This window comes from Massilibacteroides sp. (assembly GCF_028705895.1).
GTDB lineage: Bacteria > Bacteroidota > Bacteroidia > Bacteroidales > Tannerellaceae > Massilibacteroides.
Genome location: NZ_JAQWCQ010000030.1, coordinates 1 through 43,347 on the forward strand (window position 1 = coordinate 1; position 43,347 = coordinate 43,347).

The 43,347-nt window shown below is 38.6% G+C and carries 39 protein-coding genes; 31 read left to right on the top strand and 8 right to left on the bottom strand.

Annotated features, from left to right (window positions below; genetic code table 11):
• A partial coding sequence (locus tag PHT93_RS09010) for a DNA translocase FtsK 4TM domain-containing protein (protein WP_300241993.1) occupies window positions 1-1,381 on the bottom strand: 1,381 nt, incomplete at its 3' end.
• 165 nt (window positions 1,382-1,546) lie between these two features.
• On the opposite strand from PHT93_RS09010, the gene PHT93_RS09015 reads away from it, so the two are divergent.
• The 6 genes from PHT93_RS09015 to PHT93_RS09040 all read left to right on the top strand — a co-directional run bounded on the left by PHT93_RS09015 (window position 1,547) and on the right by PHT93_RS09040 (window position 9,156).
• On the top strand, window positions 1,547-2,395 hold the full coding sequence (locus tag PHT93_RS09015; RefSeq protein WP_300241995.1) for a DUF3298 and DUF4163 domain-containing protein: 849 nt from the start codon (window positions 1,547-1,549) through the stop codon (window positions 2,393-2,395).
• A 7-nt stretch (window positions 2,396-2,402) separates the two neighbouring features.
• Window positions 2,403-3,023 carry a 16S rRNA (guanine(527)-N(7))-methyltransferase RsmG gene (gene rsmG, locus PHT93_RS09020; RefSeq protein WP_300241998.1) on the top strand — a complete coding sequence of 207 codons (621 nt, stop codon included), beginning with the start codon at window positions 2,403-2,405 and terminating at the stop codon, window positions 3,021-3,023.
• Entirely contained in the window at window positions 3,020-3,658 is a 639-nt protein-coding gene (locus PHT93_RS09025) for an MBL fold metallo-hydrolase (RefSeq protein ID WP_300242000.1), read from the top strand. Before rsmG ends, PHT93_RS09025 begins: the two co-directional genes overlap by 4 nt.
• Window positions 3,659-3,670: 12 nt before the next feature.
• Window positions 3,671-6,520, top strand: coding sequence for an aminomethyl-transferring glycine dehydrogenase (gene gcvP / locus PHT93_RS09030; protein ID WP_300242003.1), 2,850 nt, complete (start codon window positions 3,671-3,673; stop codon window positions 6,518-6,520).
• A gap of 7 nt (window positions 6,521-6,527) precedes the next feature.
• A complete protein-coding gene (locus PHT93_RS09035) occupies window positions 6,528-7,643 on the top strand; it encodes a hypothetical protein (protein ID WP_300242005.1) in 1,116 nt (371 codons plus the stop codon).
• A gap of 130 nt (window positions 7,644-7,773) precedes the next feature.
• Window positions 7,774-9,156: an MFS transporter gene (locus PHT93_RS09040; RefSeq protein ID WP_300242007.1), complete on the top strand. Its 1,383-nt coding sequence runs from the start codon at window positions 7,774-7,776 to the stop codon at window positions 9,154-9,156.
• 119 nt (window positions 9,157-9,275) lie between these two features.
• On the opposite strand, the gene PHT93_RS09045 is transcribed toward PHT93_RS09040, so the two are convergent.
• The 5 genes from PHT93_RS09045 to PHT93_RS09065 form a co-directional block, all read right to left on the bottom strand.
• A complete protein-coding gene (locus PHT93_RS09045; protein WP_300242009.1) occupies window positions 9,276-9,665 on the bottom strand; it encodes a hypothetical protein in 390 nt (129 codons plus the stop codon).
• Window positions 9,652-10,035, bottom strand: coding sequence for a GntR family transcriptional regulator (locus tag PHT93_RS09050; protein WP_300242011.1), 384 nt, complete (start codon window positions 10,033-10,035; stop codon window positions 9,652-9,654). Before PHT93_RS09050 ends, PHT93_RS09045 begins: the two co-directional genes overlap by 14 nt.
• Window positions 10,032-10,781, bottom strand: a complete 750-nt coding sequence (locus tag PHT93_RS09055) for a hypothetical protein (RefSeq protein WP_300242015.1) — start codon at window positions 10,779-10,781, stop codon at window positions 10,032-10,034. The genes PHT93_RS09050 and PHT93_RS09055 overlap by 4 nt, the downstream gene beginning before the upstream one ends.
• Window positions 10,782-10,785: 4 nt before the next feature.
• On the bottom strand, window positions 10,786-11,487 hold the full coding sequence (locus PHT93_RS09060; protein ID WP_300242017.1) for an ABC transporter ATP-binding protein: 702 nt from the start codon (window positions 11,485-11,487) through the stop codon (window positions 10,786-10,788).
• Between the two features lie 754 nt (window positions 11,488-12,241).
• Window positions 12,242-12,442: a helix-turn-helix domain-containing protein gene (locus PHT93_RS09065; protein ID WP_300242019.1), complete on the bottom strand. Its 201-nt coding sequence runs from the start codon at window positions 12,440-12,442 to the stop codon at window positions 12,242-12,244.
• Between the two features lie 162 nt (window positions 12,443-12,604).
• On the opposite strand from PHT93_RS09065, the gene PHT93_RS09070 reads away from it, so the two are divergent.
• Genes PHT93_RS09070 through PHT93_RS09085 form a run of 4 tightly spaced genes read left to right on the top strand, consistent with a single transcriptional unit; the run spans window position 12,605 to window position 18,718 of the window.
• Window positions 12,605-14,293, top strand: coding sequence for a M23 family metallopeptidase (locus PHT93_RS09070; protein WP_300242021.1), 1,689 nt, complete (start codon window positions 12,605-12,607; stop codon window positions 14,291-14,293).
• A gap of 29 nt (window positions 14,294-14,322) precedes the next feature.
• On the top strand, window positions 14,323-16,359 hold the full coding sequence (locus PHT93_RS09075; protein ID WP_300242023.1) for a DNA topoisomerase 3: 2,037 nt from the start codon (window positions 14,323-14,325) through the stop codon (window positions 16,357-16,359).
• Between the two features lie 7 nt (window positions 16,360-16,366).
• Complete coding sequence (locus PHT93_RS09080) at window positions 16,367-16,870, top strand: NUDIX domain-containing protein (protein WP_300242026.1); 504 nt, start codon at window positions 16,367-16,369, stop codon at window positions 16,868-16,870.
• A gap of 54 nt (window positions 16,871-16,924) precedes the next feature.
• Window positions 16,925-18,718 carry a glycoside hydrolase family 15 protein gene (locus tag PHT93_RS09085; RefSeq protein WP_300242028.1) on the top strand — a complete coding sequence of 598 codons (1,794 nt, stop codon included), beginning with the start codon at window positions 16,925-16,927 and terminating at the stop codon, window positions 18,716-18,718.
• Here the strand turns inward: PHT93_RS09085 and PHT93_RS09090 are convergent.
• Window positions 18,694-20,880, bottom strand: a complete 2,187-nt coding sequence (locus PHT93_RS09090) for a bifunctional alpha,alpha-trehalose-phosphate synthase (UDP-forming)/trehalose-phosphatase (protein WP_300242030.1) — start codon at window positions 20,878-20,880, stop codon at window positions 18,694-18,696. The genes PHT93_RS09085 and PHT93_RS09090 overlap by 25 nt on opposite strands.
• A 169-nt stretch (window positions 20,881-21,049) precedes the next feature.
• Here PHT93_RS09090 and PHT93_RS09095 point away from each other — a divergent pair, with 169 nt between their 5' ends.
• The 12 genes from PHT93_RS09095 (at window position 21,050) to PHT93_RS09150 (ending at window position 35,513) form a co-directional block, all read left to right on the top strand.
• Complete coding sequence (locus PHT93_RS09095) at window positions 21,050-22,978, top strand: NAD(+) synthase (RefSeq protein ID WP_300242032.1); 1,929 nt, start codon at window positions 21,050-21,052, stop codon at window positions 22,976-22,978.
• A 383-nt stretch (window positions 22,979-23,361) separates the two neighbouring features.
• Window positions 23,362-24,174, top strand: coding sequence for a diaminopimelate epimerase (gene dapF, locus PHT93_RS09100; protein WP_300242034.1), 813 nt, complete (start codon window positions 23,362-23,364; stop codon window positions 24,172-24,174).
• Window positions 24,175-24,215: 41 nt separating this feature from the next.
• The gene (locus PHT93_RS09105) at window positions 24,216-25,445 is read left to right on the top strand and encodes an LL-diaminopimelate aminotransferase (RefSeq protein ID WP_300242037.1); all 1,230 of its coding nucleotides are present in this window, start codon (window positions 24,216-24,218) and stop codon (window positions 25,443-25,445) included.
• Between the two features lie 73 nt (window positions 25,446-25,518).
• Window positions 25,519-26,250, top strand: coding sequence for a hypothetical protein (locus PHT93_RS09110; RefSeq protein ID WP_300242038.1), 732 nt, complete (start codon window positions 25,519-25,521; stop codon window positions 26,248-26,250).
• A gap of 176 nt (window positions 26,251-26,426) precedes the next feature.
• Window positions 26,427-26,783 carry a P-II family nitrogen regulator gene (locus PHT93_RS09115; protein ID WP_300242041.1) on the top strand — a complete coding sequence of 119 codons (357 nt, stop codon included), beginning with the start codon at window positions 26,427-26,429 and terminating at the stop codon, window positions 26,781-26,783.
• Between the two features lie 19 nt (window positions 26,784-26,802).
• Entirely contained in the window at window positions 26,803-28,071 is a 1,269-nt protein-coding gene (locus PHT93_RS09120) for an ammonium transporter (RefSeq protein WP_363318641.1), read from the top strand.
• A gap of 93 nt (window positions 28,072-28,164) precedes the next feature.
• Window positions 28,165-29,199, top strand: coding sequence for an aspartate--ammonia ligase (gene asnA / locus PHT93_RS09125; protein WP_300242043.1), 1,035 nt, complete (start codon window positions 28,165-28,167; stop codon window positions 29,197-29,199).
• A gap of 19 nt (window positions 29,200-29,218) precedes the next feature.
• Window positions 29,219-31,405, top strand: a complete 2,187-nt coding sequence (locus tag PHT93_RS09130; RefSeq protein ID WP_300242046.1) for a glutamine synthetase III — start codon at window positions 29,219-29,221, stop codon at window positions 31,403-31,405.
• A 1,080-nt stretch (window positions 31,406-32,485) separates the two neighbouring features.
• Window positions 32,486-32,947, top strand: a complete 462-nt coding sequence (locus PHT93_RS09135) for a helix-turn-helix transcriptional regulator (protein WP_300242048.1) — start codon at window positions 32,486-32,488, stop codon at window positions 32,945-32,947.
• 63 nt (window positions 32,948-33,010) lie between these two features.
• Entirely contained in the window at window positions 33,011-33,787 is a 777-nt protein-coding gene (locus PHT93_RS09140) for a dihydroorotate dehydrogenase electron transfer subunit (protein ID WP_300242050.1), read from the top strand.
• Window positions 33,775-34,686 carry a dihydroorotate dehydrogenase gene (locus PHT93_RS09145; RefSeq protein ID WP_300242053.1) on the top strand — a complete coding sequence of 304 codons (912 nt, stop codon included), beginning with the start codon at window positions 33,775-33,777 and terminating at the stop codon, window positions 34,684-34,686. The genes PHT93_RS09140 and PHT93_RS09145 overlap by 13 nt, the downstream gene beginning before the upstream one ends.
• A gap of 20 nt (window positions 34,687-34,706) precedes the next feature.
• Entirely contained in the window at window positions 34,707-35,513 is an 807-nt protein-coding gene (locus PHT93_RS09150; RefSeq protein WP_300242054.1) for an alpha/beta hydrolase, read from the top strand.
• Window positions 35,514-35,669: 156 nt separating this feature from the next.
• On the opposite strand, the gene sstT is transcribed toward PHT93_RS09150, so the two are convergent.
• On the bottom strand, window positions 35,670-36,890 hold the full coding sequence (gene sstT, locus PHT93_RS09155) for a serine/threonine transporter SstT (protein WP_300242056.1): 1,221 nt from the start codon (window positions 36,888-36,890) through the stop codon (window positions 35,670-35,672).
• A 289-nt stretch (window positions 36,891-37,179) separates the two neighbouring features.
• Between sstT and PHT93_RS09160 the strand changes: the two genes are divergently transcribed.
• From PHT93_RS09160 to PHT93_RS09200, 9 genes are all read left to right on the top strand, one after another.
• Window positions 37,180-38,472, top strand: a complete 1,293-nt coding sequence (locus tag PHT93_RS09160; RefSeq protein ID WP_300242058.1) for a site-specific integrase — start codon at window positions 37,180-37,182, stop codon at window positions 38,470-38,472.
• A 1-nt stretch (window position 38,473) separates the two neighbouring features.
• Window positions 38,474-39,400, top strand: coding sequence for a hypothetical protein (locus PHT93_RS09165; RefSeq protein ID WP_300242060.1), 927 nt, complete (start codon window positions 38,474-38,476; stop codon window positions 39,398-39,400).
• Between the two features lie 217 nt (window positions 39,401-39,617).
• Window positions 39,618-39,908, top strand: coding sequence for a helix-turn-helix domain-containing protein (locus tag PHT93_RS09170; RefSeq protein ID WP_300242062.1), 291 nt, complete (start codon window positions 39,618-39,620; stop codon window positions 39,906-39,908).
• Between the two features lie 267 nt (window positions 39,909-40,175).
• Entirely contained in the window at window positions 40,176-40,937 is a 762-nt protein-coding gene (locus tag PHT93_RS09175; RefSeq protein ID WP_300242066.1) for a hypothetical protein, read from the top strand.
• Between the two features lie 3 nt (window positions 40,938-40,940).
• Complete coding sequence (locus tag PHT93_RS09180; protein WP_300242068.1) at window positions 40,941-41,570, top strand: hypothetical protein; 630 nt, start codon at window positions 40,941-40,943, stop codon at window positions 41,568-41,570.
• Window positions 41,567-42,058, top strand: coding sequence for a hypothetical protein (locus tag PHT93_RS09185; protein ID WP_300242070.1), 492 nt, complete (start codon window positions 41,567-41,569; stop codon window positions 42,056-42,058). Before PHT93_RS09180 ends, PHT93_RS09185 begins: the two co-directional genes overlap by 4 nt.
• Window positions 42,055-42,342, top strand: a complete 288-nt coding sequence (locus PHT93_RS09190) for a hypothetical protein (RefSeq protein WP_300242072.1) — start codon at window positions 42,055-42,057, stop codon at window positions 42,340-42,342. The genes PHT93_RS09185 and PHT93_RS09190 overlap by 4 nt, the downstream gene beginning before the upstream one ends.
• Window positions 42,343-42,414: 72 nt before the next feature.
• Window positions 42,415-42,615 carry a hypothetical protein gene (locus PHT93_RS09195; RefSeq protein WP_300242074.1) on the top strand — a complete coding sequence of 67 codons (201 nt, stop codon included), beginning with the start codon at window positions 42,415-42,417 and terminating at the stop codon, window positions 42,613-42,615.
• Complete coding sequence (locus tag PHT93_RS09200) at window positions 42,612-43,256, top strand: hypothetical protein (RefSeq protein ID WP_300242076.1); 645 nt, start codon at window positions 42,612-42,614, stop codon at window positions 43,254-43,256. Before PHT93_RS09195 ends, PHT93_RS09200 begins: the two co-directional genes overlap by 4 nt.
• Window positions 43,257-43,347 lie beyond the last annotated feature (91 nt).

A 43,347-nucleotide genomic window follows, 5' to 3' on the forward strand; every position in this document is an offset into this window, starting at 1 on the left:
TGCTTTCCTGAAATTTACGTGATCCGATAACCGATTGCATCGATACTATCTGAGGATCTTTATTGGGCACTTCAATACCGATAGTTCCTTTACCCGGCATTGGAGCAATGATACGGATACCTAAAGCCGAAAGGCTCAATGCAATATCATCTTCAAGATTACGTATTTTCGCAATACGTACACCAACATCCGGAATTACTTCATAAAGCGTAATTGTAGGTCCTACCGTCGCCTTGATAGAAGCTATACTGATACCAAAATTTTCAAGAGTTTGTTTTATACGCTTCTGGTTTTCTATTTGCTCTTCCATATCTACCTGACGATCGCTCGTGTCATATTTTTTTAGCAGATCTATGGTTGGATTACGGAATGAAGACAAATCTAATTTCGGATCGTAATCACCCATTTCAGAGCCATCATAGTTTTCGTCATCTCCTACAGGCACATCAACGGTAAAAGACGGATCTACGTCATCAACATCTGTTGCTTTCCCGTTTTCTCCTGCTCTTTCTTCACTTAGTTCAGGTTCCGGAGGCAGGTAAACATCTTCTTCACCCGGAACCGTTACCTCAAAAACACTATCTTCGTCTTCTGGTATATTTACAGTTGTATCCGGTTTCTTGATATATTGAATATTATCTGCTTCCGCTTTCCGAAGTTCGTTTTCTGTATCAAAAACATTATCATCCGAATCTTCCCGGACATCACCATCATCGTCTTTATCCTTTTTGTTTTTCTTGAAAGAGCCTAACCAACCGAATGTGAATAGTTTATGAAGTAAAGGAATAGTCCTTTTAGAGACAAAGATGGATATAATCAGAAACGAACCTATCAACAACAGCAGTGTACCCGGAATACCTATATTACTAATTAACACTTCAGAAATATAGTACCCATGCTGTCCTCCAAGATAAATAAACGAGTCTTCATATCCTTTCACGAAGAAGAATGCAAAAAAGACGGATCCCCAAATCAATACAACGGCAGAAAACAGAAAACGCCTGAACAATGCCACTCGTTTTAGATTCATCAACTTGGCTCCCCATGACGCAAAGAAGAATAAAATCATAAAGGATGAAATGCCAAACCAACGATTCATCAACAGATCAGAGATAAAGGCTCCTCTTACTCCTGTCCAGTTAGCTACTGAACCACGGTTAGCTAATAAATCACCAATCGGGACATTCTCTATCTTACTCTGATCTGCTCCACCTGTAAAGAAAAATGAAATAAGAGCTAAACCTATATATAGAGTAAAGATCATCAGGATTAATCCTGTAACAAAGCGGGTACGTTCGTTAGAGAAAAATGACTTTATCGCACTAAATTTTCCTTCTCCTTTTGCATTACTCTGTTTTGTCGTACTATTCTTTTTTACCATATACTCATTATCGTTATTATAAGTCAGTAACAAAAGCTACTAACTTATGTATATACAAAGGTAGGGAGAATTATTGAATTTTGTCCTTATCTCTTTTCGTTTGATCAATATTATCATGTACATTTGCATATATAATATAGTGTAGGACGCAAATCTTGATATCTTATGAATACATATGTAAATAAATGCCTAACTGTCTTAGTTCTAATCAGCCTGTTCTTTTATGGATGTAAGCCAAAAACAAAAAGTATAGCAGAAAATGAGATTACTTTTGATTCTATCCGTGTAGAAAAAGTATATCACATGTTTGATAATCCGGAAAATCCGAATTGCAATTTTCAGTTATCGTATGTCTATCCTGTAAAAATGTCGGACAAGACAGTATTAACTTCCATTCAGCAGCAATTTTTATTGGATTATTTTGGTGATGACTATGCTGATCTGACAGCGCAGGAAGCTGTAACAAAATATACAGATGATTACATCAACTCGTACAAGGAGTTGGAAGACGATTTCAAATTAGAAGTAGAAAGAAGCAATGGTAAACCTATTCTATCTTGGTTTGCATACTACGAAATGTCTCAGAACGAAATAATTTATAACAAAAACCAGATCCTTTCTTATCTTGTCAACTTTAATAATTTTACGGGAGGAGCACATGGAGCACATTCAACCCGTTATCATGTAATAGATGTCAGAACGGGTAAAATAATTACAGAAGAAGATATCTTTATTGAAGATTTTCAGGAGCAATTGGCTCAGATTCTTGTTGATAAAATAGCAGAAAATAATGAGGTTCAAGATGCTAAAGAACTGGAAAATATAGGCTTTTTTAGTGTAGATGAAATATTTCCGAATGATAATTTTTATATTGATGATACGGGCATAACGTATGGATTTAATGAGTATGAAATAGCCGCTTATGTGCTTGGACTTATTGATGTACACATTCCATATAACGAAATCAGTCATCTGATCCGTAAAGACAGCCCTATTGCGCAACTGGCTTTTTGATAAAACTATGCAAATTATACAAAAATATTTTCCTGAATTAACAACGACGCAGACAGAACAGTTTGCTGCTCTCGACGAGCTCTATAAAGATTGGAACGCTAAGATTAATGTCATCTCACGTAAAGATATTGACAACCTGTATCCGCACCATGTATTGCACTCTCTCGGGATAGCCAAAATGCTTCGGTTTAAGTCCGGTTCATCTGTTATGGATATTGGTACAGGAGGCGGTTTTCCGGGAATTCCATTGGCGATTCTCTTTCCGGAAGTTCAGTTTCACCTGATTGATAGTATAGGAAAAAAAATAAAAGTAGGCCAGGCAGTTGCCGAGAGTATCGGTCTTCAGAATATAACATTCAGACATTGTCGCGGAGAAGAAGAAAAAGGTAAATTCGACTTTGTTGTCAGTCGTGCTGTAATGCCTCTTGTTGATTTGGTCAAAATAGTACGAAAAAACATTTCGGGTGATCAGAAAAACGCATTGCCCAACGGTTTGATCTGCCTGAAGGGAGGTGAACTTCAACACGAAGTGCTTCCATTTAAGAACAGCGCGATTATAATCGATCTGCATACTTATTTCAAAGAAGAGTATTTTATTACTAAAAAAGTAGTGTACGTGCCATTATGATTACAATTAAAACATTTGAATTTAATTATTTCTCGGAAAACTGTTATTTGCTTCATGACGAATCTAAAGAAGCCGTTTTAATCGATTGTGGAGCTTGTAGAAGTGAAGAACAAAAAGAGTTGACAAATTATGTAACAGAGAATGATCTGACGATTAAACGCCTCCTTTGTACGCACTTACATTTAGACCATATTTTTGGAAACGAGTTTATCTACAAAACGTACAGCTTAAAACCCGAAGCACATAAATCGGAAGTAGAAAAACTACCCCCACCCGCAGATCAGGCTCGGCTTTTTGGAATACAAACTCCTGTTAAACCAGTTGAAGTGGCTCGTTATATCGTAGGAAATGAAACGATTAAATTTGGCAATTCCGAATTGATAGCCTTGTTGGTACCTGGCCATTCGCCCGGCAGTCTTGCTTTTTATAATGCAAAAGAACGATTCGTTATTTCCGGCGATGCTTTATTTTGCGGAAGTATCGGCAGAACAGACCTTTGGGGAGGCGATCAGGAAATTTTAATAGCTGCCATTAAAGATAAGTTGCTTAGTCTGCCGGATGAAACAGTTGTTTATCCCGGACATGGACCAACAACAAGTATTATCGATGAAAAGTATAATAATCCGTATTTATAACTAATTTGAATTATGGACACAAATAAGTTTGTTAATCGCCATGTCGGAATCTCTTCTGAAGATATTCAAGAGATGTTGAAAACTGTTGGTGTATCGTCACTCGACGAATTGATCGAACAGACAATCCCTGCTAACATCCGACTTAAAACGCCACTTAATCTCCCCGATGCAATGACTGAAAGGGAACTTGCAGAACATTTAGCTGAACTGGCTTCAAAAAATGAAGTATTTACTTCATACATTGGTATGGGATGGTATGACACAGTGTGTCCTGCCCCTATTCAACGTAATGTATTTGAGAATCCGGTTTGGTACACTTCATATACTCCATATCAGGCGGAGATTTCGCAAGGGAGATTGGAAGCTTTATTGAATTTTCAGACTGTTATTAGTGAGTTAACTGGACTTCCTTTAACAAACTGCTCTCTTTTGGACGAAGCAACAGCTGGTGCAGAAGCGGCAACTATGTTTTTTGGAACTCGTAGTCGCATGCAAGTTAAAGAAGAAGCAAATATCTTATTTGTGGATGAAAATGTGTTTTCTTCCACACTGGCTGTTATTCACACCCGCATGAAGCCACAAGGCATCAAAGTGGTAACAGGTAATTATAAAACCTATCAATTCTCTGAAAAAGTTTTTGCAGCAATCGTTCAATTCCCTGATGGTAATGGCTCTATAGAAGACTATACTACCTTTATTGCAGAGGCTAATGCAAAAGGCGTACGTGTTGCTGTTGCTGCAGATATTATGAGCCTTGTATTACTGACACCTCCGGGAGAATGGGGTGCTGATGTGGTGTTCGGATCTACGCAACGTTTTGGGATCCCAATGTTTTACGGAGGACCTTCTGCTGCTTATTTTGCAACAAAAGACGAATATAAACGAAATATTCCGGGACGTATTATCGGAATTTCCAAAGATGCGTACGGGCATCAGGCTTTTCGCTTAGCGCTTCAAACACGCGAACAACATATCAAACGTGAAAAAGCGACCTCTAATATATGTACAGCGCAGGCTTTGTTAGCAACCATGGCGGGCTTCTATGCGGTATATCATGGAGCTGAAGGATTACGAAATATAGCAAGCCGTATCCATTCCTACGCAGGTTTTCTGACTTCGGAATTAGAAAAGTTGGGATACAAACAACTGAATAAAGATTATTTTGATACGCTTAAAATTGAATTGCCGGCAAATGTATCTATCAATGTTTTGCGTGAAATAGCGGTGGAGTGCAAAGTAAACCTACGTTATTTCGATGGTGGACAGGTGGGTATAAGCTTAGACGAAACTACTTTACCGACAGATCTGGGTGTATTGCTTTATATTTTCTCCGGTGCTGCCGGTAAAGATTATACGTTGAACCAGGAAGTAGAAAACAAAACATACTTTGATCAGAAGTTTGCCCGTAAGAGTGATTTCTTACAGGATGAAGTCTTTAAGAAATACCATACGGAAACTGAATTAATGCGTTATATCACTCGCTTAGGGCGTCGTGATATTTCTTTGGCACATTCTATGATATCTTTAGGCTCTTGTACTATGAAGCTGAATTCAGCATCATCCATGTTTGCCTTGAGCCGTGGAGAGTTTCAAAACATACATCCCTATGCTCCGGAAGATCAGGTAGAAGGTTATACGGAATTGATCGAGAATCTTACAGCTTACCTGAAAGAAATTACCGGATTCGCAGGATATAGTCTGCAACCAAACTCAGGAGCATCGGGTGAATATACCGGACTGCGTGTGATTCGCGCTTATTTGGAAAGTACAGGCCAGGGACATCGTGATATTGTTCTTTTACCAGCATCTGCGCATGGTACAAACCCGGCAAGTGCGATACAATGCGGTTATTCTACTGTTACTGTTAAGTGTGATGACAATGGCAATATTGATCTGGAAGATTTCCGCTCAAAGGCAGAAGAAAACAAAGATCGTCTGGCCGCTACTATGATTACGTATCCTTCCACACACGGTATTTTTGAAGCAGATATTAAGGAAATGTGCGAAATAGTGCACGCATGCGGCGGACAGGTTTATATGGACGGGGCAAATATGAATGCACAGGTCGGCTTAACTAATCCGGGTATAATCGGAGCCGATGTTTGTCACCTGAATCTACACAAAACATTCGCTATCCCACATGGTGGTGGTGGTCCCGGAGTAGGTCCTATTGGGGTTGCTAAACATTTAATACCGTTCCTGCCTTCACATCCAGTACTGTGGGGAGATGAAACAAATACGGTTTCTGCTGCCCCATTCGGTAGTGCCGGTGTACTTCCCATCACTTACGCATATATTCGTTTGTTAGGCGTAGAAGGTCTTACGCAGGCGACAAAAGCAGCTATTCTGAATGCAAATTATCTTGCAGGAAAACTGAAAGATACTTACGGCATTGTATATACCGGAGCAACCGGACGTGTAGGACATGAATTGATTCTGGAATGCCGTACAATAAAAGAAACATCAGGTATAGACGAAGGAGATATAGCTAAACGACTAATGGATTTTGGCTACCACGCTCCTACTCTTTCATTCCCTGTACACGGCACATTAATGATCGAACCAACCGAAAGTGAAAGTAAAGCGGAATTAGATCGTTTTGTGGAAGTGCTTGATTGTATCTGGAAAGAAATCAAAGAAGTTGAAGAAGGCAAAGCAGATAAAATTGACAATGTATTGAAAAACGCACCACATCCGGAGTACGAAGTAACTGCCGATGAATGGAATCATCCTTATCCAAGAAGTAAAGCTGCCTTCCCCTTGGAATGGCTGCACGACTGTAAGTTCTGGTTGAATGTAGCCCGAGTAGATAACGCATACGGAGACAGGAATCTGATTCCTACCCTCTGTGCTTGTCAGTAAAAAGATTATGTATAGTATAAAAATAAGTCTCCTTGCCGTAATCAGCTGTTTGATGGTTGCTTGCGGCGAGGCTACTGACACAAAAGTGAAAGCTTATGGTTGGCAAGGTGAAGGTGGAAAAACGACAGAACAAACCTTGCAAGCCGACTTTAGTGAATGGAAAACGCACGGATTAGACGGTATCTGTTATAATGCAGGACACGATCCGATAAAACACCAACGTGCGGCTAAGGTTGCCAAAGCAAATGGATTGGAATACCATGCCTGGATACCTGCAATGTTACAAGGCGGAATGGATTCTACGCTTTACGGCGTAAATCGCTTAGGGCAATCAGCGTACGACACGCAAGCCTATGTATCTTACTACAAGTTTCTTTGCCCTAACAAAGAAGAAGTGTATCAATTTCTTTCCTCTCTCTACGGTAAGATTGCCGATATTCCGGAAGTTGATTATGTACATTTAGACTATATACGCTTTGTAGATGTTATTCTGGCACGCGGCCTATGGGATAAATATGGTTTAGTGATGAACGAAGAATACCCCGTAGCTGATTATTGCTATTGCGACAAATGTGTTGCCGATTTCAAAGCCGCTTCAGGCATTGATATTAAATCAGTTGAAGACCCTTCTACCTGTAAAGAATGGGCGCAATTCCGTTGTGACCTGATCACCAAATTAGTAAATCGTCTGGCGGATGATATCCACGCTAAAGGGAAAAAGGTAAGTGCTGCTGTATTTCCAGGTCCTGACTCCTATGCAAAAAAGATGGTGAGGCAGGAGTGGAATAAATGGAATATTGATGCTTTCTTTCCTATGAACTATAATGATTTCTATTTAGAAGGAGCTGAATGGGTTGGACGTGTTACTGAAGAAGGTGTAAAATCCGTTAACGGAGAAAAACCAGTTTACAGTGGCTTATTTATCTGCCATGATTGGCAAAACAAAGCTGATATTAAGGATCCCGAAGGACATGGACTACTTCCTTCTGAAATAGAAACAGCTATCAGAGGTTCAATGGAAGCCGGTGCAGCAGGCGTATGCCTGTTCACACCACACAGTATGACAAATGAACACTGGAAAACGTTTGAAAAAGCAATCCGTCGATCATACGTAAGTAACTAATTCTTTAATCCGGACAACAGGATGTATGGATATAAACAAAAATAAACGCAGCTCTATATTTTCTCGCCTGCGTTTATTTTTTTGTCTATACGTGATCGTTGCCCATTAATTATTAACAATAAATATATATATGAGCGAAAAAAAAGAGAAAATTAAGTTTAGCAGAGCCTTTTGGGTAGCCAATGTCGTGGAATTATTTGAGCGCGCGGCTTATTATGGTGTTTTTATTGTCATTACCCTTTACCTAAGCCGGATACTTGGCTTTAATGATATTCAGGCCGCCGGTATAGCCGGCACGTTCTCCGCCTGTTTATATCTTCTTCCTACCTTCGCCGGTGCCTTAGCGGATAAAATCGGATTTCGCAATTCGATGTTGCTGGCGTTTTCCTTGCTTACACTCGGATACGGAGGTTTAGGACTATTCCCTACTTGGTTGGAATCAACAGGATTAGTGGAATACGGCATTACCACAACCTTTACGGGACTTTTGGAAAATAATGTCAGATACGGTATTATTCCGATCATGGCCTTAATTGTGTTGGGCGGTTCGTTCATTAAGAGTGTGATTACCGGAACGGTAGCTAAAGAAACAACAGCAGAAAACCGGGCTAAAGGTTTTTCTATTTTTTATTCGATGGTGAACATCGGTGCTTTTTCCGGTAAGACAATCGTTGAACCATTACGTAATGCGATGGGAAACGAAGGATTGATAACACTGAATTTCTTTTCAGCGACGATGACGTTAACGGCCTTGCTTCTCGTTTGGTTTTTGTATAAAAGTAATCAAACGGCAGGTGAAGGAAAAACTTTCAAACAAATCTGGCAGGCACTGATTAAAGTATGCACGAACGCACGTTTGATTATTTTGATCATTATTATTACCGGTTTCTGGATGGTGCAACATCAATTGTATGCAACTATGCCTAAATACGTGCTACGCTTGGCGGGAGAAGGATCTTCACCCTCTTGGTATGCCAATGTAAACCCGTTGGTGGTAGTTTTGGCGGTCAACTTAGTTACCCAACTTATGCGTAACAGAACTGCGCTCACATCCATGACCGTCGGTATGTTCATTATGCCGATATCCGCTTTATGTATGGCCTACGGCAACATGCTGGATTTTAATACTCCGATATTAGGCATGCATCCCGTTGCCTTTATGATGGTAGTCGGTATTGTATTCCAAGGTCTGGCCGAAACCTTTATCTCCCCTCGCTTCCTTGAGTTTTTCTCTTTACAAGCCCCCAAAGGAGAAGAAGGTTTATATCTCGGATTCAGTCATTTGCACTCCTTCTTGTCCTCTATATTCGGGTTCGGTTTATCCGGATTCCTGCTAACCAAATACTGCCCCGAACCAAGTTTATTTGCTACACATGAAGAATGGGCTGCAGCAAGCACAAATGCCCATTACATCTGGTTCTATTTTGGAGGAATAGCCTTGGTTTCTGCATTATCATTGATTGTCTATGGAAAAGTTGTTAAACGGCTTGATGCGAAGAAAATCAAGGCCTGATGTTATAGAAAGACAGAAGAAAAATAAGTGTTTATTTTCAACAACAAAATAGCCTTAAAAATATAAAGGATATTTTTGGAAAAATATCCTTTATATTTTTTTTCATTCTATTGTGATTTTTACTTGTCTCCCCTTTGATAAATAATATCCTTCCCAAGAAGTACTTCGTCAACCCCTTTCAAATGAAGATGAAGAGGTATATTCTTATCATAATTACTTGCCCTTTTCACAAACAGAGTATCCATTGATTCCTGATAAGAATAACCCGCAATTGCACCTATATTGCCCTCTTTATAAGAAATATAGGTTTCTTCCTTTGTTAAAGCCTCAGTATAAAACACATTATCCGGAGTTAGTTTACTATCCTGAATACATACTACCTTAAACTGATCCGATATATTACGCAATGACCATTGTCTGTAATCCGGTTTATAATTTAGTAATAATAGAGAAAAATATATCGTTGTAAAAGCTCCGATAAAAAGAAGCAATTTATTACTTGTTCTCATGATTTTTCTTGTTTGATTGATAAATAGTATATGCTTTATGAAGATTTTCGAATCCGATTCCAAGAAGATCCATTTCCTTAAATAGTTCAGGCAAATCCTCCTGAAGAAAAGTTGCATGGCGCTGTTTATGTATTTCAGCTTTTGCAGTTGAAGAAATAAAATACCCTACTCCTCTTTTATTGTAAATAATTCCATTCTGCTGCAACCGCTCAAAAGAACGCATAACTGTATTCGGATTGACTTCAACTTCAACGGCCAGTTCCCTTACAGAAGGTATTCTTTCTTCGGGCAGATAGATTTCATCCAATACCCGCTTGCAAATCAAATCGGAAATCTGGAGAAAAATTGGTTTATTGTCATTAAAGTTCATCGCTGTTCCTTTTCTTTAAGTTTCAAGTAACCAATATAGACAATCATAAGAATGATCGCAAGATGTATATATGTTCCATGTTGACATAAAGACAGAATGCCCGGATAAACATTCTCAACAGAATAAGTAGCCGTATGAGTACTAAATAAAACTCCATTTTCTTCCAGATAATAAGGATAGAAGTTTTCATTTATGTTAAGAAACAAGAATAGAAGTATCCCCACAATAAAAAAGGATTTTAAGGGAGCATTCTTTTTTATTGAAAGCATGGATAACCAAAAGACGCTCATCAAGACAAAAAGGAGTGATACGTATTTATCGGAATTAGAATTTGTAAAATGAAAAAAGTCCTGAAAAATAATACTACTGATTTCTCCTAAACGCACCATAGAAAATACACTGGTTGAAATGAAATAAACAAGTGCACCTGCAATTAATATGAGTAAAACGACAATACCCTGTCCTGAAAATTTCTCTATTGGTCTTGCCGGAGTAAGGAATCCTACCCCTTTTACAGAGTTTGACCGATAATGAACATAGTTCATTCCAAAAAAGTAAGACATTAATAATATATAGGCTTTCATTGTTTGTAACTCGGAGAGTGTCACATCAAAATCAGAAACTAATAATAAAGTAACCGATATGACAATAACACTGGCAGAGAATCCCCATAAAAAATACTCTTTCAGTTCATACCAATCTGCTAATAACAAACATCTTATACGCTTTAAACTTATTGTATTCATACAATCAGACTTTTAATTGAGGTGTAACAATTATTTCTTCAAATAAGCTCTCTAAGGAAGTCGAACAATTATCTAAGGAGTCGTTATAGGCTATTTTCCCCTTGTCCATAATAATAACCGAATCAATCAGACTGTCTAAATCACGCACCTGATGGGTTGACAGGATCACAATCTGCTCTTCACGTACAAAAGAGGCCAATAGTTGTCGGAAGATCTTTTTTGATGGAATATCAAGTCCGTTCGTAGGTTCGTCAAAAAGCAAAATCGGCGTATTTGCAGCCAAAGCCATTGTGATTAGTACTTTTTTCTGTTGGCCGTGAGATAATTTCTTAATCCTTTTCGTATGGTCTATCTCAAAGTATTCCATACAGGTTTTAAGTATTTCGTTGTTGAACGAAGGATAAAACGGAGCATACATAGTAAAATACTCATTTACTCTTACATCGGGAAATTCAGGCTTTTCCTGAACCAAAAAGAGTTTTTGCAACAGTTCCACAGGACGATACTTTACATCCTGATTCCATAAACGGCACGCTCCCCGATCGGGAATCAGAAGACCGCAGATTAGTTTGAGCAAAGTTGACTTTCCTTCGCCGTTTTTTCCCAACAGACCGTATATATGTCCGGGCTGTAATATCAGGTTAATATTATCCAAAACCTTCTGTTTTTGGGAATAAGAAAATGTTAATTCATTACATTCAATCATGTTAAACAAGTGTATTAGTTTGTTAGTACACCGCTAATGTATATAATGTTTTTATATAACATCAAAATTTATCAGAAAAAAGACTTAAATTAACATTAATTTATTTTTATCTATAGTTTATTTAGTCCTAATGAATCAGAAAATGGACTCTTCAATTCGAAACGTTAGAGTTTGCCTTGAGTTCTCGGTTTACAAAAAAAAATCAAAATGTTGGTAAATTCCCTACTTTTGCATCGGATTGACACCGACTGCAAATAACAAGTTCTGATCTGCTTTCTCCAAGAAAACAACAAAAGATATGCCCGAAGAACAAAATTCAGGACAGACTGTTTAAATCGCATTATCCGGCATGTTCGTTTTTTTTAAACTGAACTAAACAATAAAAAAAGGCAATGCAAAAAGAATAAAGGTCATATTCAAAAATACGACCTTTATTTTTCGAAAAATATCCTTTGTTTTTTGGAAAATAACCTTTGTATTTTCGGCAAAAAAAGGTCTGTTTTTGGTCATTATAGAATATTTATTGGTTCGGAATTATAGAAACGAAAGAAAAATGACACTGAATTCTTGCTAAGTATGTAAGTAAAACGGTCGAAATGATGTCTTTTTGTCTTATTTGACTGTGTTTTGTCAAATACCAATTGACAGGCGGCAGCGACAATCAAATCATGTTTGAAAAAATCAGAGTATAAATTCAAAACAGTTTCTCAAAGGAGAGAAAATAATCTCTATCACTGTTGTACCGACAAAGGATTCAATGCAAAATTAAACGGAAGCCAACCCTTGGAATATTTTTAATTTCTATTTCGGGTATAGAAGCTAATGCTGAACGTAGTCTTTTGATAATCTGAGAAATACGATTCGTGTTGTCATCTAAACCTTTCCAAAGCTCATTTGCTATTTCTTCTTTTGTTAGAAAATAATCAGGTTTGTTGATAGATATTTGCTCCGCCATTTCCTATTGCGAATTGAAGTTCCATACATCTATTAAGGGAGTCCTATCTGTGAACTATTACGATCAATCATCTTTTCATCTAAATAAAAAAAGGAAGGCATTTAGAGGTTTGCAGCCTTTTTCTTAAGTTTGTACCACAATCAATGTATGAACACGGTGGCGATGAAGTTTTATCCTATTATTATATTCTATCTTTTTTCGTTTTTTTCTCCTGTTTTGACTTTTGCCCAGGAAAAAGGCATGCGTAATCCGTTTGATTTTCCGATTCTGCTAAGTGCTAATTTCGGAGAATTGCGCGCTAATCATTTTCATTCCGGTATTGATTTTAAAACGCAGGGCGTGGAAGGAAAACCCGTACATGCGGTACAAGACGGCTATATTTCCCGGATTGGCGTGAGTCCTTGGGGGTATGGCAATGTACTTTATATGAATCATCCGGACGGGACGACAACGGTTTACGGACATTTGCAGAAGTTTGAGAAAAATATAGCTGAATATGTGAAAGCTGAACAATATCTTGCGGAAAGTTTTACGGTCAACCTTACTCCGGAGGCGGAGAAATTCGTATTTAAAAAGGGTGATATAATTGGTTTAGGAGGGAATTCGGGAAGTTCCGGAGGTCCGCATCTGCATTTTGAAGTACGCGATACGGAAACGGAAGAGGTTTTAGATCCGTTGATCTATTATAAGAATAAGATCAAAGATACGCGCCCGCCGGTTATCCGTGGACTTAAAGTTTATCCAATGGAGGGAAAAGGAATCGTAAATGGAAGCAGTCGCGCGCGTACAATAAAGTTAACGACATCCAAAGGATCAAAACAGACTGTTGTAGCCGATAAACTTGAAGCTTGGGGAGAAATAGCTTTTGGCATTAAAGCCTTTGATGCGATGGACGAAACATCAAATATTTATGGCGTTAAGGAAGTGATTCTGATGAAAGACAGTGATGTGGTGTTCAGAAGTAATATTGACCGTTTTTCGTTTGACGAAACCCGTTATATCAACAGCTTTACGGATTATGCAGAATGGAGAAACAGCGGGTCTTTTTATATGAAGAATTATATTGAACCGGGTAATCGTTTACCATTTATTGAAAGCTTGAACAAGGGAATTATTACAATAGATGAAGAGAAAATATACCTTCTCTCCTATCTCTTGTCTGACAAGTATGGAAATACGACAACACTGGCTTTCAAAGTGCATGGAAAAAAGCAGTCGTTACCCGAAACAGAAGATACAGTTATCTTTAATTGGTCGGGCGATAATCGTTTTGCAGCTAAAGGAGTACGGTTATCCATTCCCCGAGGCAACTTATATACGGATATCCATCTTCGTTATCGCGTAAAAGAAGATTCTACAGCTTTAGCTGCCACTCATCTATTGCATACGCAAGCAGAACCTTTACATCAATCGGCCTCTTTGTCCATTAAATTGCAGCATGATACACTAACTAACAAACAACAATATGGTATCGTACGCCTGCACAAAGGCCGTAGCTATTGGATTGGAGGAACATATCAGGAAGGTTGGATACAAGGGGGCATAAGAGAGTTAGCTGCTTATTCTGTTGCTGCAGATACACTTCCTCCGGTAATAACACCTGTTGATCCGGAAACCTGGGTGAGAAAGAAACGTATTACGATTCGCGTTGCTGATCGTTTAAGTGGATTAGACACCTATCGTGGAGAAATAGATGGGGAGTATGTTCTTTTTCAGTCTGATGGGAAGAAAGGATTACTTACGTATGATTTTGATACCGAACGTCTGAGTCGGGGTAGTCACGAATTAACATTTACTACGGTGGACGCTTGTGGTAATAGTTCTGTTTTCTCACGTAAGTTTGTTTGGTAAAAAGTCTTCTTTTTGTAATTTTGAATAACATGAAAGTATGTATTGCCGAAAAGCCCAGCGTGGCACGTGAAATAGCTGATATTCTTGGCGCAAAGACAAGGCATAAGGGATATCTGGAAGGTAACGGCTATCAGGTGACGTGGACTTTCGGACATTTATGTACGTTGAAAGAGCCCCATGAATACACACCGGGGTGGCGACAGTGGAGCCTCACTTCATTACCGATGATTCCTCCCCGATTCGGTATTAAGCTGATTGATAGTCCGTCTTATATCGAACAATTCAATGTGATAGAAAGCCTGATGAAGGATGCTGAAATGGTGATAAACTGTGGTGATGCGGGGCAGGAAGGAGAATTGATTCAGCGTTGGGTGATGCAAAAGGCAGGATGCAAATGCCCTGTTTACCGTCTGTGGATATCTTCATTGACTGAAGATGCCATACGCGAAGGGTTTGCAAAGCTGAAAGATCAATCGGAGTTTGCACCCTTATATGAAGCCGGATTATCCCGCGCTATCGGAGATTGGTTGCTGGGAATGAATGCTACCCGTCTATATACTTTAAAATACGGACAAAACAGACAGGTTCTTTCCATCGGACGTGTGCAGACTCCTACGTTGGCTTTAATTGTTAACAGACAGCACGAGATAGATCATTTTACACCGGAACCATTCTGGGAGTTAAAGACAATCTACAGAAACACTAAATTCTCTGCTACCAAAGGTAAGTTCCTGAATAAGGAAGAAGGAGAAGCCTTTTTAGAAATAGCGCGTCAGGCCGATTTCACGGTTACTGACGTTACACAAAAGAAAGGGAAAGAATATGCACCCCGTTTGTTTGACCTGACCTCGCTTCAGGTGGAATGCAACAAGAAATTTGCTTTTACGGCCGATGATACTCTAAAGCTGATCCAATCTCTTTATGAAAAGAAGGTAACGACCTATCCTCGTGTAGATACAACCTACCTGAGCGAAGATATTTATCCGAAAGTGCCAACCATTCTTAAAGGACTTGAAGGATATGAAACCTTAACGGCAGCGTTAGATGGAAAAAAGATTCCTAAAAGTAAGAAGGTCTTTGACAATACTAAAATAACAGATCACCATGCCATTATACCGACCGGAGTTCCGGCACGGAATCTGAATGAAAACGAACGGAAGGTTTACGACATGGTAACCCGCCGTTTTATCGCGGCATTTTATCCGGATTGCGATATTTCAACGACTACTATCCTCGGGAAAGTGGATAAAGTAGATTTTAAAGTCAGCGGAAAACAAATCATTAATCCGGGTTGGCGCGTTGTTTTCGGAGCAGAACAAAAAGATCCGGATAATCCGGAAACCGAAGAGGATGCCGGCGTTTTACCAGCATTTGAAGTTGGAGAAAGCGGTCCGCATGAACCTGTATTGGGTGAATCCTGGACGCAACCTCCCAAACCTTATACGGAAGCAACCTTGCTCCGTGCAATGGAGACGGCCGGAAAATTGGTGGATAATGATGAATTGCGTGATGCATTAAAGGAAAACGGCATAGGACGCCCTTCTACCCGTGCTGCTATCATTGAGACGTTATTTAAACGGAATTATATCCGTAAAGAGCGGAAAAATTTATTTCCGACAGCCACCGGAAAAGAGCTTATCGGAGTAATCAATGAAGAATTACTGAAAAGTGCCGAATTGACCGGTCTTTGGGAAAAGAAACTCCGTCAGATTGAAAAGGGGCAGTACGAAGCAAGGCTTTTTTTGGAGGAGCTAAAGCAAATGCTTAATGAGATTGTTCAGCATGTATTATGTGACCAAAGCAACCGCAGCATTACAATTGAAGAAGCCGTAAAGGAAGAAGTTAAGAAGGAAAAGAAACCTCGTAAACCGCGAACTCCTAAGGAAAAGCCTAAAATGGAGACACCCGTTTGCCCTATCTGTAAAAAAGGAACGGTTTTAAGAGGAAAGTCTGCCTACGGATGTTCATCCTATAAGGATGGTTGTACATTTCGTTTAGACTATACGACCTATGGCGAAGGCCTTACAGACCAACAGTTGATAGAACTAATCCAAAAGTTGAAATAAAGCCTATATGCAAAAAACAGAATGGTTTCCATTAGTTAATGAAGCCGGTGAAACAATCGGTAAAGCCAGTCGCCGGGAATGCCATAGCGGCAGTAAACTGCTCCACCCGGTAGTGCATCTGCACATATTTAATGAAGCCGGAGATATCTATCTGCAAAAACGGTCGATGAACAAAGATATTCAACCGGGAAAATGGGATACTTCGGTTGGCGGTCATATCGACTACGGAGAAACGGTAGAAGAAGCATTACGGCGCGAAGTTCGGGAAGAATTAGGCATAACAGATTTTAATCCGGAATATTTAACCTCTTATGTATTTGAATCCTCTGTTGAAAAAGAATTAGTCAATACCTTTCGTACAATTTATACGGGAATCATACAACCGGATGAAAACGAATTGGACGGAGGCCGCTTCTGGACAATAGCTGAAGTAAGAAATTCCTTAGGGAAAAATATTTTCACACCGAACTTTGAAACGGAATTTATCCGTTTATTCCTTGCAAAAACTTGATTTATTCTGTAGATTCGCTTTTGAAGGTTATTGTTATAAACTCAAAAGGCAATTATGGAACATTTTAACTATGGAGCTGTAGGCAACTGTAGAACTGCGGCATTAATATCAGATAAAGGAAGTATCGATTGGTTCTGTTTCCCGGATTTTGACTCTCCTTCTGTTTTCGGGAAAATACTTGACGAAAAGAAAGGGGGCAGTTTTGGCTTCATTGTAGATGATAGCTACATGATCAGCCAGCATTATATTGAACATACCAATATTTTATCTACACTGTTTGAATCGGAAGAAGGAAGCTTCGAAGTAATCGATTTTATGCCTCGATACAAAATGCTGGACTACGATTATTACCTTCCTCCTGAATTGTACCGTATGATACGGTTAAAAAAAGGTAAGCCACGCTTCAAAGTGCTTTATGAACCTTCTTTGGATTATGCTCGCCATACGATGCAACACAATATAACCCCTGATTATATTAAATCCTCTTGTGTATCGGAAAAGTATGATACAATTTTCCTCTATTCCAGTTTGAATTACAAAAAGATTCTTGCCAAACAAGAATTTGAACTTACGCACGATGAATTTTTGTTGGTTTCATACAATCAGAAACTAATCCCTATAAATATGGATCGTGTAGATCTCGAATTTCAGCGGACGCGTGTTTATTGGAGAAACTGGACAAACCGCTCTAAAAAATACACGCGCTACAATTCAATGATAGAAAGAAGCATGCTTGTTCTCAAATTAATGTCTTATCAACGAACGGGGGCTGTATTAGCAGCATTAACCACCAGCCTTCCCGAATTTATTGGAGAGGTACGAAACTGGGATTATCGTTTTTGTTGGCTGAGGGATGCGTCTATGTCCATTGAAACATTAGTTGGTGTAGGACACAAAAGTGCAGCCGAGCGATTTATTTCTTTTCTGAATTCAATACTTATTTCCAAATCGGATAAATTTCAGATTATGTATGGCATCCGGGGAGAACGTATCCTCACGGAAACAGAACTGACTCACCTGAGTGGATATAAAAATTCCCGTCCTGTACGTATTGGAAACGATGCTTACCGGCAGAAACAAAACGATTCGTTTGGTTATCTGATGGATGTTATTTATCAATATTACCAGTTTTTTCAAGGAACATTGGATGAAGTAGAAGATATGTTTCAGGTCGTAAAGAATGTAATACGTACTGTACGGCAGGATTGGCGCAAACCGGATAAGGGTATCTGGGAAATACGTGGAGAGGAAAAACATTTCGTGCTATCAAAAGTCATGTGTTGGGTGGCATTTGATCGCGCTGTGAAAATCGCTAAACTCTTAAATCAGAAAGAGCTGGCTAACCAATGGGCAAAAGAGGCTGATGAAATAAAAGAAGATGTACTTACCAATGGTTGGAAAGAAGATGTAGGATTCTTCTCTCAAACCTATTGTAATACAGAACTTGATTCTTCCTTACTATTGATGGAAGCATACGGATTTATTGATCCGAAAGATCCTAAATACATCCAGACAGTCAATGCCATCTATAAAAAACTGATGTATAAAGGACTTATGTTCAGATACAATAATGTAGATGACTTTGGTATTCCTTCTTCTGCTTTTACCATATGTACTTTCTGGATGGTAAGGGCACTCTATGTGACGGGACGAAAAAAAGATGCAGAAAAATTATTTGAAGAATTACTCTCTTACGCCAACCATTTGGGGCTGTTTAGTGAGGATCTGGACTTTAACAGCAAAGGTCAATTGGGAAACTTTCCTCAAGCCTATTCTCATCTTGCCCTAATTAATACAGCAATCTTATTCGGGAAAGAGAAGAATTACTCCAAATTTATACGTCCTTGATTGGATATCTGGCGAAGAAAGGGTATTGTTTCTGATTGTGAGTCTAAATAAAAACGAGCTATTTCAGAAATAGAACCGACTTTTATGGTTATAGCTTCTTCGGGAAGTGCACGAAAGGTATCTTCATCTGTCGTGTCATCTCCCATCGCCAGAATAAAATCATAATCATCCTGTGCAAGAAGACGTTGCACCTCCGTACCTTTGGAATGAAGAGGAGATTTAACTTCTACAATTTTATTCCCGCGCAAAATCTGGAGATTAAGACGTGCGCAAGGTTCCATTAATTCATTCACCAATTGTCTTTCCCGTAAAGAAGCAAACCAGCTATCTACATTACGATAATGCCAGACAATGGCTGTATTTTTAATTTCCATTTTCGAATGAGGCGTTTTATCTACGAACAATTGAAATATTCGCAATAATTCGTTATCCCATTCAAATTCATCTGCATTACGATACCACTTTCCATTTTCTTTAAAGAAAGCTCCGTGTTCGGCAGCTAAGGTGATTGGTAAATGCCCAAACCAACGTTCCAACGTATCGTGATCTCGTCCGCTACTGATCGCAATATGATTTTGGGGATTTTCGCTGAGTTTTTTCAATGTATCCATCAGTATCTCCGTAGGAACGGCATCTTCCGCTTTCCTCTTAAACCCGACTAATGTTCCGTCATAATCTAAAATGAACAACCGCTTTTTTGCTTCCGTATATGACAGAGCTATATTTTTCGTTTTAGTCTCTCCTATTCTTTTCTTATGTAACTTAATATTGCGTTCCTTTATTTCATGTAATTCATTCACAAAATCGGCCGCCCATTTATTTACATTCTGTTTCATGATCTTCTGCTGCATGTTTTTTAACGATGCCTGTTGTTCTTCTTCGGGTATTTGAAGTGCTTCGTAAATAGCATTCGCTATTTCTTCCGTATCATTCGGATTAACAATAATGGCGTCATTCAGTTCGATTGCAGAGCCGGCCATTTCACTAAGTATAAGTACTCCCGGCGTATCTCTTTTCACCGCCAGATATTCTTTGGCCACTAAATTCATACCATCTCTTAATGGCGTTACCAACGCAATATCAGCAATACTATACATTGCAATCAGGTCTTCAAAACAAAAAGAATGATAGAAATAATAAACAGGAGTCCAGTTTATTTTAGAATATTGACCATTGATTCGTCCTATCATCTCGTCTATATTCGTTTTCAGACTTGAATACTCTTCTACATTGGCTCTTGAAGGAACAATTATCATGGCTAATGAAACCTGACCGATAGACTCGGGGTGATTTTCGAGAAAACGCAAGAAACCTTTGAGGCGATGAATAATACCTTTACTATAATCAAGTCTGTCCACAGACAGAATTAGTTTTGAATCACCAAAAGTCTGTTTTAATTTCTTCGCCTTATGTTGTATTTTAGGATTCAGAATGGCATCGTGATACCGGTCATAGTTGATGCCCATCGGGAAAGCATCGACATAGATCAGGCGATTGTTATGTTTCACCTTATCTAACTGAAACTGTAGATCCAACACGCGTTCCGCAGCACTAACAAAATGACGCATATAGTCGTGCGTATGAAAGGCAACCAGATCAGCTCCAAGTAATCCGTTTAACAACTCTGCTCTTTCCGGTAATACCCTGAATAATTCATACGAAGGAAAAGGTATATGATGAAAATAGCCAATATTTACTTTCTTGTTCTTTTCACGTATCATTTGGGGAAGTAACATCAGGTGATAATCCTGAACCCACACAATATCATCATCGGCCAATAACGGAAGCAACGTTTCAAGGAATAAATGGTTTACCTCCTGATAGGCTTTCCAATACGAATTCTCATATCGGATATAAGAAAAGAAATAATGACATAATGGCCATAAAATCCCGTTGCTGTATCCTTCATAGTACTCCTCAACCTGACATTCAGAAAGGAAAACAGGATGAAAATTATACTGAAGAAGATGCTCTGATACCTCTTCTTCCTCTTTTTCATTATTAAAATACATTCCTGGCCATCCAACCCAATGTTTCTCTATATCCATAGTAAGAGAGGCAAGACCTGTAGTCAAACCTCCTTCACTGGGAGTAAACGCAAAATGAGCCTCTGTTCTGGTTGTTTTTAAAGGAAGTCTGTTCGAAATAATAAATAATCTCATAGCTAAATCTTTAATAATCAAATAACATTAAGTGTTGCATATTTACAAATATACTAAAAATACGTCTTTTTACAATCATTTTTCTGTCTTTTATCCGTTTAAACAACCATCGTTGAGGGCTCAATATTGGTTTTTCTTTTACTTTTGTATCTATAATAAATATATCGCCATGGATTTAGGATTCGTAAAAGTAGCAGCAGCAGTTCCCCGATTGAAAGTAGCCGATTGTTTTTTTAATATAAAACAGATTGAGGGTCTTATACGTAAAGCGGCTTCCGACGGTGTACAATTTATCTGTTTTCCTGAACTTTCTGTTACCGGATATACCTGTATGGATTTGTTTGGCCAACAAACCTTATTGAACAATGCGGAGCAAGCGTTAACGGAACTTCTCCATATGACTGCAGATCTCTCTGTACTTGCCATAGTCGGTATGCCGCTCCGTATCGAAAATCGTTTGGTAAATACAGCGGTTGCTTTTCAGAAAGGCAAAGTATTAGGCGTTGTTCCTAAAACGTATATCCCTAATTACAAAGAATTTCAGGAGCAAAGATGGTTTACTTCAGGAAATGAAATTTCTGGAGATGAGATAGCAATTAACGGAATCCTCTACCCTTTCGGCAAACATTTATTATTTACAAACGATCAGGTAACAGCCGGTATAGAAATCTGCGAAGATCTGTGGGTACCTATTCCTCCGAGTTCTGAATTGAGTATGGCGGGTGCAAATTTAATATTTAACCTCTCAGCCAGCAATGAACTGATAGGCAAACACCAATACAGGCAGTCATTAATCAAACAACAATCTGCGCGTTGCATTGCAGGTTACATCTATTCTTCAGCAGGTTTTGGAGAATCAAGTACTGATCTTGTATTCTCCGGAAATGCCATTATTGCAGAAAACGGCAGCATTCTTAAATCTTCGGAACGATTCAGCATTGAAGAACAAATTGCAATCAGTGAGATTGATATTAACAATTTGCAGAACGATCGCATGGTCGATATCAGCTTTATGAAAGGTTTTACGCAAAATGGAAAACCCTTCCTGAAAATTCCTTTTGATTTAGCATCACGTCCTAAACCATTGGTATTGAATCGATTTATTGATCCTTATCCTTTCGTTCCTTTCGGTGATGCACTGAAAGAACGCTGTGAAGAGATACTGAACATACAAGTACATGGCTTAGCCAAACGCTACGAACATACCAAGCTACATACTGCTGTTATCGGAATTTCAGGAGGCTTAGATTCCACGTTGGCTCTTTTGGTTACCGTCATGACTTTTGATTTACTGGGTATTCCGCGTAATCGAATAATTGGAATCACTATGCCCGGATTTGGTACGACCGACCGAACTTATAACAATGCCGTGGGATTAATACATGCGTTAGACGTAACTCTGCGTGAAATTTCAATCAAGGATGCAAGCCTCCAACATTTTTCAGATATAGGTCATGATCCTGCCATACACGATGTGACTTATGAAAACACACAAGCGCGCGAACGTACACAGATACTGATGAATGTAGCAAATAAAGAAAACGGATTAGTCGTAGGTACAGGAGACCTCTCGGAATTGGCATTGGGATGGGCTACGTATAACGGTGATCACATGTCTATGTATGGTGTAAACAGTAGTATTCCGAAGACATTAGTTAAATACTTGGTTGAATGGGTGGCACGAAACAAAATGGATGAAACCTCGCGTACGATTCTGCTCGACATAATAGATACCCCCATAAGTCCCGAACTCATCCCGGCAGACAGCAATGGCAATATCACTCAAAAGACAGAAGATTTAGTAGGTCCTTACGAACTGCACGACTTCTTTATGTACCATGCCCTCCGCTTTGGCTCTACTCCGACGCGTATCTATTTTCTTGCGCAAAAGGCCTTTAATGAAAAATATGATAAGGAAACCATAAAAAAATGGCTGCAAACATTCTTCCGCCGTTTCTTTGCCCAACAATTCAAACGCAATTGCCTGCCCGACGGGCCTAAAGTAGGTTCAGTAAGTTTCTCTCCACGCGGAGACTGGCGCATGCCAAGCGATGCAAGTGCTGCCGTTTGGTTACGTGAAATTGAAGAATTAAACTAAAGATCCCTTTTTCTTACTAAAACTTACGAGGCTCTGCCACTACTGTATAATAGTGGTAGAGTTCTTTTTTTATCAAAATCTATATTCGTGGTTACATCTTAAAAATCTGTTTTATTCAAAACTGAATAAAATAAATCCAATCCTTATAGAAACGATTTATTAGTATAATGACTTTCTCGAATAGTAAACTTACAATATAAAACCAAATAAAAATATTCTTATTTCATATTATTACATTCCATAGCCTTATTTAATCAGATTATCACATTTGTTGATTTTATTCAAACATTTAGCTTGTATTGTTACTTATTTTAGAGCAAAACGATATACATTTGCATCAGTAAGAGACAAAAAGGTTATAACAAGCTGTAAAGATCAACAAAATGACAAAATTGATTGAATTCACAAAGATGCATGGAGCAGGAAATGACTATATATATGTCAATACGTCACTTTATCCTCTCGAACATCCTGAAGATTTAGCAATCAAATGGAGTGCACCTCACATCGGAATCGGATCTGATGGTTTGGTCTTGATAGATCAATCTGATGTTGCAGATTTCAGTATGCGTATTTTTAACGCAGATGGTTCTGAAGCGATGATGTGTGGTAACGCGTCCAGATGTATAGGTAAATATGTGTATGAAAATGGATTGACTAAAGAAAAGAATATAACCCTCGAAACACTATCCGGAATAAAAGAACTTGAACTGACAGTAGAAGGAAACACTGTAACAGAGGTTACGGTTGATATGGGAACTCCTATTGTTGAGGAAGAGGAAATAACGCTTAAGATTAACGATAAGAAATATACAGGAACAGTTGTTTCGATGGGAAACCCTCACTTTGTGGTTTTCGTAGATGATATTGACAAAATAGACTTAAGGCAAATAGGTCCTTTATTAGAAAAACATCCTTTTTTCCCCAATAGAACGAATGTTGAATTTGTACAGGTTCGCAGTAGTCTCGAAGCAAGAATGCGTGTCTGGGAAAGAGGTTCCGGAATAACCTTAGCCTGTGGTACAGGAGCTTGTGCAACTGCCGTAGCGGGGTTAGTCAGAAGGAAAACCGGAGATAAAATAAAGGTTATCATGGATGGTGGAGGGTTGACCATCCGATGGGATAAGTCTTCCTCAAACAAAGTATTTATGACGGGAGGTGCCGTCAGGGTATTTGAAGGAAGCATTGAAGTATAAAACACAACAACACAAGAACAACAACAAAACAATTAGAGAATATGGCACTGATTAATGAACACTTTCTAAAGTTACCTGACAATTACTTGTTTTCCGATATCGCGAAAAAGGTAAACAGTTTTAAGGTTACTCATCCGAAAGAAAAAATAATCCGTTTAGGGATCGGAGATGTTACACAGCCATTAGCTCCTGCCGTTGTCGATGCAATGCATAAAGCGGTAGAAGATATGACGAGTAAAGATACATTTCACGGATATGGTCCTGAACAAGGCTACTCTTTTTTGATAGACGCGATTATAAAGAATGATTATACACCAAGAGGTATAACACTTGAGCCAAGTGAAGTCTTTGTAAGCGACGGTGCCAAGAGTGACACCGGAAATATAGGAGACATATTGAGACATGATAATAGTATTGGAGTAACTGATCCGGTTTATCCTGTATATATTGATTCCAATGTAATGAGCGGCAGAGCCGGTGTATTGGAAAGTGGGAAATGGAGTAATGTTGTCTATATTCCTTGCACAGCAGAAAATGGTTTTATTCCGGATCTGCCCAGCAGAAGGGTTGACATATTATATCTCTGTTATCCGAACAATCCGACCGGAACAACGCTTAGCAAGGATGAATTGAAGAAATGGGTAAACTATGCATTGGCAAACGACGTGTTGATCATGTATGATGCAGCATACGAAGCCTACATACAGAATCCGGAAACACCCCACTCTATTTATGAAATAAAAGGGGCTAAAAAGGTAGCTATCGAATTTCGAAGTTTTTCGAAAACAGCAGGTTTTACAGGTGTACGTTGCGGTTATACGGTTGTACCAAAGGAATTGAATGGATTTACTCTGGAAGGTAAACGAGTACAATTAAACAAACTTTGGAACAGAAGACAATGTACCAAGTTTAACGGAGCCAGTTACATTACTCAAAGGGGCGCCGAAGCAATTTATACTCCTGAAGGGAAAGAACAGGTTCAAAAGACAATAAACTACTATATGAGCAATGCCCGAATCATGAAGGAAGGCATTCAAAAATGTGGTTTGGAAGCTTACGGCGGTGAAGATGCTCCTTATTTATGGATCAAAGCTCCAAAGGGATTGACATCCTGGAAATTTTTCGAAAAGCTACTATACGAAGTTTATATAGTTGGAACCCCGGGCGTGGGGTTTGGTCCCAGTGGTGAAGGTTATTTACGACTGACAGCCTTTGGGGATCGTGATGATACTTTGGAAGCCATGGCCAGGTTGAAAAAGTGGATGTTATAGCTTGTCTTGATTGATCCATCGGCCGGTGGGAAAATCGGAGGCAAGGAATGTTTAACAATTTAGAGAAAACAGTATGAAAACATTTACTCAATTACGGGCAACTATTCTTGCGGCAGGTTTATTGGCAGCATCTGCATCTCTCTTTTCTCAGGAAGAAAGTGATTTCCAAATTGCTCCGGCAGCGGATATTGTAAGCAGCTATGTGTGGCGTGGGGCTTATCAGACAGGCCCATCTTTTCAACCCAGCATCAGTGCTTCATGGAAAGGATTGTCATTAACGGCATGGGGGTCAACAGATTTTTCAACGGCAGACAATGGGTCTATTGCAAAAGAATTTGACTTCACTTTAGGTTACTCAACCGGCGGGTTAAGTATTGGAGTCACAGATTATTGGTGGGCAGGAGAAGGAAGTAAATACGGTAATTATTCAGCCAACCACTTTTTCGAAGGCACAATAGGTTATCATTTTGGCGAAAGTTTTCCATTAGGTATCACATGGAACACCATGTTGGGAATGGATGGCGATAAAGACGAAAGCGGAGATCAGCTTTATTCTACCTATGTAGAAGCCGGATACGATTTCAGTGTATCAGGAGTAGATCTGACGGCAAGTGTCGGAGTAGCCCCCTGGACAGGTATTTACCACAGAGCAGGAACGGATGGATTTGCACTATCTACGATCGCTTTGAAAGCGTCCAAATCGATTAAAATTACAGATTCATTCAGTCTTCCGGTATTTGCTCAAACAATCATAGCCCCTAATCAGGATAATGTATTCCTGGTTTTCGGGATAACAATAGAGTAATAGGATAAAGAAGGCGAAAAGATTGATTTAGGTTATAAAAAATTAAAGGAATGTATAGAAGGGTCAGTGTGTTTATTGATTTTATAGAATGTTATACCGCAACCATCCCTTACTACGTGCTGATCCTCTATACTCCTTTTAAAATCATGAATTAGAAACAGTTAATAAACATAGTTATGAAAAAGATTGAGGCAATTATCCGTAAGACCAAATTTGAAGACGTTAAAGACGCTCTTTTGGAAGCTGATATAGAATGGTTCTCTTATTATGATGTAAGAGGTATCGGAAAAACTCGTCAGGGACGTATCTATCGTGGCGTAGTATATGATACAAGTAGCATTGAACGTATATTGATTTCGGTCGTTGTTCGCGACAAAAATGTAGAAAAAACAATCAGTGCCATTGTTGGAGCAGCTCAAACCGGAGAAATTGGAGACGGACGAATTTTCGTAATCCCTGTAGAGGATTCGGTTAGGATTCGTACCGGAGAGAGAGGAGATATAGCTTTATATATTGCTGAACAAGAAAAATAACCCCTTTAATTAAGTAAAAATGGATACAACATATACAATTACAGACCTTGTACTTTCATTAGATACTGTGTGGATGCTGCTTGCAGCCATGTTAGTGTTCTTTATGCAACCTGGATTTGCCTTGGTTGAAGCAGGTTTTACAAGAACCAAAAATACGGCTAACATCTTGATGAAGAACCTTCTCGACTTTTCGTTAGGTTCGCTTCTTTTCTGGGCAATAGGCTTTGGACTTATGTTTGGTGCCGGTAGTTTTGCCGGTATGCCGCACTTCTTTAATCTCGGCTTTTATGAATCAGATTTGCCCGTTGAAGGTTTTCTTATCTTCCAGACTGTATTCTGTGCAACTGCTGCGACTATAGTATCGGGAGCGATGGCTGAAAGAACAAAATTTTCAGTGTATATCGCTTATACCGTACTTGTAAGTGTACTTATCTATCCTATTTCAGGACATTGGACATGGGGTGGCGGTTGGTTAATGAATGGAGAAGAAGGCAGCTTTATGATGAGCACTTTCGGAACTACATTCCATGATTTTGCCGGTTCTACAATCGTACACGCTGTAGGTGGTTGGTTAGCTCTTGTGGGAGCTGCTGTTATCGGTCCTCGTATTGGTAAATATAGTAAAGATAAAAAATCACGTGCAATACCGGGACATAGTCTTACTCTTGCCACATTAGGCGTATTTATCCTTTGGTTCGGATGGTTCGGATTCAACCCGGGTTCTCAGTTGGCAGCTTCAGGTGAAGGCAACCGTTTAGCCATCTCTCACGTATTTCTTACCACTAATCTATCAGCTTGTGCCGGAGGAATATCCTCTCTTTTTGTTGCTTGGATGAAATATAAAAAACCATCCTTATCTCTTTCACTTAACGGTGTATTGGCCGGATTAGTAGGTATTACAGCCGGTTGCGACCTGGTTTCTCCTGTTGGGGCTGCAATCATAGGTCTTATAGCTGGAGCGGTAATGGTTTATGCTGTTGAATTTATTGACCGCGTATTAAAAATCGATGATCCCGTTGGTGCATCTTCTGTACATGGTGTATGTGGCGTATTAGGAACGATACTTACTGGTCTTTTTGCAACAGATGGCGGCTTATTTTACGGAGGAGGCGCATCCATGTTGCTTGCACAAACATTCGGAACTGTGGTGGTAAGTGCTTGGGCTCTATTTATGGGGTTTGTGGTTTTCAAAGGTTTAGATGTCATATTCGGACTGAGAGTTCCTGCCCGTGTTGAAGAAGAAGGCTTGGATATTTACGAACATGGAGAAACTGCTTATAATAATTAAGATATAACAGAAAATAGAAATAACAGTTAGGCGATCAATAATCTCGCCTGCTGTTATTCAGAATTTATTACAAACATAAAAACAACAACAATCATGGCTTTTATTATTCCAAAAGACTACAAACAAACACTGATGCCTGAAACAACGGAACAGGCAATTCAATTCCTCAAGTCAAGTTTTCAGGAGAAACTGGCAAGAACACTCAATCTACGTAGAGCAACAGCTCCGTTATTCGTATTGAGAGGTACAGGAATTAACGATGATCTGAACGGCGTTGAAAGAGCCGTTACATTTCCTATAAAATGCATGGGTGACCGCCCGGCTGAAGTTGTTCATTCGCTTGCGAAGTGGAAACGCATGAAATTAGGTGCTTACAGGATTCCTGCAGGGTATGGACTTTATACAGACATGAATGCGATCAGAAGTGATGAAGATCTGGACAATTTGCATTCACTATACGTTGACCAATGGGATTGGGAACGTACTATTAAAAAGGAAAATCAGAATCTGGACTATCTGAAAAAGACAGTCCGACAAATATATAAGTTACTGAAAGAGATAGAAGAATCGGTTTACGAACACTACCCGCATATCACCCCTTCTCTACCCGACGACATTACGTTTATCCACTCCGAAGAGCTGTTACTAACTTATCCGGAGTTGACACCAAGAGAGCGCGAAAACAAAGCGGCTCAAAAGTTCGGTGCTATTTTTATTATTGGTATAGGAGGTGAATTAAGTAATGGCGAAATACACGACGGACGCGCTCCGGATTATGATGATTGGAGTACCGTTAATTCAGACGGTTTTAAAGGACTCAACGGAGATATTATTCTTTGGAATGAAGTTTTAGAATGTGCTTTTGAAATTTCATCCATGGGTATTCGTGTTGATGCAGAAGCGTTAACTCGTCAATTAGAAATCAGAGGATGTACGGAACGTGCTGAATTAGAATTTCATAAAGCCTTACTTGATGGAAAATTGCCGCTTTCAATAGGCGGTGGAATCGGGCAAAGTCGTCTTTGTATGTTCTTCCTTAAAAAAGCGCATATCGGTGAAGTACAGGCGTCTGTCTGGCCGGCCGAACAAGTAGAGAAATGCAAACAGCATAATATTTTTATCCTATAACATCAACAAACAAGTAGTTATGTCAAAGTTAAGATTTAGAGTAGTAGAGACTGCTTTTAAGAAAAAAGCAGCAGAAGTAACGGCACCAGCCGAACGTCCTTCGGAATATTTTGCGTCTAAGGTGTTTAATCGCGCTAAAATGTATAAGTATCTGCCGGAAAAAGCATTTACAAAGATTGTAGATGTAATAGATAATGGAGCAGCATTAGACCGCGCTACAGCAGATGCCGTAGCTGAAGGAATGAGAAAATGGGCTTCCGAATTAGGCGCAACGCATTATACACACTGGTTCCATCCGTTAACAGATGCAACAGCAGAAAAACACGACGCTTTTGTTGAACACGATGGAAAAGGCGGTATGATTGAAGAATTTTCCGGCAAACTACTTATTCAACAGGAACCGGATGCATCCAGTTTTCCGAACGGTGGTATAAGAAACACCTTCGAAGCTCGTGGTTATACGGCATGGGATCCTTCTTCACCTGCATTTGTTGTTGGCGATACATTGTGTATCCCTACAATTTTCATATCATACACAGGAGAACCTCTTGACTATAAGGCTCCGTTGTTGAAAGCTCTGGAGGCTGTTAATAAAGCGGCTGTGGATGTTTGTCACTATTTTAATAAAGATGTAAAGAAAGTATATTCTTATTTAGGTTGGGAACAAGAATATTTCTTGATTGATGAAGGTTTATATGCTGCTCGTCCTGACCTTTTATTGACCGGCCGCACTTTAATGGGACACGAAAGTAGTAAGAACCAACAGTTGGAAGATCACTACTTCGGAGCGATCCCGACTCGTGTTCTTGAATTCATGAAGGAGCTGGAGATAGAGTCTTTGAAATTAGGTATTCCATTGAAAACACGCCACAATGAGGTAGCGCCTAACCAGTTTGAGTTAGCTCCTATTTTTGAAGAATGTAACTTGGCAAATGACCATAACCTTTTGATAATGGCATTAATGCGTAAGATATCACGCAGACATGGTTTCCGCGTGTTATTACACGAAAAACCGTTCAAAGGCGTAAATGGATCAGGAAAGCACAATAACTGGTCGTTAGGTACGGATACAGGTGTATTGTTGATGGCTCCTGGAAAAACACCTGAAGAAAACCTTCGTTTCATCACCTTTATTGTTAATGTACTAAAAGCTGTGCATAAACATAATGCTTTATTGAAAGCAAGTATTTCAAGTGCAACCAACGCGCACCGCTTAGGGGCAAATGAAGCGCCTCCTGCAATTATTTCAAGCTTCCTTGGATCACAGGTGTCTGCAGTACTTGACAAGCTGGAAAACACGTCTTTAGAAGATCTCACATTGGCGGCTAAGCACGGTGTAAAACTAAATATCGGACGTATTCCGGAGATTTTGGTTGATAATACCGATCGTAACCGTACTTCTCCTTTTGCCTTCACCGGAAACCGTTTCGAGTTCCGTGCTGTAGGTTCGCAAGCTAACTGCGCAAGTGCTATGCTCGCTCTTAATGCTGCTGTTGCTGAACAGTTGCAGGAATTCAAAGCCGAAGTAGATGCTAAAATCGCAGGAGGAAAAGAAAAATTCGCAGCCATTCTGGAAGTACTTCGTAAAGACATCAAAGAAAGCAAAGCAATTCACTTTGACGGAAATGGTTATAGTGACGAATGGAAAGAAGAAGCTGCAAAGCGCGGGCTTGACTGCGAAACCAGTGTACCTGTAATCTTCGATGCATACCTGAAGGAAAGCTCTGTAAAGATGTTTGAAACAACGGGGGTTATGACTGAAAAAGAGCTGGAAGCACGTAATGAAGTAAAATGGGAAACATATACGAAGAAAATTCAGATCGAAGCACGCGTGTTGGGTGATTTGGCAATGAATCATATAGTTCCTGTTGCTACGAAATATCAAAGTTCATTAATTGATAATGTATATAAAATGCGAGAGCTGTTCCCTGCAGAAAAAGCAGCCGAACTATCGTCTAAAAATCTCGAATTAATCGAACAGATAGCAAAGCATACGATTTATATCAAAGAAAAGGTAGATGAAATGGTGAATGCACGTAAGGTTTTGAATAAAATCGAATCTGAACGTGAAAAAGCAATCGGATACCATGATCAAATCGCACCAATGCTTGAAGAAATACGTTATCATATCGATAAATTAGAATTAATTGTAGATAATGAATTATGGACTTTACCAAAATACAGAGAACTATTATTTATCAGATAGTCTTATTCAGACAATAGTTTTTTGTTGATTGTTTTGTGTTTGCGAGGAGGGGCTGCTGTGATAGCAACCTCTCTTTCTTTTTAGTCATGATCATCTCAGGTGTAAACAAATCATTTTACGGGCGACTTATATGTTGCAGCATTCACTAAAGGAATAACAGGTCTGTAAGGCCGATTAAATAGGCGCTAAATCAAGCCTTTTTAACCGTTTTTTCGTCTTTGAAAATCAACGTAAGAATAAGCGTAAAAATATAAAGGATATAATTCCAAAAATATCCTTTATTTTTCCGAAAATAACCTTTATATTTTTTTTCTTATTACTATCCGTTTTTTTTCCGTTCTAATACCTCCATATTTCTTACCTAAATTTCTTTATTCTTCCCATCTATTCAAATGGATTCAAATATTAAAATCTACAGGTTAATAAATGTAAACAATAAAATAGAGTTATTCTTGTCAACTATTCTCTTGATATGAAATATACAAATGTTTCGAACAAAGGGTAGTTTACAAATATATCAATAATACAAACCGTTACATTTATAACAAATAACAGCTTGTTTTCGTAAACAAAAGTAACAGAATATAAGCAAAGAGTATTTTGGAACAATAATAAACGATGGTTTACAAAACTAAAACAACCAGGCTATTCCTTATTTATTAATATTAATTATCTGAATTAACATTTGAAAAACAACAAAAATATCATATTATTATGCAATAAATCAAATACTTACGTATAAAATAAAAAGTAAAACTCCAGAATTATACAACTACTTGATCAAAAAAGCCGAATACACATATATAAACAGCCATTTCACCCCTATTCAACACACTAATAAACAATCATTTATATTATAATAATAAAGTAATTGTTAGGACGTAATTTACCAATCTATATAGGATTTACAATAGTAACACAAACGAGCTTGTTACAATTATACATCACACAACAATTAAGGTTACACTTGTTGCTGTTTATTGATATAAAAATAAATTCACAAATCTACCTTCAATTGAATCCTATTATTTATATTTGTAATCTAATAAATTTATGGATACATTTATAAATTTCATAAAAATGAAGGAACGAATTCTACAGGTTATGGAAAATGAAGGACTGACTCCTTCTAAATTTGCAGAAACAATCGGTATTCAGAGATCAGCGATGTCACATATAATATCGGGAAGAAATAATCCGAGCCTTGATGTACTCATGAAAATATTGGAGACCTTCAACTATATCGACTCCGATTGGTTACTTTTTGGAAAAGGAGAAATGCAACGAGAGAATGTCGCAAAAAATAATTTCACTCAACCTGATTTGTTCGCAAATATTCACGTAAACCGGCCGATTACACAGGATGATTCTGAATATCGCAAGGAAATTGGGGTTAAGGAGACGGAAAATACGGTGAAATCGACAGAAAAAGAGGTAGTTATACGTACAGAACTTGTGTCTAAGAAAATAAGTAAAATAGTGATTTTTTACGCGGACGATACTTACGAGACCTTTATTCCGGAAAAAACCAAGAAAGACTAACTTCAAATTTTCCACATACATCATATTCATGTATCTTTGCAATAAATTGCGTAATCATATTATATGAAGAAGTACATCATGGATATGAAGGTAACGGAAAACCTTCGCCTTCATCAAAACTACTGTCTCCTGAAATTATCACCCGAAGAAGAACTACCGGAAATGCTACCCGGTCAATTTGTAGAAGTAAAGGTCGATAATGCTACTACTTTTCTGCGTCGCCCTATTTCCATCAATTATATTGACCGCTCAAAGAATGAGCTTTGGTTGTTGATACAGATTGTTGGCGATGGTACTTTGTCTCTTTCAAATCTGAAAGCGGATGATGTCGTAAATATAATCCTTCCTTTAGGAAATAGTTTTACGATTCCTGCTGAAGCTAACGGACAGGAATTATTACTTATTGGCGGCGGCGTGGGAACTGCTCCTATGTTATATCTGGGTGATTTTCTAAAAAAACTTGGGTTTTCTCCTTCATTCCTGCTTGGTGCACGTTCGGCTAAAGATGTATTGCAGATTGCTGATTTTGAAGCCTTAGGAAATGTCTATATAACAACGGAAGACGGAAGTCTGGGTGAAAAAGGATATGTAACGCAGCATTCTGTTTTGAAAAATAAACGCTTCGATCGTATTTATACATGCGGCCCCAAACCGATGATGGTGGCCGTTGCTAAAGTTGCGTCAGAAGCATCGATAGACTGTGAAGTATCACTCGAAAACACAATGGCTTGCGGTATAGGTGCTTGCTTGTGTTGCGTAGAGAAAACGACAGACGGACATATTTGTGTATGTACCGAAGGACCTGTTTTTAATATTAAGAAACTGACATGGCTGAACTAAACGTAAATATAGGAAATCTGAAACTGAAGAATCCGGTGATGACGGCATCCGGAACATTCGGATATGGTCTTGAATACACGGATTTTATGGATATTAACCGTTTAGGCGGTATTTTCGTAAAAGGTACTACCATCGAACATAGGGAGGGTAATGCTTATCCTCGTATGGCGGAAACTCCTGCGGGTATGCTGAATGCCGTAGGCTTGCAAAACAAGGGAGCCCGTTATTTTGCTGAGCATATCTATCCTGAGATAAAGGATTATGACACGCACATGATTGTCAATGTTAGCGGTTCAACGATAGAGTCTTATATAGAATGTGCAGAAGTTATTGCCCAGTTGGATCATGTTCCGGCAATCGAATTAAACATCTCATGTCCTAACGTAAAAGAAGGCGGAATGGCTTTCGGCGTTACTTGTCAGGGAGCGGCAGATGTGGTTCGTGCTGTTAGAAATGTATATCCTAAAACACTGATTGTCAAACTGTCTCCAAATGTAACAGACATAACGGAGATAGCCCGGACGGTAGAAGCTGAAGGCGCAGATGCTGTTTCATTAATCAATACAATGCTTGGGATGGCCATAGATGTTGAGAAACGTCGTCCTGTTTTATCGACAATAACAGGTGGTTTGTCAGGCCCTTGTGTAAAACCGATTGCAGTTCGGATGGTTTGGCAAACCTATAACGCAATAAAAATACCTATTATTGGTATGGGCGGTATATCCAATTGGAAAGATGCTGTCGAGTTTATGCTGGCGGGTTCTACAGCGATTCAAATCGGAACTTACAATTTTATTGATCCGGCAGTTTCTCTTAAAGTCATTGATGGAATCAACGAATATTGTGATAGACACGGCTTTAAATCAGCTTCTGAACTGACAGGAGCAATGATGAAGTAAACCCAATAAAAACAAGATTAATGAAACAATTATTCACTACAAACAGCGGAAAACAAATTGCTTACCGCACGTATGGTCATGCGGATTGTTTTCCTGTTATTTTGCACCATGGATTAGTTGGCTCATGCGATTTACTACCTTATTGGGATATCAAAGCAAAAGAGGCAGGAATTAATCTTATTGCCATCGAACGCCCGGGATACGGCGATTCTGATCCTGACGAAAATATGCATCAGGTCATTGACTGGTCTGAGCGGATAAGCCCCTTGTTGGATAGCTTGAATATAAAAACATTCGGATCAATAGGCATTTCAGCAGGAACGCCCTACGCCTATTCATTAGCGGCAGGATTTCCGGACAAGGTAGAAAGAGTCTGGATTCTAAGTGGGGTTCCTTTTCTGATGGATAAAGAGGTGTTTGCATGCTATCCCAAAGTCGAACAACAAGAATATACCTATTATAAAACAGCTCCGCTTGAAGCAATTGCCAATAAGTTTAAGGACTACTTAGATAAGCTCTATAATACGTACGATGAAACATCCATCATGCGTAAAGGAGTTGAAGCCACAATGAAACACAATCGTCTTGGCATAGCACGAGAAGCTAAATTACAAATAACAGATTGGGGATTCAAATTAGAACAGATCGTTCAGCCAACCACGTTATGGCATAGCGTAACAGACGATATAATCCCTTTTACTGCCGTACAAAAAACACTTCCGCATCTTCCTAATGCCACATTAAATATCCAGAAAGAGAATAGCCATTTCCCAAGTGAAGCAACGGTATTGGCTATGTTCCGGGAGATAAAAGAGTTTCTCCGGTGATTTTTCTAAATTTCGGAATAGGGTTTTTCCTTGTTTTATGTCTTATTTATATAATGACTATTTATAAAACATGAAACAAGGAATTATTATTTTATTGCTCCTGATCACCGGATATTGCTTAACACACACCGGATTTATACAAATCGGATATGCTTTCTAATTCTTTTCTTGTGACTTTTCTTTTTCTGCAATACATGCAGCAGCCGTAAAAAGAATATCCGTAGAGGAATTCAAGGCCGTCTCCATCGAGTCTTGAATCACGCTGATAGTCATACCTACACCAACAACCATCATTGCCGTATCCGTAGGTATATTAAACAAACTGGCAGCCACAGGAATAAGAAGTAGCGAACCGCCGGGAACACCAGATGCTCCACAAGCGCCTAAAGCAGAAATTATACTTAATAAAATAGCAGTTAAGAGATCGATCTCAATGCCTAACGTATGTACAGCAGCAAGCGTAAGTACAGTGATAGTTACAGCAGCCCCCTCCATATTAATTGTTGCACCTAATGGAATACTTACGGAATACGTATCCTTATCAAGATCTAATTTCCTCGCTAAATTAAGATTAACAGGAACATTAGCTGCAGAACTTCGGATAAAGAATGCTGTAATTCCACTTTCTTTCAGACAAGTAAAGACCAACGGATAGGGATTTCTTTTTATTTTCAGATAGACAATTAACGGATTAATCACTAAGGCTATGAAAAGCATCGTTCCCACAAGAACTAAAACCACATGCAGATATTCTAACAAAGTAGAAATTCCCGTTTCAGCAATTGTTGATGCAACTAATCCAAAAATTCCGATTGGAGCAAAACGAATTATTACACGAATAATCTTTATAAGTATATCCGAAAGATCATTAAACAGTTGTTTCGTCTGATCTGAACATTTACGCATAAAAATTCCAAAACCAATCGCCCAAGCTAATATTCCAATAAAATTAGTGGAAACCAAAGCATTAACCGGATTATCCACTATCTTGAAAAGAATATCTCTGAAAACATCAAAAATACCACTTGGCGGTAGCATATCCATCGTTTGCTCTCCCCTTAGCGTTATCGTTGAAGGAAAAATAGCACTCGCTAATACCGCAGTAACCGCAGACAGAAAAGTACCCAACAGATATAAATACAAAACTGATCTTATATTCGTTTTTTGTTCACTCTTATGATTCGCGATTGAAGATATGATCAGGAAGAAAACCAGAATCGGCGCAGCAGCTTTCAAAGCGGTCAGAAAAAGCTCCCCCAACACATAAAGAGAAGATGAAACAGCAGGAAAAAATATCCCAGAGACAATCCCCAGCATCAAACCAATAGAAATCTGTACAACAAGGTTTCCTCTTAATATGAAATTTTTGAAATTCATGGATGTTTACGATTTAAGAAAGGATAAAAGTACAGACTTTTCCCTATAAATTCATTAGATTCGAACGAAGAAGACACAAAAAAGCCTAATAAAACGAGTTTATCAGGCTTTTATGGTGATCAGGCTGGGATTACTATTTATAAAACACTATAAAACAGTATCACATATAATAGTATTGATGTACAAATATATAACTTATATTACTTGTCCTAATCCGTTTTATTATATCGTGCAATATTGCATAGATGTTTTGCAAAATCGTTATATTTGCACAACGACACTTAATATTATGGCAACGGTAAAATCATTTATTCGTACTACGAAGAAAAAAGGGCTATGTAACATCCGATTCAGATTAACGGATGGACGAAATGTACAACTATTTGCAAAAAGCAATCTATCTATTCCGGTAGAATGTTTCAATCCGGATAACGAAAAGATTAAAGCAAAGATCATCTATGACAATGATAAACGTAAAGAGTTTGATTCCGCTATTCTCAGGCAGAAAGAATATATCATAGATGCGTACAACAAAGCAAATAAGGCTGAATTGCCTCCGGATTGGCTGCAAATCACATTAGATAGATTATACCATCCCGAAATACATAAAACGCCTGAAACGCTCTTAGAACACTTCGATAATTACGTACAAACCCACAAGGTTTCAGACGGCAGGCGTAAACAATTAAAGGTTTTATATGGTATGCTGCAAAGGTTCTCTGCTTATCAGGAAAAGGACTATCAACTACACGAATTTACCAAGCCGATTTTAAAAGAATTTGCGCATTTCCTTTCGATAGAATATACATTGCCTAAAATACGACCGTCAATATACGAGGAGATCAGCGAAAAGCAGCTACCTAAACAACGCTCACAGAACCGTATTAGTGGACTGCTTAGTATGTTACGCGGATTCTTTAATTCAGAGGACATAAAGAAACTTTGTCCTAATCCTTTTGATGGATATAGTATTGAGCCGGAAGTGTACGGCACACCCATTTATATAAGCATAGAGGAACGTAATATAATTGCCGAATGTGATTTGTCTGCAAGACCCGGATTAGCCGTACAAAGGGATATATTCATATTCCAATGCTTTATCGGGTGTAGGGTTGGCGATCTAATGCGATTTACAAAGGATAATATCAATAATGATACTTTGACGTACATAGCCTCAAAAACCGCTGAAGATAATCCGGTAACAGTTGATGTGCCGTTATCGGATATGGCAAAGAAACTTGTTGATAAATATAAAGGAGTGGATAGAAAAGGCCGGTTATTCCCTTTTATTGCAGAACAGAATTATAACGAAGCCTTGAAGGAAATCTTTGAGAAAGCAGGTATTACCCGTATGGTAGCCTGGCTTAATCCTTTGACAAGAAAAGAAGAACTAAGACCTATCAACGAGATAGCCAGTAGCCATATGGCCCGGCGTACATTTATAGGCAATCTGTATGCAAAGGTAAAGGATCCTAATCTAATAGGAAGTATGAGCGGACACGTAGAAGGCAGCAAGGCGTTTGCTCGGTACCGGAATATCGATATAGATGTGAAGAAAGAAACGATTAAGCTAATTGATTAAGATGGCTAATAATTACTTGGACATAACATTGCAAGACTTTTTAGATGTAATCACAGGGCGGGAAATGGTACATGAAATTAAGTTTAAAAACACATCTCCTCCTTTTGATATTATTACATACTCAGGAACAAAAGAAGAATTGAGAGACATAATGCAAAACTATATTGAACAGGGTCAATACTCGGATTGCATAAAAGAAGCTATAGAAAAACTAAATAGCGCTCAAAGGTATAAATACGACCTTGATCTTAGCGAAATAGAGATTTACACATATTTAGAAACGATCACAGGAGGTTTTGATCTAAATAAAACAAAGATTGTTTTACAGAGTGTCGATTGCTATTATCATTTGACTTTTCTTGAAGAGATAGATAAAAGTAGCCATTCAATTTTTATCGAAAATGGCTGGGATATTCCTTATCGTGAATACAGAAACAAAATAACACAAGAAATCATATCTGTTCCTGATTATAAGAAAATGAGAGCCCGGACACATCTTTCTATCGGATTCTCAATAAGCACGGCGATAAACATACTAAAAATGAAGATTGCGGAAAAAGAGAATAAGCCCTACTATAGAAAGCCTTTTAATCATGAATGGACTGACGAACAATTAAAGCATATCGCAAAGGGGTTACTCGAAGATGGGAGAATCAGTGATACGAACCTGTTTTGTCGCATAATGAATGGAGACAGTGGTTACATAAATTGGTTAACAACGGCCACAGATTTAAAGATATTCATACGGTATTTCTGTAAACAGATCCAATATAATGAAAAATTATATCCTGATGTAAAATCAGGTTCTATCTTTCCGAAGAGCGACTCTACGCGTATATTCAAGGTTAATGGTAAAGAATTAACTCATGGTGGTTACCCTCCTATACCCAATGGCAATATTTATGAAAAAATCTTTGCATCAATTTAACAAAAAAAGTTATCACCTCCTATGCTAAGCCGAAAGCGTTTTGCCTTCGGCTTTTTTGTCCTTTTTTCACCTTTATCACCCTTTTTCACCCCCAGAGAGGTGATGAAATAGTATAAATATACTATTGCAAATCATTGGATGTCAGCGTATTTTTGTTTAAAACCAAACGGTAAGAGTGCGCACCTTACCTGCGGAGTAAAATAAAAAAAACAGAAATATGGCAACTGATTTTTTGACACAAAACGAGATCGGCAACATTCAAGTAGTCGTTAATTTGTCTGATCTTAGGGAGTTTGGGGAAAAACTGATCCGGGAAACTTTAGAAATCAAACCTGAAACAACAGAATCCTATCTAACGATGGACGAGACAGCAGCTATCTTCGGCGTTGATCGTTCAACTCTTTGGCGGTGGAATAAGGCAGAATATTTAACACCGATTAGGGTTGGCGGAAAGCCAAAATACCGAAAAAGTGACATTGACAGAATATTGGAAGGAGGTAGAAAATGAGAAGAGGCAAAAGCCAACACGACATTCCGGCTTTCACCCCCTCAGAGTACCCCAAAGATATAGTAAAAAATCCAAAATCCATCACTCAAACCAAAGTATTGTGGGCGCTATCGACAGGGCGGAAAATGTCGGTTGTGGACTTAACGACTGAGCTTAATATTTCCGATCCTCGGAGCGCTATTCGGTATCTAAGAAATGACGGCGTACCCATATCTGATGTCTGGGTAAATACCAAATTCAGTAGATATAAACAGTATTTCATTCACGATGGCAGCGGCGAAGAATAAGGGTTGGGTATCCATATACCGGGACATACGCGATCACTGGATATGGCAAGATCCAGTCAAGCTAAAATGGTGGCTGGACATTCTGCTTACCGTAAATCACGAAGACAGCAAGGTTAATATAGGTATGCAGCTAATTGATTGTAAGAGAGGACAATCAGTCATGAGTTTGTCAACTTGGGCTAAGCGTTGGGGCGTATCCAAAGATTCTACACGGAATTTCTTCAATTTATTAAAAAAAGATGGAATGATAAACGTTGAGAATTTAAAAAAATCTACACGGATAACTGTTTGTAACTATGATAGTTACCAAGATGGTTTACACGACGGTCGTACACGGGGCAAACGCAAGCCGAACGCTGAGCAAACGCAAGCCGAAACAAACAATAAATTAATTAATAAAGATAATAATGATAATAATGATAATAATCCCCCAAAAGGGTATGAAGGCTTTTCATTCGATTTTTTAGATGAAAATTTTTCGGATCTGTTCTTTGAGTGGCTATCGTATAAATCGGGAAGGAAAGAAAAGTATAAGACGCAACAATCATTAGAGCTATGTTATAAGAATCTTATTAAGCTATCATGGGCTGATCCGATCTCGGCAAAAAAGATTACAGAGCAATCTATGGCAAATAATTGGGCGGGCTTATTTGAGCTAAAATCGAAAGGTAAGCAGGAAACCATCCTAAAACCTAAGAATGAAACGGAAAGACAAGAGCTTTTGAATAAATTCAATATGTAGAAAATGGAAAATAAAAAAATAAACTTTGATGATACTTTATCCAGAATTTACGAAAGGGATAAAAAATCATTACTACGAATACCTAAGCGTTATACATTCGGGGATTTGGCTACCTGCGAGGATATTTTTTATCAGGCTTTCAGAACCATAGACAAGTCCGTGAGAGAAATTGAAAAGTTACCAGAATACAGTGAGATTATCAGATGGATGAGTGACACACAAGGCAAAGGACTTCTTCTTACGGGTGATTGTGGACGTGGTAAATCAACTATAGGATGTGGCGTAATTCCTTTAATCTTTGCCCATTTTGCGAATACAAGGATTACGCCTATATCAGCTGAAAGCATAGTTGAAAAAATGGATAAGTTAATCCCAGAAGCAGATTATTTCAATGTTCACTCGGGGTATGCTATTGATGATTTAGGTTGTGAATCGTTAGCTAATAACTACGGAAATAAATATGAGCCGGCCGTAAGACTTATAAACGAGATAGAGGCGAAAATTAAGACACTCATCATTACCACCAATTTAACGCCTGAGCAATTACTTGACCGTTATGGTGTGCGAACAATGGATAGGCTTATTCGACTTTGTAAGGTAATAAAATTCAAAGGAAAATCGTTAAGGAAATGAAAATAAAGAACAATTATACAAAATATTACAGGAGCATAGGCCGTCCGGATCTATCACGAAAGGCTTTTGATATTTCGACAAAATTCCGAAATAACGGATGGGATGCCAAAGAGGCCGGTGCAAGCCAAGAGAGTGTAACTATCCTCAACTACGTAGATATCATAACTCAAGATTACGGTTTTTTGCTGATCGGTTTAAGCCGGGATGCGAGATGTCTTAACGGAGGCCTGAGATTCTTTCTGAAGTCCCGACCGTCAAGTTTTGCGGTTGCTGCTATCTATTTAGGCTTATATCAGCTCTATGAAGACCTGCTGAAGGCTGAATTGTATGAAATGATCCCACCTATGGAAAATATGAATAAAAAGTTATTCAAGGTCATTAAAGCTTGTGTCCCTGATATTGATCCGGTTTATTTCCGGTCTCCTGATATGGAATGTATGAAGAAAATAGGCTTAAAGGCCAGTAAACAGCAATCATTTATCAGATGAAAACATTCTACCGGAATATAAAGGGATTGACTTACCGTTATCGGGAGAATACCGACGGATACGACATCGACATAAAGCTCAATGACGCCTTTGCTAAAGCTTATGGCCACGAAACGTTAGGCGATCTGTTATCTGACGATAACGGCACTCCATACGAGAATTTAATGCGCAAATACGGATGTATCCCGGATTATCTCCCTATGCAAGTAAACGGCAAAGACAGCGACATAATGACAGCCGGCAAAGCTATTCAGGCTTATCATGAGTGGATTAAAAATTTATAAAAAAAGTATCCGGACAAGATAGAAACAAGAATCCAAATAAATATTAGTATTTACAATTTAAAAATTAAAATTATGAGCAACAGAGTTACAACAGAGAGAGTTTCAACATTTATGGCAAAATATGGAGAAGAGGCCGCAAAGGAACTTATCAATATCATCAACGACACACGCATTGATTTGGGATATGCCGATGAGAAAGAATCCGAATCATTGGCCGCTATGATTCATCAAGGTACTAAAGAGATTGTTGAACAAAAGAAGTATGAAAAATGAAAAATGAAAACACATTTGCACCCGTAAAGATCGGATACTCAGAATCGGGAGCTACAAGCAAAATCTACCAAATAAACAATCAGGCTAACAACCTAAATAAATTTCGACTACGTTTTGAGAATTTAGGGTTGCTGTGGAATATCAATACCCTAAACGATATGTTCTGCGGCGGCATAGAAAGCGAAAACACGATGGTGCGAAACATACAACAAGAAGTATCACGCATATCTATACCCGGCCTTAGAGATAAGATGCAAAAGGAACTTGACGAAACAGTTATGTTAGATTTCAAGCAATTGAGGATCGAAGTCAAAGAATCTAAGCCAGACTGTAATCCTATGTATCTGAAAATGGAAGGTGGCGCGGTTCGTCTTACTGATGAAGGTAAAAAAGCGATTGAAGACAGCTTCATTGTTTGGGCTTCCACTCTTGAAGAATTAAAAATCTGGGAAGAAGCAACTGATTTAGTGAAGCGTTTAGCGGAATTAGATGAAAAATTAAAGCCGTTCGGGATATATGCTATCGCCCGGAGTGACATAAACGAGCCGTCTGTTATACGAATGGGTTTCAGGAATGCAGATGTCGATGTTTTTACGATCAAAGAATGTAAACCAACAGGACTTTGGGCTGGTAGAAGATAAACAATAAAAAGCATCCGGGCAATTAAGTTTGTCCGGGTGCCTAAATAAAATAAAATTATGAACGAGATAAAATTCCATGAACCGGACTTCC

Bases quoted from the DNA above. Each gene is read 5' to 3' on its own strand.
- PHT93_RS09015 (WP_300241995.1), top strand. From the start codon at position 1,547: ATGAATACATATGTAAATAAATGCCTAACTGTCTTAGTTCTAATCAGC.
- rsmG (WP_300241998.1), top strand. From the start codon at position 2,403: ATGCAAATTATACAAAAATATTTTCCTGAATTAACAACGACGCAGACA.
- PHT93_RS09025 (WP_300242000.1), top strand. From the start codon at position 3,020: ATGATTACAATTAAAACATTTGAATTTAATTATTTCTCGGAAAACTGT.
- gcvP (WP_300242003.1), top strand. From the start codon at position 3,671: ATGGACACAAATAAGTTTGTTAATCGCCATGTCGGAATCTCTTCTGAA.
- PHT93_RS09035 (WP_300242005.1), top strand. From the start codon at position 6,528: ATGTATAGTATAAAAATAAGTCTCCTTGCCGTAATCAGCTGTTTGATG.
- PHT93_RS09040 (WP_300242007.1), top strand. From the start codon at position 7,774: ATGAGCGAAAAAAAAGAGAAAATTAAGTTTAGCAGAGCCTTTTGGGTA.
- PHT93_RS09045 (WP_300242009.1), bottom strand. From the start codon at position 9,665: ATGAGAACAAGTAATAAATTGCTTCTTTTTATCGGAGCTTTTACAACG.
- PHT93_RS09050 (WP_300242011.1), bottom strand. From the start codon at position 10,035: ATGAACTTTAATGACAATAAACCAATTTTTCTCCAGATTTCCGATTTG.
- PHT93_RS09055 (WP_300242015.1), bottom strand. From the start codon at position 10,781: ATGAATACAATAAGTTTAAAGCGTATAAGATGTTTGTTATTAGCAGAT.
- PHT93_RS09060 (WP_300242017.1), bottom strand. From the start codon at position 11,487: ATGATTGAATGTAATGAATTAACATTTTCTTATTCCCAAAAACAGAAG.
- PHT93_RS09065 (WP_300242019.1), bottom strand. From the start codon at position 12,442: ATGGCGGAGCAAATATCTATCAACAAACCTGATTATTTTCTAACAAAA.
- PHT93_RS09070 (WP_300242021.1), top strand. From the start codon at position 12,605: ATGAAGTTTTATCCTATTATTATATTCTATCTTTTTTCGTTTTTTTCT.
- PHT93_RS09075 (WP_300242023.1), top strand. From the start codon at position 14,323: ATGAAAGTATGTATTGCCGAAAAGCCCAGCGTGGCACGTGAAATAGCT.
- PHT93_RS09080 (WP_300242026.1), top strand. From the start codon at position 16,367: ATGCAAAAAACAGAATGGTTTCCATTAGTTAATGAAGCCGGTGAAACA.
- PHT93_RS09085 (WP_300242028.1), top strand. From the start codon at position 16,925: ATGGAACATTTTAACTATGGAGCTGTAGGCAACTGTAGAACTGCGGCA.
- PHT93_RS09090 (WP_300242030.1), bottom strand. From the start codon at position 20,880: ATGAGATTATTTATTATTTCGAACAGACTTCCTTTAAAAACAACCAGA.
- PHT93_RS09095 (WP_300242032.1), top strand. From the start codon at position 21,050: ATGGATTTAGGATTCGTAAAAGTAGCAGCAGCAGTTCCCCGATTGAAA.
- dapF (WP_300242034.1), top strand. From the start codon at position 23,362: ATGACAAAATTGATTGAATTCACAAAGATGCATGGAGCAGGAAATGAC.
- PHT93_RS09105 (WP_300242037.1), top strand. From the start codon at position 24,216: ATGGCACTGATTAATGAACACTTTCTAAAGTTACCTGACAATTACTTG.
- PHT93_RS09110 (WP_300242038.1), top strand. From the start codon at position 25,519: ATGAAAACATTTACTCAATTACGGGCAACTATTCTTGCGGCAGGTTTA.
- PHT93_RS09115 (WP_300242041.1), top strand. From the start codon at position 26,427: ATGAAAAAGATTGAGGCAATTATCCGTAAGACCAAATTTGAAGACGTT.
- PHT93_RS09120 (WP_363318641.1), top strand. From the start codon at position 26,803: ATGGATACAACATATACAATTACAGACCTTGTACTTTCATTAGATACT.
- asnA (WP_300242043.1), top strand. From the start codon at position 28,165: ATGGCTTTTATTATTCCAAAAGACTACAAACAAACACTGATGCCTGAA.
- PHT93_RS09130 (WP_300242046.1), top strand. From the start codon at position 29,219: ATGTCAAAGTTAAGATTTAGAGTAGTAGAGACTGCTTTTAAGAAAAAA.
- PHT93_RS09135 (WP_300242048.1), top strand. From the start codon at position 32,486: ATGAAGGAACGAATTCTACAGGTTATGGAAAATGAAGGACTGACTCCT.
- PHT93_RS09140 (WP_300242050.1), top strand. From the start codon at position 33,011: ATGAAGAAGTACATCATGGATATGAAGGTAACGGAAAACCTTCGCCTT.
- PHT93_RS09145 (WP_300242053.1), top strand. From the start codon at position 33,775: ATGGCTGAACTAAACGTAAATATAGGAAATCTGAAACTGAAGAATCCG.
- PHT93_RS09150 (WP_300242054.1), top strand. From the start codon at position 34,707: ATGAAACAATTATTCACTACAAACAGCGGAAAACAAATTGCTTACCGC.
- sstT (WP_300242056.1), bottom strand. From the start codon at position 36,890: ATGAATTTCAAAAATTTCATATTAAGAGGAAACCTTGTTGTACAGATT.
- PHT93_RS09160 (WP_300242058.1), top strand. From the start codon at position 37,180: ATGGCAACGGTAAAATCATTTATTCGTACTACGAAGAAAAAAGGGCTA.
- PHT93_RS09165 (WP_300242060.1), top strand. From the start codon at position 38,474: ATGGCTAATAATTACTTGGACATAACATTGCAAGACTTTTTAGATGTA.
- PHT93_RS09170 (WP_300242062.1), top strand. From the start codon at position 39,618: ATGGCAACTGATTTTTTGACACAAAACGAGATCGGCAACATTCAAGTA.
- PHT93_RS09175 (WP_300242066.1), top strand. From the start codon at position 40,176: ATGGCAGCGGCGAAGAATAAGGGTTGGGTATCCATATACCGGGACATA.
- PHT93_RS09180 (WP_300242068.1), top strand. From the start codon at position 40,941: ATGGAAAATAAAAAAATAAACTTTGATGATACTTTATCCAGAATTTAC.
- PHT93_RS09185 (WP_300242070.1), top strand. From the start codon at position 41,567: ATGAAAATAAAGAACAATTATACAAAATATTACAGGAGCATAGGCCGT.
- PHT93_RS09190 (WP_300242072.1), top strand. From the start codon at position 42,055: ATGAAAACATTCTACCGGAATATAAAGGGATTGACTTACCGTTATCGG.
- PHT93_RS09195 (WP_300242074.1), top strand. From the start codon at position 42,415: ATGAGCAACAGAGTTACAACAGAGAGAGTTTCAACATTTATGGCAAAA.
- PHT93_RS09200 (WP_300242076.1), top strand. From the start codon at position 42,612: ATGAAAAATGAAAACACATTTGCACCCGTAAAGATCGGATACTCAGAA.